Here is a 56,044-nt window from a genome sequence, read left to right as displayed (position 1 = left end):
ACGACGGACGCGGCAAGGACCGTCCCGTGCTCGTGGTCGCCCGGGAGGCGGCCGGCACCGTCCTCGCCGTGCAGCTGTCGAGCAAGCGGCACGACGGGGACCGGGAGTGGGTGCCGATCGGCAGCGGCCCCTGGGACCGGACCGGCCGGGACTCCTGGGTGGACGTCGACCGCGTCCTGCGTCTCCACGAGGAGGGCATGCGCCGGGAGGCGTGCGCGCTGGACCGGGGACGGTTCAACCTGGTCAGGCAGCGGCTGCACGAGCGGTACGGCTGGACCTGACGGTCAGGCCCTGTCGGTTGGATCAGCCCGGCGTCGCGGGGTCTGGCACGCACTCCCCGAGAGGGGGTGCCCCCAGCCGCGTTGTCGTCGGTCGCCGACTCCCCCATCGCGTCGACTCCCTCCCCCGCCTCGCAGCGGCACGCACCAGACCCCGCTCGGGTCGGCCGGAAGGCACCGGACCTCACAGCCGACCTGATCCAAACGACAGGACCTAACCCGTTCGGAGCAGTCGCTCCTCGGCAAAGGCCCGGACGAACGCCTCGCGCACCACCGCACCCCGTGTCCGGTCCAGCACCCCGAACACCACGTGCTCGAAGGCACCGCCGAAGCGTCCGCCGGGCCCGAGAAGCGTCCGGAACGCCCCCGCCACCTGGGCGGGGTCGTTCTGGAAGACCCCGCAGCCCCAGGCGCCCAGCACCAGCCGCCGGTAGCCATCCGTCACGGCCACCGAAAGGACCTGCCCGGCACGCGCCGCGAGGGCCCTCGGCAGCTCGGTGACGCGCTCGGGTGACGTGCGCCGCACCACCCCGGCGTTCGGGGCGGCCACGGTCAGGAAACCCACGAGGTACGCCGAGTCCAGCAGGGCGCCGCGATCGTCACGGAACACCGGTACGGCCGGTGAGTGGATGACCCGGTCGGTGTAGAAGGGGTCGCGGTGGGTCCGGTGGTGGTCGTAGAACTCGCGGGCCCGGAGCTGGCAGGTGTACAGCGCGGAAGCACGGCACAGGGCCTCTTCCTGGGCCTGGGCGCCGTTCAGATAGCCGCCGCCCGGATTGCGGGCCGAGGCGAAGTTGAGCACGGCAGGACGGCCGCCGAGCCGTTGGGCCGCTTCCAGACTGCTCTCCCCCGTGACCTCGAAGAACGTGTCCACAGCGGCGAAGTCCGGCACCGCCAGGGTCCCCGGTCCGTACATCCGCGTCCCCGCCCGCGCCGCCTCGATCTCGGCGGCGATGGAGACCTGGCGTCCGTCCGGCGCGCGATAGTGCCCCGCCGCGACGATCCGTTCCGTCTCCTGCGCGATCCCGCGCAGACGCGCGCTCATGGCGCCACCCCCGTGGACGCCATGACCGCACGCCGCGCGGTTTCCCCCGTCGTGCTCATGCTGGAATCGTGGGCGATACCGGTGCGGCCGTGCAACAGAGTTTTCCTGCGCCCGGCACAACCGAAAACACCTCGAAAATCCTGGGAAAACGAAGATCCACAGCCCCTAATGCAAGGATGTACCCCCTTGTGCGGAACGAGACGAGGGTCTTGGGTGGGACGAGTGTTGCCGGTCCGACCCACCTGATCCCCGGACCGGTGGCATGGTGGAATCTCAGGAGGATCACGATATGTCCGACACCCCCAGCGACTGTACGCCGGCCGACTGTACGAAGCCGCGTACCTCGCTCCCCGAAGCAGAGCTCGAGGCCCTGGTCCGCGGCATCTGCTTCAAGACCGGTCCGCCCCGACGTATCGGGGTGGAAGTGGAATGGCTCGTCCACGAGCTGCGCAGCCCGCGGCTCCCCGTGACATCCGAACGACTCGCGGCGGCCTACGCCGCACTGCGGACCGTGCCCCTGAAGTCGGCGCTCACCGTCGAACCGGGCGGCCAGCTGGAGCTGAGCTCGCAGCCCGCCGACTCCCTGATGGAGTGCATCGGTACCGTCTCCGCCGATCTGGCCGCCGTCCGGGCGGCCCTCGCCGAGCAGGGTCTCGGCCTCGTCGGCCTCGGCCACGACCCCTGGCATCCGCCCCGCAGATATCTGCGGGAGCCGCGCTACGACGCCATGGAGGCCTGTCTGGACCGCACCGGTCCGGCAGGGCGCGCCATGATGTGCACCTCGGCCTCCGTGCAGGTGTGCGTGGACGCCGGCCACGAGGAGCCCGGCCCCCTGGGCCTGGGGCGCCGCTGGTGGCTGGCGCACCAGTTGGGCCCGGTCCTGGTGGCCGCCTTCGCCAACTCCCCGCTCGCCGGTTCGGAGCCCACCGGCTGGCTCTCGACCCGCCAGCTGCGGTGGACGGAGATCGGCAAGGGCCGGGCGGGCGGCCCCGACCTGGGCACCGACCCGCGCGGCGCCTGGGCCCGGCACGTCCTGGACGCGCCCGTGATGTGCATACGGCGGGACAGCGGCCCCTGGGACGTCCCGGAGGGGCTCTCCTTCCGGGAGTGGGCCAGGTCAGGGACGCCGCGACAGCCGACGCGGGAGGATCTCGACTACCACGTCTCGACCCTGTTCCCGCCGGTCAGGCCGCGCGGCCATCTGGAACTGCGCATGATCGACGCCCAGCCCGGCGAGGACGGCTGGATCGTCCCGCTCGCGGTGACGGCGGCGCTCTTCGACGACCCGGAGGCCGCCGAGACCGCCTACCGGGTGGTGAAGCCGCTGGCCGAGCGCACCCTGTCGATGCCCGCCCCGCACAATCCGCTGTGGATCGACGCGGCCCGCCACGGTCTGGCCGACCCCGAACTGCACGAGGCCGCGATCGCGTGCTTCGCGGCGGCCCTGGAGGCCCTGCCCCGGCTCGGCGCCACCACCGAGGTCGCCGACGCCGTCGGGGCCTACCTGCACCGCTATGTGATCCGGGGCCGCTGCCCCGCCGACGATCTGCTGGACCGGACGCACGGTTCACTCGGGAAGGAAATCCGCACATGACCAACCCGTCCGTCGACCCCTCCGTCGACCCCGAGGCCTTCCGCGAGCGGGCCGTCACCACCCTGGTCACCGCGCGGGACCGTACGACCCTCCTCACCAGCTGTGTGGAGGACCCCGACCTGACCGCCCAGCACTCGCCGCTGATGTCGCCGCTCGTGTGGGACCTCGCCCACATCGGCAACCAGGAGGAGCAGTGGCTGCTGCGGACCGTCGCCGGGCAGGAGGCGATACGGCCCGAGATAGACGGCATCTACGACGCCTTCGAGCACCCGCGCTCCGAACGCCCCACGCTGCCCCTGCTGACGCCCGCCGAGTCCCGGCACTACGCGTCGGAGGTGCGCGGACGGGTCCTGGACGTCCTGGAGGGCAGCGCGCTGCACGGAACCCGGCTCACCGAGGCCGGGTTCGCCTTCGGGATGATCGCGCAGCATGAACAGCAGCACGACGAGACGATGCTGATCACCCATCAGCTCCGCAAGGGCCCCCAGGCCCTGACCGCCCCCGACCCGGACCCGGCACCGCTGTTCACGGGCCCGGCCGAAGTCCTCGTCCCCGGCGGCCCGTTCACCATGGGCACCTCCGACGAGCCGTGGGCGCTGGACAACGAACGCCCCGCGCACCGGCGTGAGGTGGACGCCTTCTACATCGACACCACTCCGGTGACCAACGCCGAGTACCAGGCCTTCATCGCGGACGGCGGTTACGACGACGAGCGCTGGTGGGCCCCGGCCGGGTGGGCGCACATCCGCGGTCACTCCATCCACGCCCCGCTGTTCTGGAGCCGCGACGGCAAGCAATGGCTGCGCAGGCGCTTCGGCGTCACCGAGGTCGTGCCGCCCGACGAGCCGGTGGTCCACGTGTGCTGGTACGAGGCCGACGCCTACGCCCGCTGGGCCGGCCGGCGGCTGCCCACGGAGGCGGAGTGGGAGAAGGCGGCCCGTCACGACCCGGCCGGGGACCGCTCGATGCGCTACCCGTGGGGCGACGCCGACCCGGCACCCGAGCACGCCAACCTGGGTCAACGGCACCTGCGCCCCGCCCCCGCGGGCAGTTTCCCGGAGGGCGAGTCTCCGCTCGGTGTACGGCAGTTGATCGGTGACGTGTGGGAGTGGACGGCGAGCGACTTCGAGCCCTACCCCGGCTTCCAGGCGTTCCCGTACAAGGAGTACTCGGAGGTGTTCTTCGGCCCCGACCACAAGGTGTTGCGCGGCGGCTCGTTCGCCGTGGACGCGGTGGCCTGCCGGGGCACCTTCCGCAACTGGGACTATCCGATCCGGCGGCAGATCTTCTCCGGCTTCCGCACGGCCCGTTCCGCAGGAGCCGTCTGATGTGTCGTCATCTGGCCTATCTGGGGCCCGAGGAGCCGCTCGGCCGGCTCCTCACGGAGCCCGCGCACAGCCTGTACCGCCAGTCCTGGGCACCGCGCCGGCAGCGGCACGGCACCGTCAACGCCGATGGTTTCGGAGTCGGTTGGTACGCCGAGGGCGACCCCGCGCCGGCGCGGTACCGGCGGGCCGGACCCATCTGGGCCGACCTGTCCTTCGCGGACCTGGCCCGGGTGGTGAGGAGCACCGCGATCCTGGCCGCCGTACGGGACGCCACCCTGGCGGGAGCCGACGCCGAGGCCGCCGCGGCACCGTACGCCTCCGGGCCCTGGCTGTTCAGCCACAACGGCGCGGTCAAGGGCTGGCCCGGCTCACTGGCCCCCCTGGCCGCCTCGCTTCCCGCGGCGGAGCTGCTGTCCATGGAGGCCCGCAACGACTCGGCGTTCGTGTGGGCCCTGGTCCTGAACCGGCTGCGCGGCGGCGACGAGCAGGGCCAGGCGCTGGCCGACACGGTCCTGGAGGTCGCCGAGGCGGCCCCCGACTCCCGGCTCAACCTCCTGCTGACCAACGGGGAGTCCATCGCCGCGACCGCATGGGGCGACACCCTCTGGTACCTCCGGCGCCCCGGCACCGGCACCGTCGTGGCCTCCGAGCCGTACGACGACGATCCGCACTGGCGGGAGGTCCCCGACCGCACGCTGCTCACGGCGAGCCGCACCGAAGTCCTGCTGACGCCACTGAAGTCTTTGGAACCACTCAAGGAGCCCCGCACGTGAGCCCGTTCCTGCTGACCCGCACCCTGCCCGAGGACGCCACCGAGGCCGCCCTGCGCGCCGATGTCCTCAAGGGCCTGACGCACACGCCCAAGACACTGCCGCCGAAGTGGTTCTACGACGCCCACGGCAGCGAACTCTTCGAGCAGATCACCGAGTTGCCCGAGTACTACCCCACCCGCGCCGAACGGGAGATCCTCGTCGCACGCTCCGGCGAGATCGCCGCCGCGACCGGCGCCCGCACGCTGGTCGAGCTGGGTTCCGGCTCGTCGGAGAAGACCCGGTACCTGCTCGACGCGCTGACGGGACTGCACACGTACGTCCCGGTCGACGTCAGCGAGAGTGCCCTGACCCAGGCCGGTCACGCGCTCATCGCCCAGCGTCCGGAGCTGAGCGTGCACGCGCTGATCGCCGACTTCACCGGCGGCCTGTCCCTGCCGGGGACGCCGGGCCCGCGTCTGGTGGCCTTCCTCGGCGGCACGATCGGCAACCTGCTGCCGGTCGAGCGCGCCGCGTTCCTCTCCTCCGTCCGCTCCCTGCTGTCCCCCGGTGACGCGCTGCTGCTCGGCACGGATCTGGTCAAGGACGAGAACGTGCTGGTCAGGGCGTACGACGACGCGGCCGGGGTGACGGCGGCGTTCAACAAGAACGTCCTGACCGTCGTCAACCGCGAGCTCGGCGCCGACTTCGATCCGGGCGCCTTCGACCACGTGGCCCTCTGGGACGCCGAGAACGAGTGGATCGAGATGCGCCTGCGTTCCCGCACGGACCAGACCGTGAAGGTTCCGGCGCTGGACCTGGCCGTCGACTTCGCGGCGGACGAGGAACTGCGCACCGAGATCTCGGCGAAGTTCCGCAAGGAGGGTGTCCGCGGCGAACTGGCTGCCGCGGGACTTGAGTTGGCGCACTGGTGGACGGACGGCGAGGGCCGGTTCGCGCTGTCGCTGAGCGTGGTGCGGTAGCCCGGGCCGCGGGGGCCGGGCTCGTCCCGGCCCCCGCGGTCATCCGAGCGCGGCGGCCATCCTCCGCACCGCCTCGGTGATCAGCTCGGGTGAGGTCGCGAGGTTCAGCCGCACGAAGCCGCCACCGCCCGTGCCGAACGGGATGCCGGAGTTCAGGGCGACCCGACCGCGCTCCAGGAACACGGCCGCCGGGTCGTCGCCCAGCCCCAGCGCCCGGCAGTCCAGCCAGGCGAGGAAGGTGGCCTCGGCGGGTTCGTAGCGCACGGCGGGCAGTGACCCGGCGAGGAGGTCGGCCAGCAGCCGGCGGTTGTCGTCGAGACCGGCGAGCAGCGCGTCGAGCCAGGGGCCGCCGTCCCGCAGCGCGGCGGTGTGGGCGAGGACGCCGACATGGCTGGGACCGTGTCCGACCTCCTCGGGAAGACGCGCGAGGTCCTCGGCCGCGTCAGGCCCGGCGACGGCAACGGCGGCTTTGAGCCCGGCCAGGTTCCACCCCTTGGAGGCCGACATCAGGGACAGCCCGCTTCCCCCACCGGGAACGCTCAGGTAGGGGACGAACGTGGCGTCGGCCGCGAGGAGCGGGGCGTGGATCTCGTCGGCCACGACCCTTACCCCGTGCGTCCGCGCCAGCGCGGCCACGTCCGTCAGTTCCCCGGCGGAGTGCACGGTGCCGGTCGGGTTGTGCGGGCTGCACAGAAGGTACGCGGGGCGGCCGGCGCTCCTGCCGACCCGCTCGAACACGGCCTCCAGGACCTGGAGGTCGATCCGCCCGTCCGCACCGAGCGGGGCCTCCACGACCTGTCGGTCCATGTTCCCGACGAACTGGTAAAAGGGCGGATACACGGGTGAGTTGACGACCACCGGGTCGCCCGGCCCGGAGACCAGCTTGAGCATCTCGACGATGCCCAGCATCACGTCCGGGACGATCGCCGTCCGCTCCACGGCGAGCCCGTCCCAGCCCCACCGCTTGCCCGCGAAGTCGGCCAGCGCCTCGGCGTACGCCGTCCCGTACGGGTACCCGGTGTCTCCCAGCGCCACCGCGTCCCGGACGGCCCGCGCGACCGGTTCGGCCAGGGGGACGTCCATCTCGGCGACCCACAGCGGCAGCACGTCCTCGGGGTACGTCCGCCACTTCATGCTGGTACGCCGTCGGAGCTGTTCCAGGGAGAGTTGGCGCAGGGGGTTCACGATCGTGGGCGCGGGGATGTCACGAGGCATACCGTCCATGCACCCAAGATAGGGGCGGACGGCTCGCGCTCCGCCGTCGCCTGAGGCACGGTGGAACCATGACGAACCACACCTACCGGGTGACCGAGATCGTCGGCACCTCGCCGGACGGCGTCGACCAGGCGATCCGCAACGGCATCTCCCGCGCCTCGCAGACCCTTCGCCATCTCGACTGGTTCGAGGTGACCCAAGTGCGGGGCCAGATCGAGGACGGACAGATCCTGCACTGGCAGGTGGGGCTGAAGGTCGGCTTCCGCCTCGACGAGTCCGACTGACGGCTGTCAGGTCCGCCCCTCCCGCTCCTGCGCCACCTCCAGGCTCGCGGAAGGGGCGGTCCAGCGCGCCTGTACGACGGTGAATCCGGCCCGTCGGGCGTCCTCGCAGACCAACTCGTCGTCGTCCACCAGGACTCGGATCTCCCGGGTTCCGGCGAGTCGCTTCAGGATCTCCAGCTTGGTGCGCCGGGCGGGCCGCCGGTCGTCGTTGCGGCGCATGTACACGCGCCCCTCCGGGAGGCCCTGGTCGGCCAGCCAGGCCAGCGTGTCGCGTCGGCAGCGCTCAGGGCGGCCGGTGAGGTAGACGATCTCGCACTCCCCGGCGCTCTCCAGCACCAGGGCGATGCCTTCGGGGATCGGCGGATCCTCGGGCGCGGCCGCGAAGAACCCGTCCCAGTCGCGCGGACCGCGCTCCAGGAACCGCTGTCGGTGGCCCGTGTCGGCCAGGGTGTTGTCCAGGTCGAACACGGCGAGCGGGAGCTTGTCACTGTCGGTCACCCCAGCCACCCTAGCCCCGGCAACCGCCTCGCGCTCCTGGCTCCAGGGGCACCCCGCCGGCACTCGGCGATCAGTGCGGGTTGCATGCTTCTCCCATGCCTCCGACGCCCCGCACGTTCCTGACCGGCTCCGGTTCCGGCTCCTGCACGCTCGTCGTCTGCCGGGGCTGCTGCTGCGGCGACGCCCGCAAGCACCCCGGCACCGACCACACCTGGCAGTTGGAGCTGCTGCGGGCCGGCGCCGCCGAACACGGCTTCCAGGTCCGTACGACCGACTGCCTGGGGCCGTGCGACCAGGCGAACGTCATCGTCGTGCGCCCCTCGGCGGCCGGGCGCCGGGCGGGTGGGCGGGCCGCGTGGATCGGGTTCGTCATGGACGACGCGGGCACTGAGGAGGTCGTGCAGTGGGCGGCGGCGGGCGGTCCGGGGGTCGCCGAGCCGCCGCTGACGCTGGAGATGCAGTTCATCGAGCCGCCGCGGGAGGCGAGGGTGCGGTCCCGGCGCCGCCGCTGACTCTTACGGTCACTGAAGCGCGCGCTCACGCGGCCGTGTCGTAGAACTCCGCGCGGACGCGCCGCAGCCACGCCTCGGCCCGCCCTTCGTCGGGCCGGTCCGGCAGCGCGCTGCGGGTCTCGGCGAACGCGGACTCGTAATGGGCGAGCAGCGACCGGGCCGAGGCCGGATCGGCGGCGACGGCGTCCCCGAAGCGGTGGTACTCCTCGGGGTCCTCGACCCGCACCGTGAGCCGTCCGGTGGTGTACAGCTCCAGGCCCTGGTGGCAGAGCCGCTTCAGATGCCGGGCGTGCTTGGCGGTGCGGTGGTCGCCGGCACGGCTCTCCAGTTTCCTGAACTGCTGGGTGGCGTACCCGAGATAGGCGTCCCGGACCCGCTGGGCGCTCAGGAACGACCCGCGGATGGCGATGAGTTCGTCGCCGAGCGCGGTCCGGACCTCGTACAGCTCGTCGGGCAGCCACACCAGTTCCATGACGGTCGGATTGCCGCCGAGGGCGAGCCGGCACCACTTCGCCGCCTCGTGCAGGGTGCGGTCCGGCGCCGTGGTGACGTGGGACTCCTTCGGCGTGTGCAGGCCGAGCAGGGTCTCGGTGGGCGCGGCGAACATGCCGAGCCGGTCCACGTCGGAGCCCTCGCGGGCGAGTCCGTACGCGGTCGAGCCGACGATGCCGGAGAGCAGGATGTTCGGGACGGTCACGAGGCCATTGTGCTGACCTGCGGGGATCGCGGTCACCCGGTTTTCGTGACGGTCCCGGTGGCGGTCCCGGTGGGGGGAATACCGCACCCGGTCACGCGTTGAATCCCGTGTGAGTTCCCTGACCGCCGCCACCCGCTTCTCCGTCCTCGACCGCTCCCGCACCCGCGAGGGCGGTACGAACGCGCAGGCGCTCCAGGACACGGTCCGGCTGGCGCGGGAGCTGGAAGGACACGGATACCACCGCTTCTGGGTCTCGGAGCACCACGGCGTGCCGGGAGTCGCGGGCTCCGCGCCGACGGTGCTGGCGGCCGCCGTGGCCTCGGCCACGGAGACGATCCGGATCGGCACCGGTGGCGTGATGCTGCCGAACCACCAACCCCTGGTCGTCGCCGAGCAGTTCGGGGTGCTGGAGTCCCTCTTCCCGGGCCGGATCGACATGGGTCTGGGCCGCTCGGTCGGCTTCACGGACGGCGTGCGCAAGGCACTGGGCCGCGGCAAGGACGACGCCGACGACTTCGCCGTACAACTGGAGGAGCTGCTCGGCTGGTTCCGCGGCACCTCTCCGACGGGGGTGCGGGCCCGCCCGGCCGAGGGCCTGACCGTGCCGCCCTTCGTGCTGGCCATGGGCGAGGGCGCCGCGATCGCGGCCCGCGCGGGACTGCCGATGGTCATCGGCGACCTCAGGAACCGCGAGAAGATGCAGCGCGGCATCGACCACTATCGCGCGCGTTTCCGGCCCTCGCCCTGGGCACGGGAGCCGTATGTCGTCATCTCCGGGACGGTCGCGGTGGCCGCCACCCCCGAGGAGGCGCGGCGCCTGCTGATCCCGGAGGCCTGGTCGATGGCGTACTCCCGGACCCATGGCACCTTCCCGCCCCTGCCGCCCGCCGAGCGCGTCGAGTCGCTCCCGATGACGGCCAGGGAGCGGGGCTTCTACGAAGCCGGGCTCGCCGGCCACCTCGCGGGCACCGAGGAGCAGGTCGCCCACGAGCTGGAGACGGTCCTGAAGGAGACGGGGGCGCAGGAGGTGCTGGTCACGACCAGCACCTACGACCGCGCGGCCCTGCTGGAGTCCTACCGGCGGCTGGCGACGATCACCTCCGGTTAGAGTCGTTCCCATGTACGACCCACCCGGCCCCCACGACCCGTACGTCCGCGTCCGCGGTGCCCGTGAGCACAACCTCAAGGGTGTGGACGTCGAGGTGCCACGGGATGTGCTGGCCGTGTTCACGGGGGTGTCCGGGTCGGGAAAGTCGTCGCTGGCGTTCGGGACGATCTACGCGGAGGCCCAGCGGCGGTACTTCGAGTCGGTGGCTCCGTACGCGCGCCGGCTGATCCACCAGGTGGGGGCGCCGAAGGTCGGGGAGATCACTGGGCTGCCGCCCGCGGTCTCGCTCGAACAGCGGCGTTCGGCACCGACCTCCCGCTCGTCCGTGGGCACGGTCACCAACCTCTCCAACTCCCTGCGGATGCTGTTCTCCCGGGCCGGTGACTACCCGCCGGGGGCCGCACGGCTCGACTCGGACTCCTTCTCCCCCAACACGGCGGTCGGCGCCTGCCCGCAATGCCACGGCCTGGGCCGCGTCCACCGTACGACCGAGCAGTCGCTGGTACCCGACCCGTCGCTGTCGATCCGGGAGGGCGCCATCGCCGCGTGGCCCGGCGCCTGGCAGGGCAAGAACCTGCGGGACATCCTCGACGCGCTCGGTCACGACGTGGACCGCCCGTGGCGTGAGCTGCCCGCCGAAGAGCGCGAGTGGATCCTGTTCACCGACGAGCAGCCGGTGGTCACCGTGCACCCGGTGCGGGACGCGGACCGTATCCAACGCCCGTACCAGGGCACGTACATGAGCGCCCGCCGCTATGTCCTGAAGACGTTCGCGGACTCCAAGAGCCTGACGCTCAGGGCGAAGGCGGAGCGGTTCCTGGTCTCCGCCCCGTGCCCGGTCTGCGACGGCAGCAGGCTGCGTCCTGAGGCGATGGCGGTCACCTTCGCGGGCCGCACGATCGCCGAGCTCGCGGCACTGCCGCTGACCGAGCTGGCCGCCTCGCTGGTCGCCCACGGCGAGACCGCGCGCGTCCTCACCGACGACCTCAAGTCCCGCATCGCGCCCGTCGTCGAGCTCGGTCTCGGCTATCTGAGCCTGGACCGCGCGACCCCCACCCTGTCCGCGGGCGAGCTCCAACGACTGCGTCTCGCCACCCAGTTGCGGTCCGGGCTGTTCGGAGTGGTGTACGTCCTCGACGAGCCCTCCGCAGGACTGCACCCCGCGGACACCGAGGCGCTGCTCACCGTGCTGGCGCGGTTGAAGGCGGCCGGCAACTCGGTGTTCGTGGTGGAGCACCACCTGGACGTCATGCGGGGCGCGGACTGGCTGGTGGACGTCGGGCCGGGGGCGGGTGAGCACGGCGGACGGGTGCTGCACAGCGGGCCGGTGGCGGAGCTGGCGAAGGTCGAGGAGTCCGCCACCGCCCGGTTCCTGTTCGACCGCTCTCCCGCGGTGCGGCGTGAAGTGCGGTCGCCTCGCGGCTGGTTGAAGGTGGGTCCGGTCAGCCGGCACAACCTGCGCGGGGTGACGGCCGAGTTCCCGCTAGGGGTGTTCACCGCGGTGACCGGGGTGTCGGGCTCGGGCAAGTCCACGCTGGTCGGCGAGATCACAGAGGAGTCGCAGGGGGTGGGACGTCTGGTCTCGGTCGACCAGAAGCCGATCGGCCGGACCCCGCGCTCCAACCTGGCGACCTACACGGGTCTGTTCGACGTCGTGCGCAAGGTCTTCGCCGCCACCGACGAGGCACGGCGGCGGGGCTACGGCGTGGGGCGGTTCTCCTTCAACGTGCCGGGTGGGCGCTGCGAGACCTGCCAGGGCGAGGGGTTCGTCAGCGTCGAGCTGCTCTTCCTGCCCAGCACATACGCGCCCTGCCCAGACTGCGGCGGGGCCCGCTACAACCCGGCGACGCTCGAAGTGACGTACCGGGGAAGGAACATCGCCCAGGTGCTCGACCTCACGGTGGAGTCGGCGGCGGACTTCTTCGCGGACACCCCGCTCGTGGCCCGCAGTCTCACCACCCTCCTCGACGTCGGCCTCGGCTACCTCCGCCTCGGCCAGCCCGCGACCGAGCTCTCCGGCGGCGAGGCCCAGCGCGTCAAGCTCGCCAGCGAACTCCAGCGCGTGCGCGGCGCCCACACCCTGTACCTCCTCGACGAACCCACCACCGGTCTCCACCCGGCCGACGTCGAGGTCCTGATGCGCCAACTGCACGGTCTCGTCGACGCCGGCCACACGGTGATCGTCGTCGAGCACGACATGTCGGTCGTGGCGGGCGCGGACTGGGTGATCGACCTGGGCCCGGGCGGCGGCGACGCGGGCGGCCGGATCGTGGCGACGGGCGTACCGGGAGCCGTGGCCGAGGCGGAGGGCAGCACCACGGGGCCCTACCTGGCACGGGCGCTGGGCAAGGACTCCTGATTCCGCCGGTCCGGCGAAGGAGAGGGTCCCCGAAACCCGCTCTCACAGGACCGCGGCCCTGCGACCGTCAGCCGCCCGCGTGCTCCGCCGTCCGCCCGTGGCACGCCCGCGACTGGGCCGCCCGGGCCAGGGAGCGGCGGTCCGGGTGACTGCCCGGAGGGATCGGGTCCGGGACCTCCACCTCGGCCATCAGTCCCCGTGCCGACACCACCCGGCACACCGAGGTCAGCAGCGAATCGTCGCCGATGAAGGCGGGGGCCGTGCTGGACCCGCCGTCGACGAGCCGGTAGCGCAGGCTCACCGGCTGGACGGGCACCCCGGCGTCCAGAGCCGCCTGGAACACCGCCCGGCGGAAGTGCCCCTGGGCGCGGCCGCACCAGGTGCTCCCCTCGGGGAAGACGGCGACCGCCGCGCCGGCGCGCAGCGCGTCGGCGATCCGGGCAACCGTGTCCGGAAGGGCCCGCAGCCGGTCCCTCTCGATGAACAGCGCGCCGCTGCGGGCGGTCAGCCAACCCGCCACGGGCCACCGCCGGATCTCGGACTTGGCGAGCATCCGCGCGGGTCGGACGGCGGCCAGCAGCGGGATGTCCAGCCAGGAGATGTGGTTGGCCACCAGCAGCACCCCGCCCGTGGGCGTGGCGGCGCCGGACAGGCGGACCCGGACCCCCGAGACCCGCACCACCGCCCGGCACCACCACCTGACCGCGCCGGCCGGGATCAGCCGGCCGGCCGGCAGCAGCGCGATCCCGGCGAGCAGGACCGCCGCGACCGCGAGGAACCGCAGCACGGCACGGGGTACGGCCGTGGCGGATCCCACCCGCTCCACGCACGTCCCCGGGGTGCAGGGCGCGCTGGGCAGCCAGACGCTCATCAGGCCGGGACGAGCGAGAGGAAGTGCCGCAGGTACCGGGCGTTGACCCGGCGCATCGACAGCAGCACATACATGTCGGCGACCCCGAAGTCCGGGTCGTGGGCGGGCTGTCCGCACACCCAGGCGCCGAGCCGCAGGTAGCCGCGCAGCAGCGGGGGGAGTTCGGTGTGCGCGGCGGGCGTCCCCTCCGCGGGCTCCCAGGGCAGCAGGGGCCGTACCCGGAACTCCTCGGGAGCCAGGTACTTGGTGCGCACCCGGTCCCAGGTGCCGGCCGCGAGCGCGCCGCCGTCGGCGAGCGGGACGGAGCAGCAGCCGGCCAGCCAGTCGTGGCCGCGGTCCACCATGTAGCGGGCGATCCCGGCCCAGATGAGTCCGATGACGGCCCCGTCGCGGTGGTCGGGGTGCACACAGGAACGGCCGACCTCGACGAGCCCCGGGCGGATCGCGTCGAGCGGCGCGAGGTCGAACTCGCCCTCGGAGTACAGGCGTCCGGCCACCGCGGCACGCTCCGGGGGCAGCAGCCGGTAGGTGCCGACGACCTGGCCGGTGACGGTGTCGCGGACGAGCAGGTGGTCGCAGTAGGCGTCGAAGCCGTCCACGTCGAGGCCGGGTTCCGGGGTGGACAGGAGGGCGCCCATCTCGCCGGAGAACACGTCGTGCCGCAGCCGCTGCGCGGCCCGTACGTCGTCCTCGTCGCGGGCCAGCGTGACGGTGTACCGGGTGGGGGCGACGCTCTGCGGGGGACGGTCGAGGGTGGAAACGCCGGTCATGGCACTCTCCAGGTCACAGGCGGAGGCGGCGAGCGGTGCCGCTGTCCCTGTTCTCCCGACGCCGGTTGGCGTGTACGTGACCGGTTCCCAGAGTGCGGATGTGCGCTGGCTGAACGGCTCGGGCAAGGTGTCCGGGGCCTCCGACTCCGCCGACCGGCCGGTGTCGGGCCGGTGGCCGGAGGGAGCGGACACCCTCGCTCAACCTTGATGGGGCCGGACCTGAGCACCACGTCCGACCCCATCCGTCCGCACCTTGTCGGCGAACGTCTCTCAGCGCTTCGCGACCTTCCGGGTCGCCCGCAGCCACTCCTTGTTCATGCTGGTGATGGAGACCAGCGGAATTCCCTTGGGGCAGGCGGTCGCGCATTCACCGGCCAGCGTGCAGCCGCCGAAGCCCTCCTCGTCCATCTGCTCCACCATGTCGAGGACCCTGGTCTCCCGCTCCGGCGCCCCCTGCGGCAGCACGTTCAGATGGTTCACCTTGGCCGAGGTGAACAGCATCGCCGCCCCGTTGGGACAGGCGGCCACACACGCCCCGCACCCGATGCACTCGGCGTGCTCGAAGGCGAAGTCGGCGTCGGGCTTGGGCACCGGCGTGGCGTGGGCCTCGGGAGCCGCACCCGTGGGCGCCGTGATGTACCCGCCGGCCTGGATGATCCGGTCGAAGGCCGACCGGTCCACGACCAGGTCCTTGATCACCGGGAAGGCGGACGCCCGCCACGGCTCGATGTCGATCGTGTCGCCGTCGGAGAAGGACCGCATGTGCAGCTGACAGGTGGTCGTCCGCTCGGGTCCGTGCGCGTCGCCGTTGATGACGAGCGAGCACGCGCCGCAGATGCCCTCACGGCAGTCGTGGTCGAAGGCCACCGGGTCCTCACCGCGCAGGATGAGCTCCTCGTTGAGGGTGTCCAGCATCTCCAGGAAGGACATGTCGGACGAGATGCCGTCCACCTCGTACGTGGACATGGCGCCGTCGGCGTCGGCGTTCTTCTGCCGCCAGACGCGCAGGGTGAGCTTCATGCGTAGCTCCGCTGAGTGGGGTGGACGTACTCGAAGACCAGGTCTTCCTTGTGCAGGACGGGAGCCTCGCCGGTGCCGGTGAACTCCCAGGCCGCCGCATAGGCGAACTCCTCGTCCCGGCGGGCGGCCTCACCGTCGGGGGTCTGGGACTCCTCGCGGAAGTGGCCGCCGCAGGACTCGGCGCGGTGCAGCGCGTCGAGGCACATCAGCTCGGCGAGCTCCAGGTAGTCGACGATGCGGTTCGCCTTCTCCAGCGACTGGTTGAACTCCTCGCCGGTGCCCGGCACCTTGATGCGCCGCCAGAACTCCTCACGGATCTGCGGGATGCGCTCCAGCGCCTTGCGCAGTCCCGAGTCGGTGCGGGCCATCCCGCAGAACTCCCACATGAGTTCGCCGAGTTCACGGTGGAAGGAGTCGGGCGTACGGTCGCCGTCGACGGCGAGGAGCAGGTGGAGCCGGTCCTCGGTCTCCGCCAACACCTCCTGCACGGCGGGGTGTTCGTCGGTCACCGTGTCCTGGTGCGGGTTGCGGGCGAGGTAGTCGTTGATGGTCGCCGGCAGCACGAAGTAGCCGTCGGCCAGGCCCTGCATCAGCGCGGAGGCGCCGAGGCGGTTGGCGCCGTGGTCGGAGAAGTTGGCCTCGCCGATCGCGAACAGGCCGGGGACGGTGGTCTGCAGGTCGTAGTCGACCCACAGTCCGCCCATCGTGTAGTGCACGGCGGGATAGATCCGCATCGGCACCTCGTACGGATCCTCGTCGGTGATCCGCTGGTACATGTCGAAGAGGTTGCCGTACTTCGCCTCGACGGCCTCGCGCCCCATCCGCTGGATGGCGTCGGCGAAGTCGAGGTAGACGCCCTGTCCGCCGGGACCGACCCCGCGCCCCTCGTCGCAGACGTTCTTCGCGGCGCGGGAGGCGATGTCGCGCGGGACCAGGTTGCCGAAGGACGGGTAGATGCGCTCCAGGTAGTAGTCGCGCTCGTCCTCGGGGATCCGGTTCGGCGGACGGGTGTCGCCCTTGGCCTTCGGCACCCAGATCCGGCCGTCGTTGCGCAGCGACTCGCTCATCAGCGTGAGCTTGGACTGGTGGTCGCCGGTGCGCGGGATGCAGGTCGGGTGGATCTGGGTGAAGCAGGGATTCGCGAAGTGGGCACCTCGTCGGTGGGCTCGCCAGATGGCGGTGGCGTTGGAGTTCATGGCGTTCGTCGACAGGTAGAAGACGTTGCCGTAGCCGCCGGAGGCCAGCACCACCGCGTCCGCGAAGTAGGTGTCGATGCGCCCGGTGACGAGGTCCCGGGCCACGATCCCGCGGGCCCGTCCGTCGACGACGATCAGGTCGAGCATCTCGGTGCGCGGGTGCATCTCGATGTTCCCGGCGGCGATCTGCCTGCTGAGGGCCTGGTAGGCGCCGAGCAGCAACTGCTGACCCGTCTGTCCGCGGGCGTAGAAGGTCCGGGAGACCTGCACGCCGCCGAAGGAGCGGGTGTCGAGCAGGCCGCCGTACTCCCGCGCGAAGGGCACGCCCTGCGCCACGCACTGGTCGATGATCTCGACCGAGATCTGCGCCAGGCGGTGCACGTTGGACTCGCGCGCCCTGAAGTCCCCGCCCTTGACGGTGTCGTAGAAGAGGCGGTGGATCGAGTCGCCGTCGTTGCGGTAGTTCTTGGCCGCGTTGATGCCGCCCTGAGCGGCGATGGAGTGGGCGCGGCGCGGGGAGTCCTGGTAGCAGAACTGGACGACGTGGTAGCCCTGTTCGGCGAGCGTGGCGCCCGCGGAGCCGCCCGCGAGACCGGTACCCACGACGATCACCGTGTGCTTGCGGCGGTTGGCGGGGTTGACCAGCTTGGCCTCGAACCTGCGGGTGTCCCACCGCTCGTTGACGGGCCCGGCGGGCGCCTTGCCGTCGGTCAGCGGCGCACCGGTCGTGTAGTCGACGTAGGTCATGTTCAGCTCACCACTCCGGTCATGACACCCACGGGTACGGCGATGAAGCCGGCCGTGAGCAGCAGTGCGAGGACATTGGCGACGGCCTTGAGGGCGCGGTCGCGGGTGCGGCTGCCGATGCCGAGGGTCTGCGCGGCGCTCCAGAAGCCGTGCCGGACGTGCAGGCCGAGGGCGAGCATCGCGACGATGTAGATGACGTTGCCGTACCAGGTGGAGAAGGTGTCCACGACGTTCTGGTACGGGTGGCCCTCCTGGAAGCCGCCGGAGTGCACGGTCCCGGTCGTCAGGTCGAGGAGGTGCCACACGATGAACAGGCCGAGGACGATGCCGCCCCAGCGCATGGTGCGGGTCGCGTAACTCGCCCGTGGCTTCTTGTGGACGTACTTGCCGGGGCGCGCCCGGATGTCGCGGCGGCTGAGCTGGTACGCCGAGACCGCGTGCGCGACGACGGCGACCACCAGCACGATCCGGATGAGCCAGAGCGTCCACTCGTAGTGCACGAAGGGTTCGCCGACCGTGCGCAGCCAGTGCGCGTAGTGGTTGAACTCGCCCGCCCCGAAGAAGATCTTCAGATTGCCGATCATATGGACGACCAGGTACAGCAGCATGATCAGGCCGCTGACGGCCATCACGGTCTTCTTGCCGACGGAGCTGTCCCAGACCGTGCGTGCGAGGGACGGCCGTCGGTCCGTCCGCGTTGCCAGAGCCATGGGTCAAGACGCTAGAGCCCGGGCCCCCGATCGGTCCAAGACATGGTCCGGCTTGATTCCATAGGGAACGGCTATCGTACGAGGATGCAGTTCCAGCAGCTCCAGTACTTCGTGGCGGTCGCCGAGACCCGGCACTTCACCCGCGCCGCCGACCTGGTCCACGTGGCGCAGCCGTCCCTGTCCCAGCAGATCAAGGCGCTGGAGCGGGAGCTCGGGGCGGACCTCTTCCTGCGGGCGCGCGGCAACATCACCCTCACCGACGCGGGCGAGGCCCTGCTGCCGCTGGCCCGTCGCATCCTGGCCGACGCGGACACGGCCCGGCACGAGGTGCAGGAGCTGGTGCAGCTGCGCAGCGGCCGGGTCCGGCTGGGCGCGACCCCGAGCCTGTGCACCGGTCTCCTGCCGGACGTGCTGCGCGCCTTCCACGACCGCTATCCCGGCATCCGGCTGATGATCGAGGAGGGCGGCTCACACGATCTCGTACGGCTGCTCGCGCGCGGCGCCCTCGACCTGGCCCTGGTGGTCCTCCCGCTGCCGTCGCCGTCCCCGGCGCTGACGACGGTGGAGCTGCTGCGCGAGGACCTGGTCGTCGTCTCCTCGCCGGAGGTGCCCGCGCCCGGCGGTCCGGGCCGCCGTACGGTACGCGTCGCCGACCTGGAGAGCGAGCCGCTGGTGATGTTCCGGCACGGCTACGACCTGCGCGAACTGACCGTGGCCGCGTGCCGTGCCGAGGGGTTCGAGCCGGACTTCGCGGTGGAGGGCGGGGAGATGGACGCGGTCCTCGGCTTCGTGCGGGCGGGGTTGGGCGTGGCCGTCGTACCGCGGATGGTCGCCACGCGCTCGGGACGGGGGCTGCGGGTCACCCCGCTGGCCCGGCCCGGACTGCGCCGGACGATCGCGTTGGCGCACCGCAGCGATGTGGCTCCGCCGCGGGCGGCACGGGAGTTGCAGCGGATGCTGTTGGAGCGCTGAGCGGTCGTAGCATGAGGTTTTCTCGGACGGGGGTGGGCGGGATGAAGCGGCGGATCGTCGCGGTGGGCGCGGCACTGCTGGTGCTGGTGGGGTGCGCGGGGAACACCGCGTCCGGCGGGCCGAAGAGACCGGCGGTCTCGTCGTCGTCCGGCGCCTCGGGGCCGACGGCGGAGATGACCTCGATGTCCGTCTCGGGCCCGTGGCGGGCGTGGGCGGCGTCCCTCTCCAGCCGGGAGGCCCACGGCAGCTGCGGCGCGACGGCGCACCAGGTGGTGTGCGCGACCGACTCCGGTGGATTCGTGGGGCGTTCGCGGGCCGACGGCCGTGTCACCTGGACCGTGCCCGCGGGCGACCGCGGCAAGAGCGCCGGACTGCTCGTCGACGCGGCCGCCGAACGGGCCGTGACCGGGGTCGCGGGCAGGCTCCGCGCGGCGAACCTGCGCACGGGTGCGCAGGCGTGGACCCGTCGACTGCCCACCGGCCGCGCCTACTTGGCCCTCGGCGCCGCGGACGGGATCGTCTACGCTCTGCACGCACCGGATCCCTTCACCGGCACCGCCGCCGTCCTCGACGCCGTGCGCGCGTCCGACGGCACGCCCCTGTGGCACCGGTCCGTCGGCTGGAGCACGGGCGAACCCCTGGCCGCCTTCGGGGGCCGTGTCTACACGGCCGACGGCACCCGCGTCACCGCCCGCGACGCCCGCACCGGCGCCACCGTGGCGACCAGCCCGACGGGCGTCGAGTGCCCGCACCTCGTCACCGGGGGCCGCTACCTGGTCTGCACCGGCAGCCCGTTCTCCGCCGGGGACACCTTCCCGCCCATGCGCCGACTGGATCCGGCGTCCCTGAGGCCGCTGCCGACCCCGCGGAACACGATCAACAAGCCCGTGCACGGTGTGATTTCCGACGACGGGATCCTGGTGCTGTACGAGGCCGGCGCCGAGGACACCAGCGCGGGCGACTGGTTCGCGTACGACCTCAAGAATGACCGCAGACTGTGGAGCACGTACGCCACCGAGGCGGACGCCACCGTGACCGCCGGCCGGTTCGTGACCTTCACCCCCGTCAACGACCGCACCACGCGGGGCCGCGTGATCACGATCGACCTGCACGCCGGCCCGAAGGGGACCGGGGCCGCCGCGCCCCGCATGTCCCCGGCCTACGCACAGACCAGGGGCGGCGAACACCCCGTGGTCGTCGTGCCGGGCGGGGACACGGGCCATGTCCTCGTCATGGCCCGTACCCACGGTTCCCTGCGCTCACTGCCGCTGCCCTAGGACCGCGGCAGGACTCAGCCCGTCGCGTCCACCAGCGCGAGCTGGTGCAGCCGGTCCGGCGGGCCCGGGCGGGCGTAGTACCAGCCCTGGGCCGTGTCGCAGCCCAGTATCCGCAACTGCTCGGCCTGGGCCCCGGTTTCGACGCCCTCGACCGTCACCGCCAGGTTCAGACCGTGGGCGAGCGAGACGATCCCCTCGACGATCTTGAGGTCGACCGGGTCGGCGGGGAACTGCTGCATGCTCTGCGTGAAGGAGCGGTCCAGCTTCAGGACGCTGACCGGGAGACGGCGCAGGTTCGCCAGGTTCGAGTAGCCGGTGCCGAAGTCGTCCAGGGCGATGTCCACGCCCATCTCGGCGAGCCGGCGCAGTGGTTTGAGCAGGTCGTCGTCGGCGCCGATGAGGGCCGACTCCGTGACTTCGAGGCAGAGCGCGTCCGGTTCGACGCCGGCGCGCTCCAGGATGTCCACCGTGTCCTGGACCAGGCCGGGGTGGGTGAGCTGGCAGGGCGAGAGGTTGACGTTGATGCGGAGCGGGTCGCCCGCCACGTCCTGCCCGTAGCGTTCTCGCCACTCGCGGGCCTGGCGCACCGACTGCTCCAGGACCCAGCGGCCGAGCGGCACGATCAGCCCGGTGTGCTCGGCGAGCGGAATGAACCGGTCGGGGCCGAGGACGCCGTGCTGCGGGTGCAGCCAGCGCACCAGCGCCTCGGCGCCCCGCACGCTGCCGTCCCCGAGGTGCACCAGCGGCTGGTACTCGATGAAGAACTCGCCCCGGTCCAGGGCCGCGGGCAGCTGGGTGGTCAATCCGTGCCGGGTGATGGCGCGGGCGTCGGCCTCCGGATCGGCCAGCTCGAAGCGGTTGCCGCCCGCCGACTTGGCCCGGTACATCGTGATGTCGGCGCTGCGCAGCACCTCCGCGGGCCCCCGCTCCCCCGCCGGGCCCTCGACGATGCCGATGCTGCCGCGCACGGTCAGTTCCCGGCCGTCGATACGGACCGGGGCGAGCAGCACGTTCATGATGCGCGCCGCGAGGTCGTCGACCTCTCTCTCGGTGTCGGGGCCGGTGGTCAGCGCCACGAACTCGTCACCGCCGAGGCGGGCGACCATCTCACCCGGCGCGGTCGCGCAGGACTGGAGCCGGTCGGCGACCTCGACGAGCAGCCGGTCGCCGGCCGCGTGGCCGAGGCTGTCGTTGATGGTCTTGAAGCCGTCGAGGTCGAGGTAGCACAGGCCGAACCGCTGGCCCTCGCCCGCGCTGAGCGCCTTCTCCAGGCGCTCGAAGAACAGGGTGCGGTTGGGCAGCCCGGTGAGGGCGTCGTGGGTGGCCTCGTAGCGCAGCCGGAGGTTGAGCAGCCGGCGCTCGGTGGTGTCCTCCATGAGGGCCAGCTGGTACTGCGGGGCACCGTCGGCGTCGCGCAGCAGGGAGACCGTCAGGTTGGTCCACAGGACGGTTCCGTCGGGGCGGGAGAATGCCTTTTCGAGGTGGTAGTGCTCGCGCTCGCCGCGGACGAGTTCGTCGTAGAGCGTCCAGGTCTGCGGCGCGTCCTCGGGGTGGGTCCACTCCTGGACCTTGCGGCCGCGCATGGTCTGGTCGGTGATGCCGAACATGCGCAGCAGGGCGCCGTTGACCTGGAGGACGTTGCCGTCCAGGTCGGCGATGCCGATCCCTATGGCCGCGCCCTCGAACACCGCCCGGAAGCGCGCCTCGGTCGCGTGCAGCGCCTGTGCCACCACGCCCTGCGCCTGCAGGGCGGCCTGCGCGATGGCCTCCTGCTCGGTCAGCGTCCGCTCGCGCAGCGCGTGGGCGAACCCGGCGGCCATGGCGTGCTGCAGACGCGAGGACCGGGACCGCAGGTCCTCGCGGTCGCCGTCGCCGCCGCAGTAGAGCACCAGATAGGCGTCGACGCAGTCCAGGGAACGGGTCAGCGCCTCCGGATCCGTGCAGTGCGCGTCGACGAGGGCGGCGCCCACCGCCCGGCCCTCGTCCGTGTCGACGGCCCTGGCCGCGAGTGCCTCGCTCAACCGGCGGGCCAGCGGCAGCAGTTGTTCCTCGAACTCCGGCCGGGTCGCGGACGTCGACGTCACCGGGAACACGGCCCGGCTCCAGATCGTCGCGAACCGGCGCAGTCTGTCCTCCGGCCCGTCCGGCTCGGCGATCACGCGGAACGCCCCACGCCGGCGAACCCGGAGAAAGCCCACGGATCCTCGTCCTCGGGGTTCCAGGTCGCCGACTCGGGCCGCCACCGCGGCGGCGACACCAGTCCCGGTTCCACCATGTCGTACCCCTCGAAGAACCGCGCGATCTCGTCGCGCGAGCGCATGATCAGCGGGTTGCGAATGTCCTTGTACACGTCCACCGCGCCTTCGGTCCGCTCCGGCGGAAGCGGGATTCCCTCGACCGAGGCGTGGGTGAGCACCAGCAGGCTGCCGGGCGCGAGCGCGTCGCGCAGCTCGGCCACCGCTCCGTACGGGTCGTCCGCGTCTTCCACGAAGTGCAGTATGGCAACGAGAAGCAGCGCCACCGGCCGGTTCAGGTCGATCAGGCGCTGGACCTCGGGATTCGCAAGGATCTCCTGGGGCTTACGGAGGTCCGCCGCGACGACGCCCGCGTCCGGGTTGCCCTCCAGGACCTTCTGGCTGTGCGCGACGGCCACCGGGTCGTGGTCCACGTAGACGACACGGGCGCCGGGGCGGGCGCTCTGGGCCACCTCGTGGACGTTGCCGAAGGTCGGGATGCCGGAACCGATGTCCAGGAACTGGGTGATGCCCTCGTCGGCGGCGAACCGAACCGCCCGCCGCAGGAACGCCCGGTTCGCCTGCATGGTCTTCGGCAGCCCCGGCGCGAACTCCATGACCCTGCGGGCCGCCTCCCGGTCGGCCTCGAAGTTGTGCGAACCGCCCAGGTAGAAGTCGTAGATACGCGCCACGCTCGGCACCGAGATGTCGATGCTCCGGGGAGCCCAGGCGGGACGCTCCATGTATCTCTCCAAGGCGTAGGCGATCCGGTGTTCGAGCTGAGGCTACTGATCGCCCGCCAATGGAGCGAGCAGAAACGGAAATTGACCGTCCGTTCCCGGTCACTGCCTGCGGCACGTGCCGCTTGGAGGTTGCTGCGGATCGCCTACGAAGCATAGGCACCTCACTACGGAGAGTCGCGGAACGGGCGCCGAATCGCGGGGAGTTGAGGGGAATGACGGCAAACCGGTCCGACCCCTCCGTGCGGCGCGGAGGGGTCGGACCGGTGGAGCGGTGAGGCCGGTGTCACTTGTCGGAGACGCCGACCATCTCTCCGTTGGGGCGGACGGCGTACCAGGTGCCGCCGACGCCCTGGCCGTTGGTGTCGCCGGGCTGCTTGTCGGCCGCGAAGGTGTAGATGGGCGAGCAGTTGACCGTCTGCTGCGCGACGCCGTCGGAACGGGTGAAGCTCATCAGGCCCTTCTTCTGGACGCCCTTGGTGTCGTTCGCCGAAACGGGCGCGACGGCCGGCCACTTCTCCAGGCAGGCACCGGTGCAGTTGGAGACGGGCTTGGGCCAGGCCTTGTCCTTGGCGAAGCGGTAGACCGTCATGCCGTTCTTGTCGACGACGATCTCGCCCAGCTTGGGGTCGTTGCGCGTCGACAGTCCGGGCAGGCTGGCGACCGACGCCTTCTTGCCGTTGGGCGCCAGCGCGTACCACTTGCCGCCCACGCCCTGACCGGTCAGGTCGCCGGCCTTGGTGTCCTTGGCGTAGCGGTAGGCCGGCCAGCCGCCGATGGTCAGCTGCTTGGTGCCGTCGGCCCGGGTCACCTCACCGAGCAGCGCCTTGTCGATGCCGGCCCCGGCCGAGGCGTCGTCCGCGGGCACCGGCGGCCAGGCCGTCGCACAGTCGCCGTTGCAGTTCGACTTCGGCGGCTCGGCGGTGTCCTCGTCGAATCGGTAGAGGCTGAGACCGGTGGCATCGGTCAGCACGTCCCCGAGCTCGGGGTTCGCGGACACCTGCAACTTGCCGGCCGAGGCGGACTGGGCTCCCAGATTTCCCTGACCGATCGCGGTCGAGCTCGCGGTGGGGCTGGGGCTGGTGTCGGTGCCGAGACCGGAGCCGACACCGCCGTAACCGCCCGCCGCCGCCGTGGCGCCGACGTTCTGGCTGCCCACCGACGAGGTGCCGCCTTCCTGACCGCACGCCGTCGTCAGTGCCAGCACCGCCGCGGCGCTTGCCACGAGTGAGGCGCTCCGCCAGGAGGTCTTCATCGTCAACTCCCCATAATTCCAAAGGGTGTTGCAGCGCCCTGCTGCGCCGCCGCACGACCATGAGTACGCACCGGACCAGGGGTTGTGTTCACCCGTCCCGCAAATTTCTTTTCGGAGGCCGTGACCACACCCGTCTCAAACCGCACAGAGGTACGCCTCGCCGGACGGGCGATCGCTCAGGATTCAAACATTGGGCGACCTTTTATCCCTCCTTCGGAGCAATCTCTTCGCGCCCGCGCGTGATACGGCGCGACAGGCCTCATGATCTCCGTCGTGCATCGACCCGAATCACCCCAATCCGCCACCGCCATACGCGCGTTGGCCCTGCTGGCCTTGACGTGGGCGCTCATCGGTCCCACGGCGGGGGTGGCCGAGGCGGATGCCTGCGCCTACGCCTCGGTCGGTCCCGGCGGCGCCGAGGTGGTGGCGGTCGCCGGAAACCTCACCTGGCCCACTCTCCCGCCCTGCCCGAAGCCGACACCCACGCCCACGCCCACCCCCACCCCCCCAGAGCCCCCTTGCACGCCGACACCCTCACCCGACCCGACCCCGAAGCCGCCTCCGACGCACAAGCCGCCGAAGCCCAGGCCCACCCCGAAGCCGAAGCCACCGGCTCCCGCACCCTCGCCACCCGCACCGGCACCTCGGCCGGCGCCCCCGCGGGCGCGGCCGGCACCGCCTCCCGCACCCGCACCGACCCCTACTCCCACCCCGACCCCGACCCCGACACGGACGCCGCCGCCCAAGCCCGCCCCGGCCCCCTCCGCACCTCCGGTGATCTACCCGGCCTACCACCACGCGAAGGCGCCCGACCGGCGCACCCACAGCACGACCTCGCCCGTGATCTACGTCCTGCTCATCACCGCGCCCGCGGTGGTCGCCGTGGCCGCCCTGCGGCCCCGCTAGTGCCGATCCTGGAGGCATCCCTTGCCGGAATGGCTTGTTCTCATCCTCGCGATGCTGGCCGCGTGCGCGGTGGTGGTCGCCATCACCCTCATCCGCCACAAGGCGGCGCCCGTGGACGAGGATCCCAGCGAGACCCCGGACGTCATCGAGTACATGACGATGTGGATCGGGGTCGTGTACGCCATCGTCCTGGGTCTGGCCATCGCGGGCGTGTGGGAGGCCCGCAGCGCGGCCCAGGACCACGTCCAGGCGGAGGCCCAGGCGCTGCACGAGATCTCGGAGCGGGTCCAGGTCTACCCGGCCGACGCCCGTGACCGCATTCGGGCCGATGTCAACGCCTACGTCGGACACGTCGTCACGACCGAGTGGAAGGAGATGGCCGATCACCGCCGCATGACCGAGAAGGGCACCGAACTCCTCGACCGGATCCGCACGGACGTCACCTCCTACGAACCGAAGGACGACTTCGAGGCCCAGGCCTACCAGCCGCTCGTCGACCAGGTGGCCGCCGTGGACCAGGCCCGCAACGCCCGCGCGGACTCGGTCGAGCCCACCATGCCCGGGGTGGTCTGGTTCGGCCTGCTGGGCGGCGGCGTCGTCACCATCGGGATGGTCTTCGCGCTGCAGATCCGGCGTACGACCCGCGAGCTGGTCCTGGCCGGCCTGTTCTCCGCGCTGATCGCCTTCCTGCTCTTCCTGATCTGGGACTTCGACGCCCCCTACAGCCGTGGCATCACGGCGTCGGCCGAGCCGTTCCTCGCCCTCTTCCCGGGCGTCAGCGGCTGACGGCCGCTCACCGCGGGTACCGCTCAAGGGGGACGTCCGGTGTCCGACACGCCGCCGGTGTCCCCTGAGCGGCCCACACGCGTGACCCATTCGGAGTGACAGAGATCGCGCAGACGTACACCTGTTCCTAGCGTTTCGGTCATCGAGGTGCATTTTCGGCACAGGCGGAACAGGTCCGCAGCTGCTCCTCGGGGACCGGAGGAACCACCATGCGCGCGATACGCGTCGCTTCGGCCGCACTGCTGGGCGTGACCGCCCTGGCCTTGTCCGCACCGGCCGCCGTGGCGAAGGGCGACAACGACATCACCCCCTTCGGCTTCAGCGTCCTGCCCTCGACCATCGCCCCGGGCGGACAGGTGGCGCTGCTGCTGGAACGGGACCACGGCGGCTGCACGGGCTCGGCGACCGTCACCTCGGGGGTGTTCGACACCATCACCATCCCGCCGCGCAAGAGCCAGGCGACGGTCGTGGTCGACCGGGACGCCAGACCCGGTGCGGTCTACCGGGTGACGTTCAGCTGCGACGGCGTGAGCGGCTCGACGGGGCTGACCATCGCCGGCGGCCGCCCGGTCGGTCCCACACCGGTGCCGCTCAACCCCGACCGGGGGGTGCGGGCCGGTGAGGGCGGCAGCTTCGCCGGGTTCGACGTCAAGGAGCTCGGCATGGGCGCGCTGCTGATCACGGGCTCGGTCGGGGCGGCGTACTACTTCTCCCGTCGGCGCGCCCGGCAGGGCGGCGCCTGACGGCACTTGCGGCCGTACGTGACGCGGACCTCCGTCCCGGTTCCTCTCGGAGTCCGGGGCGAAGGTCCGCGTCAGGTGGGGCGGTGCGTCTCCGAAGGGGCGGAGATCAGATGTGCTTCTCGGTCCGTCGGCGCATCCAGAACACCCCGCCGCCGATGACGGCCAGGGCCACCAGACCGCCGCCGATGGCCATGTCGGTCGGCGTGGCCCCGCTGGAGCTGCTGCCGCCGAGACCACCGCGGACCCCGCCGATGACCGTGAAGGCCGTGGGGTTGATCACGGTGCCGTTGCCGCAGACGACGCTGATGCTGTGCGATCCCGTGGCCGCGTTCCGGTTGACCGTGGCGCGCCCCGTCGCCAGGTTGTTGGTACCCGTGGTCAGCCTGATCGTCCGGAACGCGTCCGAGCTCGCGGTGGCGTTGCCGGTGCAGTTGTTGACGGTGATGGTCAGTTGTCCACCCCGGGCGATGACGTTGGGAAGGGCGACGACATTGCTCGGGCTCAGGTTCATGCCGTCCCGCGCGACGGCCGCCGGGGCGGCGAGTTGGAGCACGGCGACCGCGGCGCCGGCGGCCGCCAGGGCACGAGTAGTACGCATGTGAATCCTCCGCGGGAGACGCCCCGGGAACGGTCCCCGGTGGATCGGCGAGAAAACGCCTCCCAGAAATACCCTCAGACGCCTTGCACGGGCCCGCATTTCGACAATGGTCCGTCCTGGTGAGTGGACACGCCGAACAAAAAGCGCACAATCGGATATCTTCGCAGGTCACGGACCGTCAGAAAATTCCTGTTCACGGCAACTCGGATGGCGCACCACCCGCGTTCGGGGGCCACCCGTTCGCCGCTGACCCGTCGCCGGTTGCGTGTTCGGGACTTAGCGTTCTCGTATGCGCGAATGACGCGGCGACGGCCGCGTCGAGAGGGGAAGTCAATGTCTGCGTCCGAGCTGGCCGGGCTGGCCGAAGAGGAGGAGCAGCGGAAGAAGCGCGCTCCCTGGGGCGTGATAGCGCTTGTTCTGCTGACCGGTCTCGCGCTCATCCGGAACGGTTCGGGGGAGTTCGACGTCGGGCCGCCGCAGCCCGCGTCGGCGGCCGCCGCGGACAGCCGGGTGCACGGCACCGCCTTCGGCCAGGCCCCCGCTCCCCTGCCGTTCGCGGTGCCCGACCGGGTCTCCATCCCGGCGATCCGGGTCGACGCGCCGATGGTGCCGGTCGGGCTCGACGCGGACGGCTGGGTCGGCGCGCCGCCGCCGGAGGATCCGAACCTGGCCGGCTGGTTCACCGGCGCGGTGTCCCCCGGCGAGAAGGGCACCGCGGTCGTCGTCGGCCATGTCGACAACAAACAGGGCCCCGCGGTGTTCTACGGACTCGGGGCCCTGAAGAAGGGAAATCGCGTCGAGGTCAGGCGCAAGGACGGAAAGACCGCGGTCTTCGAGATCTACGGCATCGAGGTCTTCGAGAAGAGCAATTTCCCCGGTGACCGTGTCTACGGTTCCAAGGGAACCCCCGAATTGCGGGTCATCACCTGCGGGGGCGGTTTCTCCAAGCAGAGCGGCTACGCGGGAAACGTCGTCGCCTTCGCCCGCCTGGTCGAGGTCCGCTGAGCGTTCCCCGACCCGGCGGGCGCATTCCGGCTATACGTACTGCCGTCGCGGGACGGTGATGTGATAGCCGGAATCGATGAGGTGCGGCAGATAGTCGCGCAATGCCCGGACACTCTGGGAGCGGTCGCCCCCGGCGTCGTGCGAGAGCACCACGACGCCGGGGGCGGCGCCGTGCTCCACGGCGCCGACGATGCGTCGGGTGCCCGGGGTGGTCCAGTCGAGGGTGTCGACGCTCCAGGCGAGGGGGTCCATGCCGAGTTCGGCGCCGAGCTGGAACGCGGCCCGGTTCCAGGCGCCGTAGGGAGCGCGGAACCATGCGGGACGCTCGCCGTAGGCGTCCTCGATGACGTCGCTGGTGCGTTCCATCTCGGAGCGGATGCGGGAGCGGCTGAGCCGGGTGAGCAGCGGGTGGGACCAGGTGTGGTTGCCGACGACGTGGCCATCGTCGGCCATCCGGGCCAGCAGGTCCTGGTTGTCGACCGCCATCTCCCCGCACACGAAGAACATCGCGCGGACGTCGTACTCGGCCAGGGTGTCCAGGATGTGCGGGGTGTAGCGGGGATCGGGTCCGTCGTCGAAGGTCAGCACCATGGTCCGGCCGCGTCCGGACACCTTCAGGAACGGCTCGTGGCGTACGAGCGTCTTCCTGGGGGCGGTGGGCGGTGGGCCGTATCCGGTCAGGGGCTGGAGGCGGTAGGCCGAGGGACTGACCGCGCGGTGGGCCGGGGGGCCGGCGGCGGGGAGTGCCGGCCGGACCGGGTCCTCGCCCGTGAGGGCCGCGAGCACTCCGGCCGTGCCGGCGGCCCCGACCGCGGCGGCGCCGGCCAGCAGGGCCCGGCGCCGCGTGAGCATCACCGCCGCCTTGGACGACAGCCGTGTGAGCAACTGATCCTTCGTCATGACTCATCAGTCGCCCGGCAGAGCGCCGACGCACCTCAACAACACCGGTGCGGCGGCACGAATGCACCCGCCCGGCCCAGCGGAGGAGGCCCAGGCGGCATGGCGGGGCGTCAGAAGGACGCCGTACGGGGTCGGTCGGCTTCCGCCCCGGCCTCGTCCCCTCCGTCGAGGCCGGGGGGCCGAGAGCCGCGGCGGGCTTCGGTGGCTGCCCGTTCGCGGCCCGCCCAACGGGTGCCCCATTTCCGCAAAGTTTGCGCACCCCGGGCGACAGGTCCCCGAATGCCGCCCGGACCTGCGGCTTCCGATAGCCTCGCAGCCGTGACGGAACAGCATGCGCACCAGTTCGAGCGGGGCACGGACGGGCCCAAGGTCATCGTCGTCGGCGTGGACGGCTCCGACTCCTCGCTCCGCGCCGCGGCCTACGCCGGAGGCCTGGCCCGGCGCCAGCACGCCCTGCTCGCCGTGGTGTACGTCCAGCCGGTGATCGCCTCGGGTGCCGCGCTCGGCGCTCCGGTCGCCGAGACCACGGACGAGATCGCCGAGGACCTGGTCGCTCAGATCCGGCGCGCCACCGAGCAGAACAAGGGGATATTCGATGTGCGCTGGGAGTTCCACACCTTCCGCGGCGACCCCTACAGCGGGCTGACGAAGGCGGCGGACGAGCTCAAGGCCGACGCGGTGGTCGTCGGTGCCTCGGAGCAGGCCGGCCACCGGATCGTCGGTTCCGTCGCGGTGCGACTGGTCAAGGCGGGGCGGTGGCCGGTGACCGTGGTGCCGTAGCAGATTCTCGAACTGGCGGAGCGTCAGAGCGAGCGCAGGAAGTCCAGCACGATCGCGTTGAACTCCTCGGGCTTCTCCAGGTTGGGAAAGTGCCCGGCGTCCCCGATCGTCACCGAGCGCCCGTCCGGGACCGTCCGCGCGAGCCGCTCGGGCATGTCGATGCCGTCGGCCGCGTCGAGGGCACCGTGGACGGCGAGAACCGGTACGTCGATCTTCGGCACCCGGCTCCAGGGATCGTCGAGCGGGACGAGCCAGTTCGGCTCGCCGGGGGTGTGCTTGGACACGGTGTGCGTCGCCATCTCCCGCACCTGCCGTACGAGGTCGGGGTCGAGGTCGTCCACGGTGCGGTGCGGTCCGGCCACGTTCTTGGCGAAGGCCTCGATCCAGCCGGTGACATCACCGGCGGCCAGCATGCGGGCCGACTCGGCGGCGCGTGCCACCGTCCACGGGTCGGTGTACTCGAACGCGCTGGTCCCGCCTCCGCAGACGGCCAGCGCGCGGACCAGCCCGGGGTGTTCGAGCGCCGTGTCGGTGGCGACCGCGGCGCCCATGCACAGCCCGAGGAGGACCGCGGGCCCCGCGTCGAGGTGGCGCAGCAGGTCGCCGAGGTCGTCGGCCCAGCGGAACGGCCCGCTCGCGTTGGCGGAGAACCCGTGGCCCCGCACATCGGGCGCGACCACGCGGTAACCGGCGGAGACCAGTGCCGGTATCTGGTGGTCGAAGACGCGGTGGTCGAGGTAGCCGGGGTGCACGAGGACCACGAGGTCCCCGGTTCCGGTGTCGCGATAGGCGAGGTCCCCATCGGCGGAGGTGAAGAAACGCAGATCCGAAGCTGCCGCTGCTGTCATCATGACAACCAAGGTGTCATCATTTCCCGTTTTTGACAACCAAGGTGTCATGATGGCCGGGTGAGCGACATGGACAAGCCACTTCCCCCCGACGAACTCGGCCACCGCGTCTCCGAGGTGTTCGACCTGGTCGGCGCGCTCTACCGGCGCGGACTGCGCAAGCTGGAGCAGGACGAGGCGGCCGGAGGGGTGTCCGTCGGCGTGCGTTCCGTCCTCGTCCTGCTGCACAGGTACGGGCCCATGACGGTGCCTCAGATGGCCCGGATCATGGCGCTGACCCGGCAGTTCGTGCAGCGCATGACCAATGAGGCGATGGATCGCGGGTGGGCCGAGGCCACACCCAACCCCGCGCACCAGCGATCCTCGCTGATCCGGATCACCGACGAGGGCGCGGCCGTCATCACCGCGATCCTCGCGCGCGAGCACGCCCTGAACCGGCAAGTGGGCGGCGGCGAGCTGACCGAGGCCGAACTCCGGGCGTGCGTACGCGTGCTGAAGGAAATGCTGCGGACCTTCGACCACGTGGACGTGGACTGACCTACTGCCCCATGGTGAGCCCGTCCTTGGCCGCGCCCCGGCTCAGCACCACCTCACGGATCCGGTCGCGGACACCCTCGACGTCGGCGCCCTGCGCGATCGCCTGGTTGAGGTTGACCACCCGGCCGGCGTCCACGTCGAACATCTGCGGCACGAACTCCGCCTTCGCGACCCGCCAGCGCTCACCCGGCCGGGCGGGCGGGGTGAACGTGAAGCGGCCGAGGGTGGACTGGTTGCCGCGCGGGTCCTGGGCGCCCTCGTGGTTGAACATCTCGCCGGCGATCTGGTCGCCCATGCCGTAGACCACCCAGGTGCCGTTGACCTTCTCGTACGCCTGCGGGACATGGGCGTGGGTGCCGAGGATCAGGTCGACCTCGGGGCGTCCGCCGGTGCGGGCGGCGGTCAGGTCGCGGGCCAGGGCCAGCTGCTGCTCGTCGGGCGCGTCCTGCCATTCGGTGCCCCAGTGCAGCGACACGACCACCACGTCGGCGCCCGCCTTCCGGGCGGCCCGCGCGTCCGCGAGGATCTTGGTCTCGTCCATCAGGTTCACCGCCCAGGGCTGCCCCTGGGGCAGCGGGAAGCCGTTGGTGTCATAGGTGTAGGCGAGGTGGGCGACCTTCGCCGGGCCCGCGCGCAGGACGGTGACCGTGCGCGCCTCACCCTCGGTTCGGGCCGAGCCGGCGTGTCGTACGCCCGCGCGGTCCAGGGCGTCGAGTGTGCGGCGGATGCCTTCGCCGCCGTCGTCGAGGCTGTGGTTGGAGGCGGTGGAGCAGCCGTCGTAGCCGGTGACGGCGAGGGCCTGGGCCACCTCGGGCGGTGACTTGAAGGTCGGATAGCCGGTGTAGTCGCCGTTCGCGCCGTAGACGGTCTCCATGTGACACAGCGCCAGATCGGCGCGGGAGACGACGGAGCGGATTCCGGCCAGCATCGGGCGGAAGTCGTAGCCGCTCCCGCCCGCGTCGAAGCGGGCCCGGTCGATGATCGAACTGTGCGGCAGGACGTCACCGGAGGCGACGAGCGTGAAACCGCGCGGTGCGGCGGCGGACGGGGCGGGACGCCCGGGTGTCGCGTGGTCGTGCGCCTGGCAGGCCGCTCCTCCGGCGAGAAGGACCGTGAGGGCCAGGGCAACCTGCTGTCTGCGTGCAATCATCAGCTCACCCCACTGAGGTCATATTTACTGACGAATAGGTATGAGCTTGTCCGTGTCCGCAAACGGTCCGGACGACTACTTGACCCGTCCGGGGCGGAAGGGACCGTTCACCGAACCGTTCGTCGACGCGATCGACCGTCCGCCGCAGATCCTTGTGCGTGCCCTGTCCCCCGGCCCCGCGCTGAGGTGCCATACGGCCATGACGGCCGGAACCACCCTCACGAACGGGACGACCGCCGAGCACGAGCTCGCCGCACTGCAGCGGGAGCACGGCCGGCCCCTCTTCGCGCTCCTCCTCCGGCTCAGCGACGGCGACCGGCAACGCGCCGAGGACCTCGTGCAGGAGACCCTCGTACGCGCCTGGCAGCATCCCGAGGCGCTGCGTGCCGACGACTTCGAGTCCGTACGGCCCTGGCTGCTGACCGTGGGGCGGCGGCTCGCGATCGACGCGCGGCGGGCCCGGCAGGCGCGTCCCGCCGAGGTCGGCGACGCGGTGCTGGAGAACGCCCGGGTGTGCGCCGACCACGCCGAGCGGGCGGCCGCGGCCCTCGACGTACGCGAGGCTGTGAAGACACTCACTCCGGAGCACCGTGAAGTCCTGGTGCTGGTGTATTTCCAGGGGGCGAGTGTGGCGGAGGCCGCCGAAATCCTGGGGATTCCGCCCGGTACCGTGAAGTCCCGCGCGTACTACGCGCTGCGCGCCCTGCGCCGGGTGCTTCCGGGATACGCGGCCGACCTGCGGTGAAACCAATGGGAAAGTCAAACCTCCGTAAAGTGCCTTGCTGAGGACCCCGGTTGAGTAATCGGCTGTCCCTATCCGTGTTCCGGACCGGGAGCCCGGGGTCGGGCGACGCGCACGCACCGGAGGAAGGCAGGAAGGGATGCTGCACAGAGGTCAAGAGAGCACGGAGGGCACCGGTGGCGGCGAACTCGTCGTCCCCATGGCCTGGTTGTACGCCGAGTACATCGCCGACGAGCTGCTGCGTTCCGGCGATCTGATGCCGCCGACGTCCTTCGAGTTCCGTGCCGGACGGGACGCGCTGGCGCTCACCGTCTTCCTCGCCGACACCGAGGGAGAGCTCTCCGGCATCCAGGTCGTCTCGCAGCTGGAGAACTGGCTGTCCCTGACGGCGTACGACCAGCCGTGGCAGGACTGGGTGTGCGAGCGGATGGCCGCGCTGACCGCCGAGGCGGTCGCCACCGGCGAGCCCGCCGCGGACCTCGAACTCGCGGCCGCCGCCTGGCGCTGGCTGGAGGAGACGGAGCTGCTCGCACCCGACCTGAACGCCGTGCCGGGCGGTGGGGCGGGGGGCGGTGAGGACGAGGGGCCGAAGGTGTGGACACCGGCCTGGCAGCTCGGTCTGCCGCTCGGCCACCTCGCCATCCACCTCTTCTAGATTCCTTTCGATTCGGACCAATCCGCGGGGCCGGCCGCTCCGAATCCCTTGGTCACGATTCTGTCTAGGCCTTGAGTGATTCGGCGGGCTGGTGCGTACCGGTGGGAGCAAGGAGTAACCCCACCCACACCCAACGGCACGAGGTTTCCGCATGAGGTCCTTGGAGAGGCATCGCGACGTCGGCGCGTACGCGCTCGGCGTGCTGGACGAGGCGGAGGCCTTCCGCTTCGAGGACCACCTCATGGAGTGCCCCAAGTGCGCGGCACACGTGACCGAGTTCGGTCCAGTGACCCGTCAGATGATGCTGTACCGCCGGGCGACACCGCGGGTGGTGCACCCGATGGCGCAGCCGGGCCCCCAGCTCCTGAACCGCCTTCTCGGCGAGGTCGCCACCCGCCACCGGGCACGCCGCAGGCGGCTGTTGTACGCGGTGGCCGCCTCGGTGGCCCTGACCGTGGGCGGTTCCAGCCTCGCCATGACGGCGGGCGGCGACACGGTTCGGACCAGCAGCATCGAGGCCACCGACGCCCGCTCCGGCGTGTGGGCCCAGGTCACCACCGAGGACGAGGACTGGGGCACCCAGGTGGAGCTCAAGGTCAAGGACGAGTCCGGACCCCGCGCCTGTCACCTCGTCGCGATCAGCCAGGACGGCAAGGAGGAGACCGTCACCGGCTGGAACGCCACCGGCGACAACACCATGATGGGCAGCTCCACCTTCCACGCCGACCAGATCGACCGCTACGAGGTCAGGACGTCCGGCGGGGAGCATCTGGTGACGCTGGAGCCGAGCTGACGACGTCCGTCACTTGAGCAGTCGCGACAACCGCCGGTCCGCCAGAAGCTTGCCGCCCGTCTGGCAGGTGGGGCAGTACTGGAGGGAGGAGTCGCTGAAGGAGACCTCCCTGATGGTGTCGCCGCAGACCGGGCAGGATTCGCCGGTGCGGCCGTGGACCCGCAGGCCGGACTTCTTCTCCGACTTCAGGCGGCCCGCCGCCACCCCCCTTGAGCGTTCCACCGCTTCGTTGAGGGTCGTGCGCAGTGCCCGGTAGAGGGTCTCCGTCTCCTCGGGGGTCAGCGACGCCGCCAGTTTGAAGGGGGACATGCGTGCCGCGTGCAGGATCTCGTCGCTGTAGGCGTTGCCCACACCGGCGATGAGGGTCTGGTCGCGCAGGGCGCCCTTCAGCTGTCGGCGTTCGTCCTTCAGCAGGGCCGCGAAGCGCGCCCCGTCGAAGTCCTCGGCCAGCGGGTCGGGGCCCAGGCGGGCGATGCCGGGAACCTCCTGAGGGTCCGCCACCACGTACACCGCGAGGCGCTTCTGCGTACCCGCCTCCGTGAGGTCGAAGCCGGCGCCGGTCTCCAGCGCCACCCGGAGGGCGAGCGGGCCCTTGCCTGGGCGGGGCGGGCCGTCGGGGAGGCGGTCCTTCCAGTGCAGCCAGCCCGCGCGGGCCAGATGGGTGACCAGGTGCGGGCCGCCGTCCGTCTCCAGGTCGAGGAACTTGCCGTGGCGGTGCACGGCGACCACCTCGCGGCCCTCGACGGCGGTGAGCGGAGGGTCGTACGTCTTCAGGACGCTGATGGCCACCGGCAGCACGCGCACCATCTCGTGGCCGACCAGGTTCTCGGTCAGGAAGTCCTTGAGCGCTTCCACCTCGGGCAGTTCCGGCATACGTCCAGAGTGCCACCGGGGACCGCTGTGGTCAGCTCAGGTCCGCTCCCCCACGACGAACTCGCACCACACGCACTTCCCGCCGCCCCGCGCCTCCACACCCCACACATCGCTCAGCAGGTCCACCAGGAGCAGGCCCCGGCCCGAGACCCCCGACTCGCCCGCCTCCCGGCGGCGGGGCAGGGCGCTGGAGGAGTCCTCGACCTCGACGCGCATCCGCCGGTCGGAGCCGGTCAGGACCCGCAGGGTGACGATCGCGGAGCCCTCGGTGTGCATCAGGGCGTTGGTGATCAGCTCGTCGGCAACCAGTTCGATCTCGTCGGAGCGCTGCCGCGCGCCCCAGGCGCCGACCGCGGCCCGGATCATGTGCCGGGCCCCGGTGAGGGCCTCGGGGTCGCCGGGCGCCACGTGCTGCTGGAGGCGGCCGCCGGACTGCGGGCTGTCCAGAGCGCGGCGGCGCAGCAGGAGCAGTGCCACGTCGTCGTCGCCTGCGCGTTCCTCGGCCACGTCGATGAGCCGGTCGGCGAGCTCCCACACATCGGCGGGGCCCACGGCGATGAGGCTCATGAGGGTCTGCATGCCCTCGTCGAGGTCGACGCCGGGCTGTTCGACCAGCCCGTCGGTGCACAGCAGCAGGGTGCCCCCGGGGTCGAGCTCCAGGGTGGCGACCGGATAGTCGAGCTGCCCGAACTCGGCGGACAGCCCGAGCGGCAGTCCCCCCTCGACGGTCACCCGGCGGCAGCTCCCGTCGGCGTACCGGACCAGCGGGTCGATGTGGCCCGCGCGGACGACCTGCACGACTCCGGTGGCGAGGTCCGCCTCGGCGTACAGGCAGGTCGCGAAGCGGTCGGTGTCGAGCTCGTGGAGGAAGACGGAGGCCCGGGCCATCACGGTGGCCGGGGTGTGGCCCTCGGCGGCGTAGGCCCGCAGCACGATCCGCAGCTGGCCCATGACGGCGGCGGCGTGGGTGTCGTGGCCCTGGACGTCGCCGATGACGGCACCGACGCGGCCTCCCCCGGAGGGGGTGCCCCCGGGCAGCGGGATCAGGTCGTACCAGTCGCCGCCGATGTCCCGGCGCAGCGAACCCTCGGCGCCGGCGGCCCGGTAGCGGACGGCGACGTCGGCGCCGGGGACGCTCGGGATGGTGCGCGGCAGCATGGCCTGCTGGAGACCGGTGGCGAGGTCCTTCTGCTGCTCGTAGAGCATGGCCCGCTGGAGGCTCTGGGCGATGCTGCTGCCGAGGGCGATGAGGACGTTGCGGTCCTCCGGGGTGAAACCGCGCCGGTCGCTGTAGAGCAGGCCCATGGCGCCGATCGGGCGGGCCTCGGCGATCAGCGGAAGGTAGGCGGCGGAGGTGATGTTGAGGCCCGTGATGTGCGGCCACAGGATCGGGTAGCGGTCCGCGAACTCCTCCGGCGACTCGATGAACCGGGGGGTGAGCGTGCGCACGGCCTCGCTCATCGGGTACGGCTCGTCGATCCGGGTGATGTCGGTGCCGGGCACGAAGCTGCCCGCGGGGCCCTCGGCGATCAGCCGGATGCGGCCCGCCTCGACCAGGCCCATGACCAGGCTGGTGGCGCCGAGGTGGGTGAGTCCGTGGGTGTCCTTGAGGACGTCGATGACGTCCTGGACGGTCCGGGCGTGGGCGAGGGCGGCCGTGGTGAGCTGGACGACGTTGGTCTGCCGGCGCCGGGCCTCGTCCTGGGCGGCCTGCTCCCGGCGGTCCTCCAGCTCGTCCATCTCCTGGGTGGCGTCACGGAGGATCCCGATGATCCGGCGGGGGCGGCCCGTCTCGTCGCGCCGGATGTAGCCCTGGGTGTGGGTCCAGCGCCGGGTGCCGTCACGGCAGCGCAGCCGGAAGTAGGTGCCGTAGTTCTCGCTGCCGTCCTTGATGGCCTGGGCGACCAGGGCGTCCAGCCGGTGCGCCTCGGCCCTCGGGATCCGGACGCCGAGGCTCATCGGGTTGTCGTCGTATTCGTCGGGGCGCAGGTCGAAGACCTCGTGGGCCTGGGCGTCCATGTGGAACAGACCGCTGTCGAGGTCCCAGTCGAAACTGCCCATGCGGTTGAGCGCCAGGATCGGGTCCGGGTGGGCGGGCCAGTCGTCCGGGAGTGACGGGGCGCTCGCTCCCCGATCAACCATGGAGCCACCTTGCCAGGATTTGCCCGATTCTTCGACCGGGAGGCAGGTACTTCCGGCGGCCGTCAGGCACCGAAGACGTCGGTGGGGCTGCCGAAGACCGTGCCGGTGCCGGTCGGGGCGGCGGGCTCGTCGGGGATCAGCCCGCCGCCGTCGGGGAGATCGGGGGTGTCCGGCACGGTCTCGGGGCCGATCCCGGTCCCGGGGTCCGCGGGGACGGTCGTACGAGTGCCGCCCGGCGGGAGGACGGGGGTCCCCGGCCGTTTCGTGGACGGTGGGGTGCCGGTGGCCGGGCAACCCTCGTCGTACGGCTTCGCGGTGGGCGTCGCGGTGGGGCCGGGCGTGACGGTGGCGCCGGGCGTGGCGGTGGCGGTCCGGGTCGGGCAGTCGGGCGCGGGCCGCTGCGGGTCGGCGCCGAAGGGCGTGTCCGGGGACGCGCTGTCGCCCGGGGGCGCCGTCGGGGTCAGCGGTTCCGGCGTCGGCGGGGGTACGGCGTGGTCGTGCCGGCAGTCGTGGTGGATCCGGCGTTCGATCCAGGAGTTGTCGACGAGGTCGATGATCGTGATGTCGGTGACGAGCTGTTCGCTGGGGGCCACCACGATCACCTGCGTGGGCCGGTATCCGGACCACGGCTGCCCGCTGATGACCGCGCCGCCCCGCATCGCCACCGGCGGCGTCAGGGGGTTGCCGCAGGCGCAGCGGACGCGCGGGACGCCCCGGTTGTCGACGAGGACGGCGGTGCCCGCCTGGAGGACCGACTGGAAGCCGCTCGCCCTGCCGCCGCGGTAGCCGTGGTCGGTGACCCGGGTGTCGGCGCGCAGGACGACCGGGGCGAGTCCGCGCAGATAGTCCGGGACCGCGGCCGGGGAGACTCCCGCGACCTGCGCGAACGCGCGCGTCCTGGACGGGTCGGCGGTCAGGTCGCCGATCTGCCGTGGCACGTCGCAGCTGCCGACGCGCTCGGTGCCGCCGTAGAGGCCGGGCGTCCCGCCGGAGACGGTCCGTGGGGCGGTCGGGTCCAGTCGGGGCATGCGGGTGGGGGGCGCCGCCGCGGTCGCCGCCGAGCGGGTGAAGGGACTCGGCCCCTGGGCCCGCGCCGGCTGGAGGAAGAGCTCACCCGTCGCCTCGGCGCTGTTCTCGTCCCCGGCACCGCCGCAGCCGGCGACGAGGAGTGCCGCGGCGAGCGCGCAGGCCGTGACGAGGGTTCTGGTGGGTGTCCGCACCGCGTTCTCCCGTCCGTTCCGAGCAATTCGCCACTATTGTCTGCTTCACTCGCTTGGGTTACGCAAGCGGAAGGGAGGTACACGGAGAGTCACACAGGACCGGCTGGACAATGGAGGCAGGAGAGCACGGCCGTGGACTGGTTCACCGCACCCGACTACTGGCTGAGCCGGCTGGTCTTCCAGCGGGCTCTGGCGGGGCTGTACTTCGTCGCGTTCCTGGCGGCGGCCCTGCAGTTCCGGGCGCTGCTCGGGGAGCGCGGGATGCTGCCGGTCCCGCGTTTCGTGGCGCGGGTGCCCTTCCGGCGGGCGCCGAGCCTCTTCCACCTCCACTACTCGGACCGGTTCTTCGCCCTGTGCGCCTGGACGGGCTGCGCGGTGGCGGTCGCGCTGGCGGCGGGCCTGGACTCCCGGCTGCCGCTGTGGGGCGGGATGCTGCTGTGGCTGGTGCCGTGGCTGCTGTATCTGTCGATCGTCAACGTGGGCCAGACCTGGTACGGCTTCGGCTGGGAGTCCCTGCTGCTGGAGGTCGGCTTCCTCGCGGTGTTCCTCGGCAACGACGAAGTGGCCCCGCCGGTCGTGGTGCTGTTCCTGCTGCGCTGGATCCTGTTCCGGGTCGAGTTCGGCGCGGGGCTCATCAAGATGCGCGGCGACGCCTGCTGGCGCAAGCTCACGTGTCTGGACCACCACCACGAGACCCAGCCGATGCCGGGTCCGCTGAGCTGGTTCTTCCACCATCTGCCGCGGCCTGTGCACCGGGTGGAGGTGGCCGCCAACCACGTCACCCAACTCGCGGTTCCCTTCCTCCTGTTCACCCCGCAGCCGATCGCCACGGCCGCCGCGTCCCTGATGATCGTGACCCAGCTGTGGCTGGTGCTCTCCGGCAACTTCGCCTGGCTGAACTGGATCACCATCGTGCTGGCGGCGTCGGCCCTGCGCCTCCCGGCCGACACACCGGGCCCGTCCGCCGCCCCGCTCTGGTACGAGGTGACGGTCCTCGCCGTCGCCGCGCTCCTCCTCGCCCTCAGCTACCACCCGGTCCGCAACATGATCTCCCGAAGCCAGATCATGAACCGTTCCTTCGACCCGCTCCATCTCGTCAACACCTACGGCGCGTTCGGCAGCGTCAGCCGGATCCGCTACGAGGTGGTGGTCGAGGGCACCGCGGACGACGTGCCCCGCCGGGAGTCCGAGTGGAGGGAGTACGAGTTCAAGGGCAAGCCGGGTGATCCACGGCGCTGGCCGCGCCAGTTCGCGCCCTACCATCTGCGTCTGGACTGGATGATGTGGTTCGCCGCACTGTCCCCCACCTATGCCGGGGCGTGGTTCGGCACGATGGTCGAACGGCTCCTGGAGAACGATCCCGCCACGCTGAGGCTGTTGCGCCGCTCCCCGTTCCCGGCGGACGAGCCGCCCCGCTATGTCCGCGCCGGCCTCTTCCGGTACCGGTACACGACGTGGCGGGAGCTGCGGGAGACGGGGGCGTGCTGGGAGCGGACGTATGTGCGGGAGTATCTGCCACCGACACGGCTGACAGGGACGGTTCAGAGGTCGTAGACGCGAACGGCGGTACCCTCGAAGATCCGGCCGCTGTCGTAGGCACCGACCAGTTCGCGCGCCACGTCCAGGACCTCACCGTAGGTCGCGGCCAGCGTGCACACCGGCCAGTCCGAGCCGAACATCAGACGGTCCGGGCCGAAGGCGTCCAGGACGGTGTCGGCGTACGGGCGCAGGTCGTCGGTCGTCCAGGTCGCGAGGTCCGCCTCGGTGACCATGCCGGAGAGTTTGCAGACGGTGTTGGGCAGGCCGGCGAGGGCGCGGACGTCGGCCGTCCAGGGTTCCAGGGTGCCGGACGCGATGGGCGGCTTGCCCAGGTGGTCCAGGACAAGGGTGAGTTGAGGCAACGACTGGGCCGCCCTGACGCAGGCGGGCAGTTGGTGCGGGAGGACCACCAGGTCGTAGACAAGGCCGGCGTCGGCCACGGCGGTCAGGCCCCGGCGCACGTCCGGCCGCAGCAGCCACTCGGGGTCGGGCTCACCCTGGACCTGGTGGCGGATGCCCTTGAGGTAGGAACCGCCGGGCAGTTCACGCAGGCGGGCCAGCTCGTCACCGACGTCGGGCCGGGTCAGGTCGGTCCAGCCGACCACGCCCGCGATCAGCTCGTGCCCGGCGGCGAGGGCGAGGAACTCGGGGGTCTCCTCGGGCACGGTGACCGTCTGGACGAGGACCGTGCGGTCGACTCCCGCCGCGCGGGCCCGCGGTGCGAGGTCCGCCGTCGTGAAGGTCCGGCGCAGCGGACTGCCCGGGGCGATCCAGTCCTGGTCCCGCACCGACAGGTCCCACACGTGGTGGTGCGCGTCCACGACCGTCACGGCAGTTCCCACACGACGGGCAGGCCGGCGTCGGCGCCCTCGCCGGAGTAGTCGTGCACCACGTCGAGGAGTTCGGCCATGCGGGCCTGCCAGGTGACGTTCACCGGGAGCTTCTCCAGTTCGGCGAGGAGGCGGCCGTAGTCCTGCACTCCAGGACGTGGAAGAGGTCCGTGCCGCTGCGCCAGATCGTCCAGGAGGTGGCCCCGGCGGCGCGGATCGCGTCGGTGAGTGCGACGGGCACCTCGCGGTGGGCGGCCTCGTACTCCTCGACGCGGTCCGCACGGACCTTGGTGTGCAGGGCGACCCTCATGACGGCTCCTCGATGGTCAGGAGGCCGGTGTCGCGCAGTTCCTGCCAGAAGGCAGGCGGTACCGGGGTGGCGAACTGGTCGGCGGCGTCCCGGACTTCGGCCGCGGAGCGGGCGCCCACCAGGACGCTCGCGACGGCCGGGTGGGCGGCGCAGAAGGCGAGGGCGGCGGCCCGCAGGCTGATGCCGTGCCGCTCGGCGACCTCCCGCATGCGCAGGGCTCGGTCCAGCAGATCCCCTGGGGCCTGCGCGTAGTTGTACGTCGCCCCCGGCCTCGGGTCCGCCAGCAGACCGGAGTTGAAGGCGCCGCCGACCACCACGGAGACGCCCCGCTCCACGGCGGCGGGCAGCAGTTCGGTGAGCGCGCTCTGGTCGAGCAGGGTGTAGCGCCCGGCGCACAGCACCACGTCGACGTCGGTCTCGCGGACGAAGCGGGTGAGCATCCCGGCCTGGTTCATGCCGGCGCCGATCGCCCCGACGACCCCCTCCGAGCGGAGCTTCTCCAGGGCCGGATAGCCCTCGCGGAAGGCTTCTTCGGCGTGATCGTCGGGGTCGTGGAGGTAGACGACGTCCACGCGGTCGAGGCCGAGCCGTTCGAGGCTGGCTTCGAGGGTGCGTCGTACGCTGTCCGCGCTGAAGTCCCAGACGCGGCGCCGGGTGGCGGGGACCGCGAAGCCGTTGGCGAGGTCGTCGCCACCGTCCGTGGACGGCTCCAGCCGGCGGCCGACCTTCGTGGAGACCGTGAACTCCGGGCGCTGATAGGCGCTCAGGGCCTCGCCCAGCCGGCGTTCCGACAGTCCGAGGCCGTAGTGGGGGGCGCTGTCGAAGTAGCGGATGCCGCTGTCCCAGGCGGCGGTGACCGCCGCGTGGGCCTGTTCGTCGGTCACCTCCGTGAAGAGGTTGCCGATGGCGGCGCCGCCGAAGGCCAGCCCGCTGACCCGGACGGCGCTGCTGCCGAGGGTGCTTGTCACTGGCCCACCGGCCTGAGGCGCAGGCCCTGCATACCGCCGTCGACGGCGAGGGAGGTGCCGGTGGTGGCGCCGGAGAGCGGGCTCGCCAAGTAGGCGATGGCGCCCGCGACCTCGTCGGCCGAGACGAGGCGCCCGGTGGGCTGGCGGGCCTCCAGGGCGGCGCGTTCGGCGGCCGGGTCGGAGGCCTTCGCGAGGAGCCGGCCGATCCACGGAGTGTCCGCGGTGCCGGGGTTGACGCAGTTCACGCGGATGCCCTCGCGGACGTGGTCGGCTGCCATGGCGAGGGTCAGGGAGTACACCGCTCCCTTGCTCGCGCAGTACAGCGCCCGCTGCGGAAGCCCGGCGGTGGCCCCGATCGACGAGGTGTTCACGATCGCCGCGTGCGCGGACTCGCGCAGGTGGGGCAGGGCGGCGCGGGTCACCCGGACCAGGCCGACGACGTTGACGTCCAGGACGCGGTGCCATTCCTCGTCGTCGTTGTCCGCGACGGTGCCCTGGGCGCCGATGCCGGCGTTGTTGACCAGCACGTCCAGTCCGCCGAGGTCGGCGGCGGCCGCGGCGACGGCCGCACGCACCGAGGCGTCGTCGCGGATGTCGGCGCGGTAGGCGAGCAGGGGCTTGTCCACCGAGGACGGGTCCAGGTCGAGGACGGCGACCCGGGCGCCGCGCGCGGCGAGGAGTTCCGCCGTGGCCCGGCCGATACCGGAGGCGCCGCCGGTCACCAGGGCCCTCAGTCCCTCGAAGTCGTTCATGCCGCCTGCCCCTTCTTGCGTGTGTCGTCGGCGAGGTCTTCTGCCCAGAAGGCGCCGTCCGGGAACGTGTACCGCGCGATGGACTCCGGGCGCATGGCGGCCGAGAACCCCGGCCCGCCGGGTGCCTGGTAGTGGCCTTCCCGGATCACCACGGGATCGAGGAAGTGGTCGTGCAGATGGTCGACGTACTCGATGACCCGGTTCTCGGTCGTGCCGGTGACGGCCACGTAGTCGAACATCGAGAGGTGCTGGACGAGTTCGCACAGGCCGACCCCGCCCGCGTGCGGGCAGACCGGCACGCCGAACTTGGCGGCGAGCAGGAGGATGGCGAGGTTCTCGTTGACGCCGCCGACGCGGGCCGCGTCGATCTGGACGACGTCGAGGGCGCCTGCCTGGAGAAGCTGCTTGAAGACGACCCGGTTCTGGACGTGCTCGCCGGTGGCGACCTTGACCGGGGCCACGGCCTTGCGGATCGCCGCGTGGCCGAGGATGTCGTCGGGGCTGGTGGGCTCCTCGATCCAGTACGGGTCGAACTCGGCGAGCGCCTTGGTCCAGCGGATGGCCTCGTCGACGTCCCAGCGCTGGTTGGCGTCGATCGCCATGCGGATGCCGGGTCCGACGACCTGGCGGGCGACGCGGCAGCGCCGTATGTCGTCCGCCAGATCGGCGCCGACCTTGAGCTTGATCTGCCGGAAGCCGTCGGCGACGGCCTCGGCGGCGAGCCGGGTGAGCTTCTCGTCGTCGTAGCCGAGCCAGCCGGCGGAGGTGGTGTACGCCGGGTAGCCGGTCGCGAGGAGCCGCGCGGCCCGCTCGCCGGCCCTCTCCCGTCCCCGGCGCAGGATCTCCAGCGCCTCCTCGGGGGTGAGCGCGTCCGTGAGGTAGCGGAAGTCGATCTGCGCGACCAGCCACTCGGGGTCGGCCTCGGCCAGCAGCCGCCACAGCGGCTTGTCGGCACGCTTGGCGGCCAGGTCCCACACGGCGTTGACGACCGCGCCGATCGCCATGTGCATCACGCCCTTCTCGGGGCCGAGCCAGCGCAGCTGGCTGTCGCCGATCAGGTCGCGGTTCAACGTCCCCGGGTCCGCGCACAGTTCATCGACGGACCGGCCGACCACATGCCCGCGCAGCGCCTCTATCGCGGCGACCTGGACCTCGTTGCCCCGCCCGATGGTGAAGGTGAAACCGTGCCCCTCGTGCCCGTCGGCCGCGTCCGTGCGCAGCACGACGTAGGCCGCCGAGTAGTCGGGGTCCGGGTTCATCGCGTCGGAGCCGTCGAGCTCGCGCGAGGTGGGGAAGCGGATGTCGTAGGTGTCTACCGCGGTGACACGGGCGGGGGTGGAGGACACGGAGTGCCTTTCGGTCGGTGGCGGGGGTCAGTCCTGGGCGCGGCCCGTGGTGACACGGGCGATCATGAGGGCGACCAGGATGATTCCGCCGTAGATGGCCTGGATCCAGAAGGACGGCACCTGGGCGAGCGTGAGCAGGTTCTGGACGACGCCCAGCAGCAGGACGCCGGTCAGGGCGCCGAACATGGTGCCCTTGCCGCCGTCGAGGCTGATGCCGCCGATCACCGCCGCCGCGAACACCGTGAAGATCATGTTCTGGCCCTGGTTGGCGCTGATCGCGCCGACGTAGCCGGTCTGCATGATGCCGCCGACCGAGGCGAGGACACCGGCGACGACGAACACACCGAGCATCACGCGTTCGACGCGGATGCCGGCGGCGCGGGCCGCGTCGGCGTTGCCGCCGATGGCGTACAGGGAGCGGCCGACGCGGTGGTACTTCAGCACGAAGCCGGTGACGGCGAAGGCGACCGCGGCGAGCCACACGGACATCGGGATGTTCAGGAAGGTCGTGGTGGCCAGGGAGTAGAAACTGTCCGGCATGCCGAAGAGGGTCTTGCCCTTGGTCGCGCCGACGAGCAGTCCGCGCAGCACGATCAGCATCGCGAGCGTCACGATGAACGCGTTGAGCTTGAACTTCACGACCAGGACGCCGTTGAAGGCGCCGACCACCGCGCCGACGACGAGGACCGCCAACAGGGCGAGCGCGGGCGGGAGTTCGGTGCCCCAGCCGGACTGGGCGGCGGGCAGGACGAGAAGGGCGCCCACGGCGGGCGCGATGCCGACGACCGACTCCAGGGAGAGGTCGAACTTGCCGGTGATCAGGACGAGCGACTCGGCCAGCACCACCATCGCGAGGGCGGCCGAGGCGCCGAGGATCGAGATCAGGTTGCGCTCGGTGAGGAACGAGTCGTTGACGAACGCGCCGAGCACCATGAGCAGCAACAGGGCGGGCACGAGGGCGAGTTCGCGGGCGCGGCGCAGCAGCACCGTCCGGGCCGAACCGGGGGTTCGGGCGCGTACGGGCGCGAGCGGGCGGGCCTTGGTGTCAGCCATGCTCCACTCCTTCTATGGAGGCGATCAGCTCGTGGTCGCGCCAGCCGGCCGGGTGCTCGGCGACCACGCGGCCGTGGAAGAGGACGAGGACGCGGTCGCAGCGGCGCAGGTCGTCGAGTTCGTCGGAGACGACGAGGACCGCGGTGCCGTCCTCGCGGGCGGTGTCGACGCGGGAGAGCAGGGACTCCTTGGACTTCACGTCGACGCCCGCGGTGGGGTTGATGAGGACCAGCAGGCGGGGGTCGGAGGCGAGGGCGCGGGCCATGACGACCTTCTGCGCGTTGCCTCCGGAGAGGTCGGAGACGGGCTGGTCGGGGCCCTCGGTGTGGATGTCGAGGCGGTCGATCAGCTCGGTGGCGAAGCCGCGTTTGCGGTCGGTGCCGACGAAGCCGTGGCGGCCGAGCCGGTCCAGGACGCTGAGGGTGGCGTTGTCGCCGATGGTCATGCCGAAGACCAGGCCCTGGGCGTGCCGGTCGCGCGGCACGAAGCCGACGCCCGCCTTCAGACTGGCCTGTACGTCGCCGAACGGCAGCGGCCTGCCGTCGAGCCGGGCCGTGCCGCTCGTCGGGGTGTGCAGTCCCGTGAACGTCTCGGCGAGCTCGGTCTTGCCGCTGCCGCTGATGCCGGCGAGTCCGACGACCTCACCGCGGCGCACGGTGAGGTCGACGTCCTCGTAGGCGTCGGAGGTGAGGCCGCGGGCGTCGAGGAGGACGGGGGCGTCGACCTCTGCGGTGCGCACGGCCTGTTCCTGTTCGGCGACGGTCTCGCCGGCCATGGCCTCGATCAGGGCGGCCCGGGGCATGTCGGTGACCGGGGCCGTGGTGATCCAGCGGGCGTCCCTGAGGACCGTCACCGTCTGGCACACCTCGTACACCTCCTGGAGGTGGTGCGAGATGAACAGGAAGGTGACACCGGAGTCCTGGAGCGCGCGCATCCTGCTGAAGAGTCGCTCGATCTCCCGTTTGTCGAGCTGTGCGGTCGGCTCGTCGAGGACGATGAAGCGGGCGCCGAAGCTCAACGCGCGTGCGATCTCCACCATTTGGCGGTCCTCGACCTTGAGGTCGGCGGTGCGCGCCTCCGGGTCGACGCTCACGTCCCAGGTGTCGAGGAGTTCGGCGGCCTCCTTGTGCAGCCTGCGCCAGCTGATGAACCCACGTCGGAGCGGCTGCCGGTTGATGAAGAGGTTCTCGGCGACCGTCAACTCGGGGACGACGGTGGGCTTCTGGTAGACGCAGGCGACCTTGCCGCGCCAGGCGTCCCGGTCGGTGAGCGGGGGCGCCGGCTCGCCGTCGAAGCGGACGGTGCCCTCGTCGGGGGCCTGGAGGCCGGTGAGCACGGTGACGAGGGTGGACTTGCCCGCGCCGTTGCGCCCGACGAGCGCGTGGGACTCGCCGGGCAGGACGGTGAGGCGGCCGTCGGCGAGGGCGGTCGTGGGGCCGTACCGCTTGACGACCCCCTGAGCTTCAACCAGTGGGGTGCTCATTTGACCGTGTTGCCCCACAGCTTGGGGTCGTCGACGTTGTCCTTGGTGACCAGGGGCGCGGGCAGCTGGTCCTCCAGGATGCCGCCGGGCAGCTTGACGATCGTCGAGTCGTGGTCCGTCGGTCCGGGCTTGAAGGTCTTCCCCTCCATCGCCGCCTTGATGTAGTACATGCCGTACTTGGCGTACAGGTCGGCGGGCTGGGAGACGGTGGCGTCGATCTCGCCCTTGCGGATGGCGTCGTACTCCTGCGGGATGCCGTCGTTGGAGACGATCCTGATGTGGCCCGCCTGCCCGGCCTTCTTCAGCATCCCCTTGGACTTCAGGGTCTGCAGGGTCGGCGCGAGGTAGACGCCGCCGGCCTGCATGTAGATGCCCTTGAGGTCGGGGTTGGCGTTCAGGAGGGTGCTCAGCTGGGAGGCGGCCGTGTCGGACTCCCACTTGGCGGGGATCTCCAGCACCTTCAGCTTCGGGAAGTTCTTCTTCACGCAGGCCCGGAAGGCCTCGGAGCGGTCACGGCCGTTGACGGAGGCCAGGTCGCCCATGATCTGCACGACCTTGCCGGAGGGGATCTGCTCCCCGAGGTACTGGCAGGCCTTCTCGCCGTACGACACGTTGTTCGCCCGTACGACCATGGCGACCTTGCCCTTGTCGGGGGCCACGTCGACCGCGACGACCGGGACGCCCTTGCGTTCGGCCTGGTCGAGGCCGGCCTCGATGGCGGCGCTGTCCAGCGGGGCGACGACCAGGCCCTTGACGCCCTGGTTGAGCTCGTTGTTGATGTCGGTGATCTGCTGGGAGGGATCGCTGTTGGAGTTGACCGTCTTCAGCGTGTCCACCCCCTCGGACTTGGCCATCTTGGGCACGTAGTCGTTGTACGACTGCCAGAAGGGCGAGGTCAGCAGCGGCAGGATCACGCCCACCTTGCCGGTCCCGTCACCTCCCGCGCTTCCGGCGCTGCCGGTGTCCTTGGTGCTGCCGCACGCGGCGAGCACGAGCGAGGCGCTCGCGGCCGCGGCCACCGCACCGATGATCCGAATCCTGTTCCGCTTCCCCACTGTCCTGCCGGGCATCTGGCGGCTCCTCGTTGAGCGTCTTCTCGCATGATCGAGCACGAGCGTGTTCGAGCAGATGACGGCATACTTATCAGACCACTCGGCCTTGGCAATACCCTCTGACGGCAGATTTTCCCGTCTTCCGGCCATAGTGGTCCGACCACCTCGACGGTTAGACTGCGGCACATCCGGTGATGTGGAGGAGTGGCGTGGACGAGACAGCCCCGCAGAAGGGCACCGTGCCGCAGCGCGCCATCGAGCAGATCAAGGCGATGATCGGCGAGGGCCGGCTGGAGCCGGGCCAGCGGCTGCCGACCGAGCGTGATCTGGCGGTGCAGCTGGGCATCTCCCGCAGTTCGATGCGGGAGGCGATCCGCGCGCTGACGGTCCTCGGCGTACTGGAGGCGCGGCACGGCTCGGGCATCTACGTCACCCAGCTGGAGGCCGGCGACCTGCTGGAGACCTTCGGCGTGGTCGCCGACCTGTCCCGGGGCCCGCGGCTGGTGGAGCTCCTGGAGGTGCGCCGCATCCTGGAGTCGACGGCGACCGCGCTGGCCGCCGCCCGCATCACGCCCGACCAGCTGGCCGAGGTGGAGAAACACCTCACGGCGATGAACGCCACCGACGACCCGGAGGTGATCCTCGCCCACGACCTGGCCTTCCACCGGGAGATCGCGGTGGCCGCCGGCAACGACACGATGGCGGCGATCCTGGAGGGCCTGTCCTCCCGCACCTTCCGGGCCCGGGTCTGGCGCGGCTATCAGGAGGAGGGCGCCTTCGAGCGCACCCGGCGCGAGCACGCGGCGATCCACCGGGCCCTGGTCGCGCACGACCCGGAGGCGGCCCGGGCGGCGGCCGCCGCGCACGTCGGCGAGGTGGAGGAGTGGCTGCGGGCGCAGCTCGGGGCGTGACCGAGGGGGAGGCCGCGGTTCACGGTGCGAGGGGATCTGCTCATCGGGTGAGGGAGCGGGTCTTCCCGCCCCCTCACCCGGGACTCAGGCCCTGGCGAACCGCAGCGTGACCAGCTCGAACGGCCGCAGCCGCAACGACACTTCGCTCCCCTCGCTGCGCAGCGAGGGCGCGTCGGTCAGCGGTCGCTCCAGCAGATCCGTCGCCGTGACCCCGGCCACCTCGAACCCGGCCGTGAGTGTGGCCCGGACCCGGCCGCCGTGGGCCTCGTGGAAGCGGACCACCACGTCCCCGCTGCCGTCGTCGGCCAGCTTGACCGCGGTGACGACGACGGCGTCCTGGTCGACGGTCACCAGAGGCGCGACCTCCTGGGAACCCCGTACGGACCGCTCCGGCAGATTGATCCGCCACCCCTCCCGCACCGCGTCCCCGATGCCGGCTCCCGGCACCAGCGCGTGCCGGAAGCGGTGGACGCCATGATCGGTCTCCGGGTCGGGGAACCGCGGGGCGCGCAGCAGCGACGCCCGGACCGTGGTGGTCGTACCCCGGTCGCCGTCCGTGCGCACGGTTCGGGTCACGTCGTGGCCGTACGTCGAGTCGTTGACGATCGCCACGCCCCAGCCGGGTTCCTCCAGGTGCACGAAGCGGTGGTTGCAGGCCTCGAACTTCGCCGCCTCCCAGGACGTGTTGGTGTGCGTGGACCGGTGGAAGTGCCCGAACTGCGTCTCCGACGCGTACCGTTCGGCGTGCACGTCGAGCGGGAAGGCGAGCTTCAGGAACTTCTCCGTCTCGTGCCAGTCCACTTCCGTGTCGATGAGCAGCCTGCCCTCGTCCGGAGCCAGGGACAGGATCTGGGTGACGCGGGAGGAGCCGAAGGCGCGGGTGATCCGCACGCCTCCGTCCTCCGCGACCAGCTCGTCCACTTCGGTGAGGTCGGTGACGGTGTTGCGGTAGAACTCGTCCACGTCCCAGGCGTCCCACATGTTCGGGAAGTCCGGGTGGAGTTGGAGAAGGTTGCCCGCCTGCCCCGGTGCGATGGTCTCCCGGTCGGCCTCGATGTCGTACGCGGAGACGACCAGGCCCCGCGCGTCGATCTCGACCCGCAGGACGCCGTTGTCCAGGACGTGGCCGCCGCCGGGGCGCCCGGTCACCGTCGTCCGCCCCGCGACGACCGCGGTTCCGGCGCCGCCCGCCGCGACTCCGCCCCGGCCGTGGGGTGCGGAGTTGAAGAGCAGATCCCGTGTCCCCTCCCCCGCCAGCGCGCGCTGGGCCGCGTCGATCATGCCGTTCAGCTCGACCGCGAGCCGCTCGTACGTGCGCCGCGCCTCCCGGTGCACCCAGGCGATGGAGGACCCCGGCAGGATGTCGTGGAACTGGTGCAGCAGCACGGTCTTCCAGATGCGGTCCAACTCCTCGTACGGGTAGGGGAATCCCGTCCGTACGGCCGCCGTCGCCGCCCACAGCTCGGCCTCGCGCAGGAGGTGCTCGCTGCGGCGGTTGCCCTGCTTGGTCCTCGCCTGGCTGGTGAGGGTGGCGCGGTGGAGTTCGAGGTACAGCTCGCCGACCCAGACGGGCGGTTCGGGGTACTCGGCCTCGGCCTTGGTGAAGAACTCCGCCGGGGTCTCCCAGGCCACGGTCGCCGACCCTTCGAGGTCGCGCAGCCGGGCCGCCTTGGCGATCATCTCCCGGGTGGTGCCGCCGCCCCCGTCACCCCAGCCGGTGGGGGCGAGGGAGTGCCGGGCGACCCCCTTGTCCTTGAAGTTCCGTGCCCCGTGGGCGATTTCGCTGCCCTTCATGGAGCAGTTGTAGGTGTCGACGGGCGGGAAGTGGGTGAAGATCCGTGTTCCGTCGATGCCCTCCCACCGGAAGGTGTGGTGCGGGAACTTGTTCGTCTGCGACCAGGAGATCTTCTGTGTCAGCAGCCACTTGGAACCGGCCGCCTTGATGATCTGGGGCAGTCCGGCCGCGAAGCCGAACGTGTCGGGCAGCCACGCCTCCTCGTTCTCGATGCCGAACTCGTCGAGGAAGAACCGCTTGCCGTGCACGAACTGGCGGGCCATCGCCTCCGAGCCGGGCATGTTGGTGTCCGACTCCACCCACATGCCGCCGGCGGGCACGAACCGCCCGTCGGCCACCGCCTTCTTCACCCGCGCCCACACCTCGGGCCGGTGGTCGCGCACCCAGGCCCACTGCTGGGCCTGGGACATGGCGAACACGAACTCCGGCTCGTCGTCGAGCAGCGCGGTCATGTTGGAGGTGGTCCTGGCGACCTTGCGGACGGTCTCGCGCAGCGGCCACAGCCACGCCGAGTCGATGTGCGCGTGGCCCACGGCACTGATGCGGTGCGCGGAGGGGACGGCGGGCTCGGACAGGACCGTCTCCAGCCGTACGCGGGCCTGCGCCGCCGTGCCGCCCACGTCCTGGAGGTCCAGGGCGTCCAGCGCCCTCTCCACCGCCCGCAGGATCTCCCAGCGGCGCGCCGACTCCACCGGCAGCTCGGCCATCAGCTCGCCGAGCACCTCCAGGTCGAGCACCAGCTGCCACACCGTCTCGTCCAGGACGGCGAGGTCCATGCGTGCCAGCCGGTACTGCGGCTCGCTGCCCGCGGTCTCCTTGTCGCCCAACCGCGTGGGCAGGAAGGGGTGGTAGTCGAGGATGACGGGGTTGGAGGCGGCCTCGATGTGCAGGCGCACCTCCTCGCCGCCCTCGACGGGCGCGCCGATCCGCACCCACTGGTTGCGCGGGTTGAGCCCCTTCACCGGGGTGCCGTCGGGCCGGTAGACCAGGCCCTCGCACTGGAAGCCGGGCATGTTCTCGTCGAAGCCGAGGTCCAGGAGCGCCTCCACGGTCCTCCCGGCCCACTCCTCGGGGACGGTCCCGGTGACGCGGAACCAGCTGGTGCCCCAGGGAGCGCCCCAGCGGGCTCCCACGGCGATGGGCTCCGGCTCGGCGGCCAGGCCCTCGGCGACGGGCACCGGCTCGTCGGGCGCGTGCCACACCGCCACCTCCAGCGGCACGGACTCGGGGTACACGGCGGGGCGGATGCGCTCGTCGAGGACGCGCTTGAGGCGGGCTTCGACCAGGCTGCGGTCGTCATGCATGCGGGGTGCTCTCCAAGGGTCCGGGGGGTTACCAGGGACGGGTCACGGGGTCACCAGGGATGGGTGACGGTCACAGGGTCCGACGAGGTGTACAGCTCCCCCACGGCACGCAGCTCCAACCGTGCCTGCCGCTCGCCCTGTTCGGGCCGGAGGCCGGCGACGAACCAGGCCCGCTGGCAAGTGCCGCCGAGGAAGCGCCGGCTGCCGTCGGGCAGGAGCCGGTGCAGGGTGTAGTGGCGCACGGCGCCGGGTGCGGGGTTCCAGGCCAGACGCAGGTCGCCGCCCGAGGCCGCGGTGACGCGCAGCCCGGAGGGCGGGCAGGGGGTGCGGCGCGTGTCGTACACGGCGAGTCCGCCGAGCCGCCACTTCACCGGCCCGGTGCCGGTGAGCCGTACTCCGAGTGCGTGGACGGACCCGGCGAGGCCGGTGAGCCGTACGGTCGAGGTCCGCCAGCCGTCACCGGTGGTCACCGGGAGAAAGGTGTACGGCGGTGTCGCCCCCGGCGCGCCCGGCTCCGCGGTGGCCACGGCGAGCTCGACGCCCACCTCGCCCTCGTCCGTCCGGTGGGTGAGCTCGACCACCGTGTCACCGCTGATCGGCAGCCGGGCCGTGTACAGGTCCACCGTGACCGGCGCGTCCAGCGCACCGGCCGCGAGCACGCTGCTGCCGCCCCGCCAGGCGTCCGCGAAGTCGAAGGAGACGGCCGGCCGCGATCCGTCCGTCCGCACCACCCACCGCCGCGACGGCAGCCGGTCCTGCAGCCCGAGGTGGTTCCACGCCGTCTCCGACGTGACGGCCCCCTCCTCGTACCACCGCAGCCCGTGGCCGGTGTTGAACACGCTCGCGAACGGCAGCGCGGTGACCGTCGACCGGTCCGCGACCGACACCGCCGGAGCCCGCCAGCCGTCCGTCTCGTCCGGCCGTGAGGGATCGAGGGACACCCCCGTCCAGAAACGGTCGTCGGCCGCGTGGAAGTTCTCCGGTGCCCGCTGGTCCGAGGGCAGGTGGTTGCGGGTCCACTCCGGCCGGTACAGCCCGATCGAGGTCACATGGGCCCGGTCCCGGGGCACGATCGCGTCCCAGTTCTCGGACGTGTTCCAGCCGCCCGCCTCCACGTCCAGGCCCGCCCACAACGCGTAGCGGCTGCGACCCAGTTGCCGGGCCAGCGTGCCCGAGGACGCCAGACCGGCCGCCGTCCACCGGAAGTCGACGAACAGGTCGTCCGCGGTCTCGAAGAACGCCTGGTTGCGGCTGTTCAGCGCGCCCTGCCAGCTCACCGTCCCGTTCACGGTCATCGAGTCGTACCAGGTGACCCGCTGTCCCTTCGCGGCGGAGAGGGACTTCAACTCCCGTACGAATCCGAGCATGTCCGCCCCGAGCGCGGCGTCCCCTCCGCCGGTCTCCGCGTTGACGAACCATCCGTCGAAGCCGTACGCCGTGGCGACCGCGACGAGTTGAGCCGCCAGTGGGTACCGGCCGGCCGCGTCCTTCTGCACCAGGTCACGCGTCCACCGCAGCTGTCCGCCGTAGGCGACCGGCGGCAGGAAGACGTTGCCGAGGACGGGCACGCCGTGGCGGTGGGCCGCGTCCACGATCGGGGCGTTCGGCGCGAGGATCAGCCCTTCGCCGGACGAGCCGCCCCAGAAGACCAGTTCGTCGACGTAGGCCCAGTGCCCGAAGGCGTAGTAGTCGGAGGTCGCCGAGCCCTGCGAGGGGTTGCCCGCCGTGGGCCCGAAGGAGACCAGCGACTGGATGCGGGCCTGGCCCGCGCGTGCCGTCGGGTTCGCGGGCGTCGGGGTGAAGCGGGCGGCGAGCGGCACGGAGGCCGCGTTGAAGGCGAGGTCTGCGTCGTCGGCCGCCCGCCACGCCTTGAGGCTGCGCCAGGTGATGCCGGGGCCGGGGCTGCCGGAGGGCAGGGAGTCCGGGTACCAGTAGGTGGCGTACGGCTGGAGCGCGGTCGCCGTCGCCGCCTTCGCGGGCAGCGCGGGCAGCACCGCCGCCGCGGTCGCGGCGAGCAGAACCGTGCGTCTGGTGGGGTTCACGAGCGGGTGCCTCCTAGTGGTCCTGGTGGGGTGGGAGTACCTGATCGGAGGTGACGACCTCGGTGATCCCGCGCGCGGACAGGTGCTCCCGGTCGGCGGCACGGGTGTCGAGGACGGTGGTGGGGCGGGCGCCGTCCGCGACCAGCCGGAAGTAGGCCTCGTAGACCGGGCCGCCGGGCGCGCACAGCGAGCGGGAGCCGGGGTCGGCGGGGACGACCAGGGCTGTCGTACGCCGTTCCGGAGCGGTGGAGCCGGCGCGTGCCGCCCGCTCCAGCACCCGGGCCGTGTCCTTCGGTTGCCGGTCGTTGGTCAACAGGCCCAGTCCGTACTCCAGTTCGGGGAAGTCGGCCAGGTCCCGGGACACGTCGTGGGAACACCACCAGGTGACGCCCCACAGGTCGGGACAGTCCAGGACGTTGGCCACGGTCGCCTCGGTGAAGGCGGCGGCGTGCTCGGGCGGGACCAGCGGCGCGGGCGCGCCGACCTCCTGGAGCCAGACCGGCCGGTGCGGGTCCTCGGCCCAGGCCTTGCTCAGCTCGACGAGGTAGGCCGCGTGGTGCTCGCTCTGGACGGAGGTGCGGCCGTGGCGCTGGGCGGTGCCGTTGAAGACCCAGGAGTGCACGGCGGTGACAGCGCCGTGGCGGGCGGCCTGGGCGGGGGTGAAGGGCTGGTCGTCCTGGTACCAGGTGGCGTCGTACTCGGCGTGCAGGTGCAGCCGCCCGGGCGCCCCTTCCTCACAGGCGGCCAGCATGCGGGTGAGCCAGGCGTCGATCTGCCCGGACGTGGCCGGGTCGGGGTCGGGATGGGGCGCCGCGGAGAACTGGTTGACCTCGTTGCCGAGGGTCATGCCGAGGAAGGCGGGGCTGTCCGCCAGCGCCGCCGCCAGCGTGCGCAGATAGGCGGCCTGGCCTTCGATGACCTCCGGGTCGGTGAAGAGGTTGCGGCGGTGCCAGGTCCTCGTCCAGGCCGGCAGGAAGTCGAAGCTGCTCAGGTGCCCTTGCAGACCGTCCACGTTGACGTCGAGACCGCGCTCGGCGGCGGCGTCGACGAGCCGTACGAGATCCGTGACGGCACGCTCCCGGATCAGGGTGCGGTTCGGCTGGAAGTACGGCCACAGCGGGAAGACCCGGATGTGGTCGAGGCCCAGGGCGGCGATCGAGTCGAGGTCGGCGCGGACGGCGTCCAGGTCGAAGTCGAGCCAGTGGTGGAACCATCCGACGCTCGGGGTGTAGTTGACGCCGAAGCGCACGGCAGCAGGCATGCGGAGTCCTTGTCAGACGCGGGGCTGGGATTCAGCCCTTCACCGCCCCCTCGCCCACCCCGCGGAAGAAGTACCGCTGGAGGCCGGCGAAGAGGGCGATCAGCGGGGCCACGGCGATGACCGTGCCCGCGGCGACGAGCCGTTCGTCGCCTGCGAAGGTGCCGTGCAGATAGTTGAGGCCGATGGTCAGTGTGAACTTCGACGGGTCGCTCAGCACGATCAGCGGCCACAGGAAGTCGTCCCAGGCGCCCATGAAGGCGAAGATCGCGACGACGGCC

General features: G+C 71.6%; 52 protein-coding genes and 1 pseudogene (2 of these 53 only partly in view). 22 read left to right on the top strand and 31 right to left on the bottom strand.

Annotated elements, in window-relative coordinates; all coding sequences use genetic code 11:
* Positions 1-281: the 3' portion of a type II toxin-antitoxin system PemK/MazF family toxin gene (locus H293_RS0105915; protein WP_020116959.1), read on the top strand. It extends 166 nt beyond the left edge of the window; the window shows 281 of its 447 coding nt (coding positions 167-447); the start codon falls outside the window, past its left edge; it ends in the stop codon at positions 279-281.
* A gap of 211 nt (positions 282-492) precedes the next feature.
* Here H293_RS0105915 and H293_RS0105910 read toward each other — a convergent pair whose 3' ends face one another.
* Positions 493-1,323: a TIGR02452 family protein gene (locus tag H293_RS0105910; RefSeq protein ID WP_020116958.1), complete on the bottom strand. Its 831-nt coding sequence runs from the start codon at positions 1,321-1,323 to the stop codon at positions 493-495.
* Between the two features lie 289 nt (positions 1,324-1,612).
* Between H293_RS0105910 and egtA the strand changes: the two genes are divergently transcribed.
* Genes egtA through egtD form a run of 4 tightly spaced genes read left to right on the top strand, consistent with a single transcriptional unit; the run spans position 1,613 to position 5,977 of the window.
* Positions 1,613-2,917, top strand: a complete 1,305-nt coding sequence (gene egtA, locus H293_RS0105905) for an ergothioneine biosynthesis glutamate--cysteine ligase EgtA (protein WP_020116957.1) — start codon at positions 1,613-1,615, stop codon at positions 2,915-2,917.
* Positions 2,914-4,245 (top strand): ergothioneine biosynthesis protein EgtB, encoded by a 1,332-nt coding sequence (egtB, locus tag H293_RS0105900; RefSeq protein WP_020116956.1) that lies wholly within the window; start codon positions 2,914-2,916, stop codon positions 4,243-4,245. The genes egtA and egtB overlap by 4 nt, the downstream gene beginning before the upstream one ends.
* Complete coding sequence (egtC, locus tag H293_RS0105895; protein ID WP_020116955.1) at positions 4,245-5,018, top strand: ergothioneine biosynthesis protein EgtC; 774 nt, start codon at positions 4,245-4,247, stop codon at positions 5,016-5,018. The genes egtB and egtC overlap by 1 nt, the downstream gene beginning before the upstream one ends.
* Positions 5,015-5,977, top strand: a complete 963-nt coding sequence (gene egtD, locus H293_RS0105890; RefSeq protein WP_020116954.1) for an L-histidine N(alpha)-methyltransferase — start codon at positions 5,015-5,017, stop codon at positions 5,975-5,977. The genes egtC and egtD overlap by 4 nt, the downstream gene beginning before the upstream one ends.
* 39 nt (positions 5,978-6,016) lie before the next feature.
* On the opposite strand, the gene H293_RS0105885 is transcribed toward egtD, so the two are convergent.
* The gene (locus tag H293_RS0105885) at positions 6,017-7,192 is read right to left on the bottom strand and encodes a MalY/PatB family protein (protein WP_020116953.1); all 1,176 of its coding nucleotides are present in this window, start codon (positions 7,190-7,192) and stop codon (positions 6,017-6,019) included.
* 68 nt (positions 7,193-7,260) lie between these two features.
* On the opposite strand from H293_RS0105885, the gene H293_RS0105880 reads away from it, so the two are divergent.
* Entirely contained in the window at positions 7,261-7,476 is a 216-nt protein-coding gene (locus H293_RS0105880) for a dodecin (protein WP_020116952.1), read from the top strand.
* A gap of 6 nt (positions 7,477-7,482) precedes the next feature.
* On the opposite strand, the gene H293_RS0105875 is transcribed toward H293_RS0105880, so the two are convergent.
* Positions 7,483-7,974 (bottom strand): phosphatase domain-containing protein, encoded by a 492-nt coding sequence (locus H293_RS0105875; protein WP_020116951.1) that lies wholly within the window; start codon positions 7,972-7,974, stop codon positions 7,483-7,485.
* A 95-nt stretch (positions 7,975-8,069) separates the two neighbouring features.
* Between H293_RS0105875 and H293_RS0105870 the strand changes: the two genes are divergently transcribed.
* On the top strand, positions 8,070-8,486 hold the full coding sequence (locus H293_RS0105870; protein WP_020116950.1) for a (2Fe-2S) ferredoxin domain-containing protein: 417 nt from the start codon (positions 8,070-8,072) through the stop codon (positions 8,484-8,486).
* Positions 8,487-8,511: 25 nt separating this feature from the next.
* Here the strand turns inward: H293_RS0105870 and H293_RS0105865 are convergent, their stop codons facing one another.
* On the bottom strand, positions 8,512-9,183 hold the full coding sequence (locus H293_RS0105865; protein ID WP_033415283.1) for a nucleotidyltransferase domain-containing protein: 672 nt from the start codon (positions 9,181-9,183) through the stop codon (positions 8,512-8,514).
* A gap of 109 nt (positions 9,184-9,292) precedes the next feature.
* On the opposite strand from H293_RS0105865, the gene H293_RS0105860 reads away from it, so the two are divergent.
* Together H293_RS0105860 and H293_RS0105855 are read left to right on the top strand one after the other, a co-directional pair.
* Positions 9,293-10,291: an LLM class flavin-dependent oxidoreductase gene (locus H293_RS0105860; RefSeq protein WP_020116948.1), complete on the top strand. Its 999-nt coding sequence runs from the start codon at positions 9,293-9,295 to the stop codon at positions 10,289-10,291.
* Between the two features lie 10 nt (positions 10,292-10,301).
* Positions 10,302-12,650, top strand: a complete 2,349-nt coding sequence (locus tag H293_RS0105855; RefSeq protein WP_020116947.1) for an ATP-binding cassette domain-containing protein — start codon at positions 10,302-10,304, stop codon at positions 12,648-12,650.
* A gap of 67 nt (positions 12,651-12,717) precedes the next feature.
* On the opposite strand, the gene H293_RS49155 is transcribed toward H293_RS0105855, so the two are convergent.
* From H293_RS49155 to H293_RS0105825, 5 genes are all read right to left on the bottom strand, one after another.
* Positions 12,718-13,521, bottom strand: a complete 804-nt coding sequence (locus tag H293_RS49155; protein WP_051138061.1) for a lysophospholipid acyltransferase family protein — start codon at positions 13,519-13,521, stop codon at positions 12,718-12,720.
* Positions 13,521-14,291 (bottom strand): GNAT family N-acetyltransferase, encoded by a 771-nt coding sequence (locus tag H293_RS0105845; RefSeq protein ID WP_020116945.1) that lies wholly within the window; start codon positions 14,289-14,291, stop codon positions 13,521-13,523. Before H293_RS0105845 ends, H293_RS49155 begins: the two co-directional genes overlap by 1 nt.
* Positions 14,292-14,561: 270 nt before the next feature.
* The gene (locus tag H293_RS0105835) at positions 14,562-15,311 is read right to left on the bottom strand and encodes a succinate dehydrogenase/fumarate reductase iron-sulfur subunit (RefSeq protein WP_020116943.1); all 750 of its coding nucleotides are present in this window, start codon (positions 15,309-15,311) and stop codon (positions 14,562-14,564) included.
* Positions 15,308-17,254: a fumarate reductase/succinate dehydrogenase flavoprotein subunit gene (locus H293_RS0105830; RefSeq protein WP_020116942.1), complete on the bottom strand. Its 1,947-nt coding sequence runs from the start codon at positions 17,252-17,254 to the stop codon at positions 15,308-15,310. Before H293_RS0105830 ends, H293_RS0105835 begins: the two co-directional genes overlap by 4 nt.
* A gap of 2 nt (positions 17,255-17,256) precedes the next feature.
* Positions 17,257-17,964: a succinate dehydrogenase gene (locus tag H293_RS0105825; protein WP_020116941.1), complete on the bottom strand. Its 708-nt coding sequence runs from the start codon at positions 17,962-17,964 to the stop codon at positions 17,257-17,259.
* Between the two features lie 84 nt (positions 17,965-18,048).
* On the opposite strand from H293_RS0105825, the gene H293_RS0105820 reads away from it, so the two are divergent.
* Both H293_RS0105820 and H293_RS0105815 read left to right on the top strand, forming a co-directional pair.
* The gene (locus tag H293_RS0105820) at positions 18,049-18,936 is read left to right on the top strand and encodes a LysR family transcriptional regulator (RefSeq protein ID WP_020116940.1); all 888 of its coding nucleotides are present in this window, start codon (positions 18,049-18,051) and stop codon (positions 18,934-18,936) included.
* A gap of 41 nt (positions 18,937-18,977) precedes the next feature.
* Positions 18,978-20,213 carry an outer membrane protein assembly factor BamB family protein gene (locus tag H293_RS0105815; RefSeq protein ID WP_028807585.1) on the top strand — a complete coding sequence of 412 codons (1,236 nt, stop codon included), beginning with the start codon at positions 18,978-18,980 and terminating at the stop codon, positions 20,211-20,213.
* Positions 20,214-20,227: 14 nt separating this feature from the next.
* Here H293_RS0105815 and H293_RS0105810 read toward each other — a convergent pair whose 3' ends face one another.
* The 3 genes from H293_RS0105810 to H293_RS0105800 all read right to left on the bottom strand — a co-directional run bounded on the left by H293_RS0105810 (position 20,228) and on the right by H293_RS0105800 (position 24,442).
* On the bottom strand, positions 20,228-22,372 hold the full coding sequence (locus tag H293_RS0105810) for a putative bifunctional diguanylate cyclase/phosphodiesterase (protein WP_028807584.1): 2,145 nt from the start codon (positions 22,370-22,372) through the stop codon (positions 20,228-20,230).
* The gene (locus H293_RS0105805) at positions 22,369-23,190 is read right to left on the bottom strand and encodes an SAM-dependent methyltransferase (protein WP_020116938.1); all 822 of its coding nucleotides are present in this window, start codon (positions 23,188-23,190) and stop codon (positions 22,369-22,371) included. The genes H293_RS0105810 and H293_RS0105805 overlap by 4 nt, the downstream gene beginning before the upstream one ends.
* 283 nt (positions 23,191-23,473) lie before the next feature.
* Complete coding sequence (locus H293_RS0105800) at positions 23,474-24,442, bottom strand: SCO0930 family lipoprotein (protein WP_020116937.1); 969 nt, start codon at positions 24,440-24,442, stop codon at positions 23,474-23,476.
* 774 nt (positions 24,443-25,216) lie between these two features.
* Here H293_RS0105800 and H293_RS59925 point away from each other — a divergent pair.
* From H293_RS59925 to H293_RS0105780, 3 genes are all read left to right on the top strand, one after another.
* Entirely contained in the window at positions 25,217-25,348 is a 132-nt protein-coding gene (locus H293_RS59925) for a hypothetical protein (protein WP_020116935.1), read from the top strand.
* 21 nt (positions 25,349-25,369) lie between these two features.
* Positions 25,370-26,134 carry a bestrophin-like domain gene (locus H293_RS0105785; protein ID WP_020116934.1) on the top strand — a complete coding sequence of 255 codons (765 nt, stop codon included), beginning with the start codon at positions 25,370-25,372 and terminating at the stop codon, positions 26,132-26,134.
* A gap of 209 nt (positions 26,135-26,343) precedes the next feature.
* On the top strand, positions 26,344-26,877 hold the full coding sequence (locus H293_RS0105780) for a hypothetical protein (RefSeq protein ID WP_020116933.1): 534 nt from the start codon (positions 26,344-26,346) through the stop codon (positions 26,875-26,877).
* Between the two features lie 106 nt (positions 26,878-26,983).
* Here H293_RS0105780 and H293_RS0105775 read toward each other — a convergent pair whose 3' ends face one another.
* A complete protein-coding gene (locus H293_RS0105775; protein WP_020116932.1) occupies positions 26,984-27,475 on the bottom strand; it encodes a membrane protein in 492 nt (163 codons plus the stop codon).
* 333 nt (positions 27,476-27,808) lie between these two features.
* Here H293_RS0105775 and H293_RS0105770 point away from each other — a divergent pair, with 333 nt between their 5' ends.
* Positions 27,809-28,480: a class F sortase gene (locus H293_RS0105770; RefSeq protein WP_020116931.1), complete on the top strand. Its 672-nt coding sequence runs from the start codon at positions 27,809-27,811 to the stop codon at positions 28,478-28,480.
* Between the two features lie 30 nt (positions 28,481-28,510).
* Here the strand turns inward: H293_RS0105770 and H293_RS0105765 are convergent, their stop codons facing one another.
* Positions 28,511-29,380, bottom strand: coding sequence for a polysaccharide deacetylase family protein (locus H293_RS0105765; protein ID WP_020116930.1), 870 nt, complete (start codon positions 29,378-29,380; stop codon positions 28,511-28,513).
* A gap of 318 nt (positions 29,381-29,698) precedes the next feature.
* Between H293_RS0105765 and H293_RS0105760 the strand changes: the two genes are divergently transcribed.
* A complete protein-coding gene (locus H293_RS0105760) occupies positions 29,699-30,160 on the top strand; it encodes a universal stress protein (protein ID WP_020116929.1) in 462 nt (153 codons plus the stop codon).
* A gap of 23 nt (positions 30,161-30,183) precedes the next feature.
* Here the strand turns inward: H293_RS0105760 and H293_RS0105755 are convergent, their stop codons facing one another.
* A complete protein-coding gene (locus H293_RS0105755; RefSeq protein WP_020116928.1) occupies positions 30,184-31,011 on the bottom strand; it encodes an alpha/beta fold hydrolase in 828 nt (275 codons plus the stop codon).
* Positions 31,012-31,068: 57 nt separating this feature from the next.
* Between H293_RS0105755 and H293_RS0105750 the strand changes: the two genes are divergently transcribed.
* Positions 31,069-31,545, top strand: a complete 477-nt coding sequence (locus tag H293_RS0105750; protein ID WP_020116927.1) for a MarR family winged helix-turn-helix transcriptional regulator — start codon at positions 31,069-31,071, stop codon at positions 31,543-31,545.
* Position 31,546: 1 nt separating this feature from the next.
* Here H293_RS0105750 and H293_RS0105745 read toward each other — a convergent pair whose 3' ends face one another.
* Positions 31,547-32,695: a CapA family protein gene (locus tag H293_RS0105745; protein ID WP_020116926.1), complete on the bottom strand. Its 1,149-nt coding sequence runs from the start codon at positions 32,693-32,695 to the stop codon at positions 31,547-31,549.
* A gap of 199 nt (positions 32,696-32,894) precedes the next feature.
* Between H293_RS0105745 and H293_RS0105740 the strand changes: the two genes are divergently transcribed.
* The 3 genes from H293_RS0105740 (at position 32,895) to H293_RS0105730 (ending at position 34,885) form a co-directional block, all read left to right on the top strand.
* On the top strand, positions 32,895-33,440 hold the full coding sequence (locus H293_RS0105740) for a sigma-70 family RNA polymerase sigma factor (protein ID WP_028807581.1): 546 nt from the start codon (positions 32,895-32,897) through the stop codon (positions 33,438-33,440).
* A 136-nt stretch (positions 33,441-33,576) separates the two neighbouring features.
* Positions 33,577-34,092, top strand: a complete 516-nt coding sequence (locus tag H293_RS0105735; protein ID WP_020116924.1) for a hypothetical protein — start codon at positions 33,577-33,579, stop codon at positions 34,090-34,092.
* A gap of 151 nt (positions 34,093-34,243) precedes the next feature.
* On the top strand, positions 34,244-34,885 hold the full coding sequence (locus H293_RS0105730) for a zf-HC2 domain-containing protein (RefSeq protein ID WP_028807580.1): 642 nt from the start codon (positions 34,244-34,246) through the stop codon (positions 34,883-34,885).
* Between the two features lie 9 nt (positions 34,886-34,894).
* Here H293_RS0105730 and H293_RS0105725 read toward each other — a convergent pair whose 3' ends face one another.
* From H293_RS0105725 to H293_RS0105715, 3 genes are all read right to left on the bottom strand, one after another.
* Entirely contained in the window at positions 34,895-35,758 is an 864-nt protein-coding gene (locus tag H293_RS0105725) for an Fpg/Nei family DNA glycosylase (RefSeq protein ID WP_020116922.1), read from the bottom strand.
* Between the two features lie 36 nt (positions 35,759-35,794).
* A complete protein-coding gene (locus H293_RS0105720; RefSeq protein WP_020116921.1) occupies positions 35,795-37,900 on the bottom strand; it encodes a SpoIIE family protein phosphatase in 2,106 nt (701 codons plus the stop codon).
* Between the two features lie 62 nt (positions 37,901-37,962).
* The gene (locus H293_RS0105715) at positions 37,963-39,120 is read right to left on the bottom strand and encodes a DUF6777 domain-containing protein (RefSeq protein ID WP_020116920.1); all 1,158 of its coding nucleotides are present in this window, start codon (positions 39,118-39,120) and stop codon (positions 37,963-37,965) included.
* 132 nt (positions 39,121-39,252) lie between these two features.
* On the opposite strand from H293_RS0105715, the gene H293_RS0105710 reads away from it, so the two are divergent.
* Positions 39,253-40,674 carry a lipase maturation factor family protein gene (locus tag H293_RS0105710; RefSeq protein ID WP_020116919.1) on the top strand — a complete coding sequence of 474 codons (1,422 nt, stop codon included), beginning with the start codon at positions 39,253-39,255 and terminating at the stop codon, positions 40,672-40,674.
* Here the strand turns inward: H293_RS0105710 and H293_RS0105705 are convergent.
* From H293_RS0105705 to H293_RS0105670, 8 genes and pseudogenes are all read right to left on the bottom strand, one after another.
* Positions 40,662-41,489: an amidohydrolase family protein gene (locus H293_RS0105705; RefSeq protein ID WP_020116918.1), complete on the bottom strand. Its 828-nt coding sequence runs from the start codon at positions 41,487-41,489 to the stop codon at positions 40,662-40,664. The genes H293_RS0105710 and H293_RS0105705 overlap by 13 nt on opposite strands.
* Positions 41,486-41,799 (bottom strand): annotated as a pseudogene (locus tag H293_RS52555) (L-rhamnose mutarotase). Before H293_RS52555 ends, H293_RS0105705 begins: the two are co-directional and overlap by 4 nt.
* Entirely contained in the window at positions 41,796-42,767 is a 972-nt protein-coding gene (locus tag H293_RS0105695; protein WP_020116917.1) for an aldo/keto reductase, read from the bottom strand. Before H293_RS0105695 ends, H293_RS52555 begins: the two are co-directional and overlap by 4 nt.
* On the bottom strand, positions 42,764-43,519 hold the full coding sequence (locus H293_RS0105690) for an SDR family NAD(P)-dependent oxidoreductase (RefSeq protein WP_020116916.1): 756 nt from the start codon (positions 43,517-43,519) through the stop codon (positions 42,764-42,766). The genes H293_RS0105695 and H293_RS0105690 overlap by 4 nt, the downstream gene beginning before the upstream one ends.
* Positions 43,516-44,865 (bottom strand): L-fuconate dehydratase, encoded by a 1,350-nt coding sequence (locus tag H293_RS0105685; protein ID WP_020116915.1) that lies wholly within the window; start codon positions 44,863-44,865, stop codon positions 43,516-43,518. Before H293_RS0105685 ends, H293_RS0105690 begins: the two co-directional genes overlap by 4 nt.
* A gap of 27 nt (positions 44,866-44,892) precedes the next feature.
* Complete coding sequence (locus tag H293_RS0105680) at positions 44,893-45,918, bottom strand: ABC transporter permease (protein ID WP_020116914.1); 1,026 nt, start codon at positions 45,916-45,918, stop codon at positions 44,893-44,895.
* A complete protein-coding gene (locus H293_RS0105675; protein ID WP_020116913.1) occupies positions 45,911-47,401 on the bottom strand; it encodes a sugar ABC transporter ATP-binding protein in 1,491 nt (496 codons plus the stop codon). Before H293_RS0105675 ends, H293_RS0105680 begins: the two co-directional genes overlap by 8 nt.
* On the bottom strand, positions 47,398-48,471 hold the full coding sequence (locus H293_RS0105670) for a sugar ABC transporter substrate-binding protein (protein WP_020116912.1): 1,074 nt from the start codon (positions 48,469-48,471) through the stop codon (positions 47,398-47,400). Before H293_RS0105670 ends, H293_RS0105675 begins: the two co-directional genes overlap by 4 nt.
* A gap of 191 nt (positions 48,472-48,662) precedes the next feature.
* Between H293_RS0105670 and H293_RS0105665 the strand changes: the two genes are divergently transcribed.
* On the top strand, positions 48,663-49,364 hold the full coding sequence (locus tag H293_RS0105665; RefSeq protein WP_020116911.1) for a FadR/GntR family transcriptional regulator: 702 nt from the start codon (positions 48,663-48,665) through the stop codon (positions 49,362-49,364).
* Between the two features lie 84 nt (positions 49,365-49,448).
* On the opposite strand, the gene H293_RS0105660 is transcribed toward H293_RS0105665, so the two are convergent.
* The 4 genes in view from H293_RS0105660 to H293_RS0105645 are tightly spaced (at most 50 nt apart) and all read right to left on the bottom strand, a layout consistent with a single transcriptional unit that may run on beyond the window.
* Positions 49,449-52,463 (bottom strand): alpha-mannosidase, encoded by a 3,015-nt coding sequence (locus H293_RS0105660; protein WP_020116910.1) that lies wholly within the window; start codon positions 52,461-52,463, stop codon positions 49,449-49,451.
* A gap of 50 nt (positions 52,464-52,513) precedes the next feature.
* Complete coding sequence (locus H293_RS0105655; protein WP_020116909.1) at positions 52,514-54,505, bottom strand: endo-beta-N-acetylglucosaminidase; 1,992 nt, start codon at positions 54,503-54,505, stop codon at positions 52,514-52,516.
* Between the two features lie 13 nt (positions 54,506-54,518).
* Positions 54,519-55,766 carry a glycoside hydrolase 5 family protein gene (locus H293_RS0105650; protein WP_028807579.1) on the bottom strand — a complete coding sequence of 416 codons (1,248 nt, stop codon included), beginning with the start codon at positions 55,764-55,766 and terminating at the stop codon, positions 54,519-54,521.
* A 31-nt stretch (positions 55,767-55,797) separates the two neighbouring features.
* Positions 55,798-56,044 carry the end of a carbohydrate ABC transporter permease gene (locus H293_RS0105645; RefSeq protein ID WP_020116907.1) on the bottom strand. 587 nt of this gene lie beyond the right edge of the window, so only the last 247 of its 834 coding nucleotides appear in the window; its start codon lies beyond the right edge, outside the window — the gene reads right to left on this strand; its stop codon occupies positions 55,798-55,800.

The sequence above is a fragment of the Streptomyces canus 299MFChir4.1 genome, from assembly GCF_000383615.1.
Taxonomy (GTDB): Bacteria; Actinomycetota; Actinomycetes; order Streptomycetales; family Streptomycetaceae; genus Streptomyces; species Streptomyces canus_C.
This window is presented reverse-complemented; position numbering and strand designations above follow the sequence as displayed.

What these genes read in the sequence shown, in the direction of transcription:
- H293_RS0105910 (WP_020116958.1), bottom strand. Translation starts at nt 1,323, where the DNA reads ATGAGCGCGCGTCTGCGCGGGATCGCGCAGGAGACGGAACGGATCGTC.
- egtA (WP_020116957.1), top strand. Translation starts at nt 1,613, where the DNA reads ATGTCCGACACCCCCAGCGACTGTACGCCGGCCGACTGTACGAAGCCG.
- egtB (WP_020116956.1), top strand. Translation starts at nt 2,914, where the DNA reads ATGACCAACCCGTCCGTCGACCCCTCCGTCGACCCCGAGGCCTTCCGC.
- egtC (WP_020116955.1), top strand. Translation starts at nt 4,245, where the DNA reads ATGTGTCGTCATCTGGCCTATCTGGGGCCCGAGGAGCCGCTCGGCCGG.
- H293_RS0105885 (WP_020116953.1), bottom strand. Translation starts at nt 7,192, where the DNA reads ATGCCTCGTGACATCCCCGCGCCCACGATCGTGAACCCCCTGCGCCAA.
- H293_RS0105880 (WP_020116952.1), top strand. Translation starts at nt 7,261, where the DNA reads ATGACGAACCACACCTACCGGGTGACCGAGATCGTCGGCACCTCGCCG.
- H293_RS0105870 (WP_020116950.1), top strand. Translation starts at nt 8,070, where the DNA reads ATGCCTCCGACGCCCCGCACGTTCCTGACCGGCTCCGGTTCCGGCTCC.
- H293_RS0105855 (WP_020116947.1), top strand. Translation starts at nt 10,302, where the DNA reads ATGTACGACCCACCCGGCCCCCACGACCCGTACGTCCGCGTCCGCGGT.
- H293_RS49155 (WP_051138061.1), bottom strand. Translation starts at nt 13,521, where the DNA reads ATGAGCGTCTGGCTGCCCAGCGCGCCCTGCACCCCGGGGACGTGCGTG.
- H293_RS0105845 (WP_020116945.1), bottom strand. Translation starts at nt 14,291, where the DNA reads ATGACCGGCGTTTCCACCCTCGACCGTCCCCCGCAGAGCGTCGCCCCC.
- H293_RS0105835 (WP_020116943.1), bottom strand. Translation starts at nt 15,311, where the DNA reads ATGAAGCTCACCCTGCGCGTCTGGCGGCAGAAGAACGCCGACGCCGAC.
- H293_RS0105830 (WP_020116942.1), bottom strand. Translation starts at nt 17,254, where the DNA reads ATGACCTACGTCGACTACACGACCGGTGCGCCGCTGACCGACGGCAAG.
- H293_RS0105825 (WP_020116941.1), bottom strand. Translation starts at nt 17,964, where the DNA reads ATGGCTCTGGCAACGCGGACGGACCGACGGCCGTCCCTCGCACGCACG.
- H293_RS0105820 (WP_020116940.1), top strand. Translation starts at nt 18,049, where the DNA reads ATGCAGTTCCAGCAGCTCCAGTACTTCGTGGCGGTCGCCGAGACCCGG.
- H293_RS0105815 (WP_028807585.1), top strand. Translation starts at nt 18,978, where the DNA reads ATGAAGCGGCGGATCGTCGCGGTGGGCGCGGCACTGCTGGTGCTGGTG.
- H293_RS0105805 (WP_020116938.1), bottom strand. Translation starts at nt 23,190, where the DNA reads ATGGAGCGTCCCGCCTGGGCTCCCCGGAGCATCGACATCTCGGTGCCG.
- H293_RS0105800 (WP_020116937.1), bottom strand. Translation starts at nt 24,442, where the DNA reads ATGAAGACCTCCTGGCGGAGCGCCTCACTCGTGGCAAGCGCCGCGGCG.
- H293_RS0105780 (WP_020116933.1), top strand. Translation starts at nt 26,344, where the DNA reads ATGCGCGCGATACGCGTCGCTTCGGCCGCACTGCTGGGCGTGACCGCC.
- H293_RS0105775 (WP_020116932.1), bottom strand. Translation starts at nt 27,475, where the DNA reads ATGCGTACTACTCGTGCCCTGGCGGCCGCCGGCGCCGCGGTCGCCGTG.
- H293_RS0105770 (WP_020116931.1), top strand. Translation starts at nt 27,809, where the DNA reads ATGTCTGCGTCCGAGCTGGCCGGGCTGGCCGAAGAGGAGGAGCAGCGG.
- H293_RS0105765 (WP_020116930.1), bottom strand. Translation starts at nt 29,380, where the DNA reads ATGACGAAGGATCAGTTGCTCACACGGCTGTCGTCCAAGGCGGCGGTG.
- H293_RS0105755 (WP_020116928.1), bottom strand. Translation starts at nt 31,011, where the DNA reads ATGATGACAGCAGCGGCAGCTTCGGATCTGCGTTTCTTCACCTCCGCC.
- H293_RS0105745 (WP_020116926.1), bottom strand. Translation starts at nt 32,695, where the DNA reads ATGATTGCACGCAGACAGCAGGTTGCCCTGGCCCTCACGGTCCTTCTC.
- H293_RS0105740 (WP_028807581.1), top strand. Translation starts at nt 32,895, where the DNA reads ATGACGGCCGGAACCACCCTCACGAACGGGACGACCGCCGAGCACGAG.
- H293_RS0105735 (WP_020116924.1), top strand. Translation starts at nt 33,577, where the DNA reads ATGCTGCACAGAGGTCAAGAGAGCACGGAGGGCACCGGTGGCGGCGAA.
- H293_RS0105730 (WP_028807580.1), top strand. Translation starts at nt 34,244, where the DNA reads ATGAGGTCCTTGGAGAGGCATCGCGACGTCGGCGCGTACGCGCTCGGC.
- H293_RS0105725 (WP_020116922.1), bottom strand. Translation starts at nt 35,758, where the DNA reads ATGCCGGAACTGCCCGAGGTGGAAGCGCTCAAGGACTTCCTGACCGAG.
- H293_RS0105720 (WP_020116921.1), bottom strand. Translation starts at nt 37,900, where the DNA reads ATGGTTGATCGGGGAGCGAGCGCCCCGTCACTCCCGGACGACTGGCCC.
- H293_RS0105690 (WP_020116916.1), bottom strand. Translation starts at nt 43,519, where the DNA reads ATGAACGACTTCGAGGGACTGAGGGCCCTGGTGACCGGCGGCGCCTCC.
- H293_RS0105680 (WP_020116914.1), bottom strand. Translation starts at nt 45,918, where the DNA reads ATGGCTGACACCAAGGCCCGCCCGCTCGCGCCCGTACGCGCCCGAACC.
- H293_RS0105675 (WP_020116913.1), bottom strand. Translation starts at nt 47,401, where the DNA reads ATGAGCACCCCACTGGTTGAAGCTCAGGGGGTCGTCAAGCGGTACGGC.
- H293_RS0105670 (WP_020116912.1), bottom strand. Translation starts at nt 48,471, where the DNA reads ATGCCCGGCAGGACAGTGGGGAAGCGGAACAGGATTCGGATCATCGGT.
- H293_RS0105660 (WP_020116910.1), bottom strand. Translation starts at nt 52,463, where the DNA reads ATGCATGACGACCGCAGCCTGGTCGAAGCCCGCCTCAAGCGCGTCCTC.
- H293_RS0105650 (WP_028807579.1), bottom strand. Translation starts at nt 55,766, where the DNA reads ATGCCTGCTGCCGTGCGCTTCGGCGTCAACTACACCCCGAGCGTCGGA.